Raw genomic sequence first — 57,671 nt, 5'->3', positions numbered from 1 at the left:
ACACCGGTGATGTATGGCCGCCCCTGCTACGAAGTGGAGTTCTCCGACGGCACGGTGATCGTCGCCGACGCTCAGCACCAGTGGCAGACGACGACGAGGGATGGCCGGACCCAGCGAACCCATCGCTGGAGGAATGGGTCTTACTGGTCGACAGATGATGTACAGCGGGTGGCCGCACTGACGGACGTGGTTCTGGCGGAGCCTGACCGCCGGGTGTCGACAGACGAGGTCGTCGCCAACCTCGGCCACCAGTTCCGGAACGCGCTGTACAAGGTCGTGGGTGCGTTGCCCAAGGAGCCGGGAGGTGCCCTGACGAGCTATGTGCGGGGTGGACGCGAGGTGACCCGCCGGGTTCCCGCCTATTCCCGTCACCGCGTCTACCAGGCGTTGCGTGAGCTTGTCGCAGATCCTGGCCGATCAGGTCGGAGGCGTAGCTTCGACGACCGGCCAGTGACCACCGCGGAAATCGCAGCTTCGCTGCGGGTGGTCGGGCGTGGCGGATCCTGGGCCAATCATGCCGTAGCGGTATGCGAACCCCTCGACTATCCGGAGCAGGATCTACCGATCGCCCCTTACACCCTGGGCTGTTGGCTAGGAGACGGCACGACCGGCTCGGCGGCCTTCACGTGCGACGAGGAGGAGTTGCTGGACAATATTCGACTGGACGGATATGTCGTGACGAAGCATCCGTCCAGCAAAATGCAGTACACGATTTCCAACAGGCCAGAGCGGGATGGGCGAATCGCCGAGGCGGTGGATCTGTTCACTCAGGGCGTGAGTCTCGCTCGGGCGGCTCGGCAGGTCGGGGTCGGCCTTTCCGCCGTGTGTCTGGCGGCTCGAGGTCGGGCCAGGGTTCCGCGGCTGCGTCGCCGCGAGTCGGCGGCCCCTTCCCGCGAGCAGTACCGAACGCTGCGGCACCTGTTCTGCGAGATCGGCACGAAGCATATTCCTGCCAATTACCTGCGCTCCTCACCGCAGCAGCGCCGGGCGCTGCTGGCTGGTCTGCTGGATACGGACGGAACGGTTTCTCGTAAGGGCGGAGTCGAGCTTGGGCTCACCAACGAACGTCTGGCACAGGACGCCCTGGAGCTGATCATCGGGCTCGGTTACCAGGCGACGATGACCACCAAGCGGGTGAAGGGTCGAAGTGAGGCCACTTCCAACTTCTACCGAATCCACTTCACCCCAACCGACAAGGTCTTCCGGCTCACGCGTAAGGCGAGCCGTCAGGTCGTCAGTGGGCGTGCGACAACCTCCCGGCGCTACATCGTGGACGTGCGACCGATCCCCTCGGTGCCCGTTCGATGCATCGAGGTCGACAGCCCGAGCCACCTGTACCTGGCCAGCCGCGCATGCATCCCCACCCACAACTCCAGTTGCCTCAACACCCTGCTGGTTTCCGTCCTCACCCGGGCCACCCCGGACGAGGTGCGGCTGCTGCTGATCGACCCGAAGCGCGTCGAGATGACCGGCTACGAGGGCATCCCGCACCTGGTCACGCCGATCGTGACCAATGCCAAGAAGGCAGCCGACTCGCTGGACTGGGTGGTCCGCGAGATGGACATGCGGTACGACGACCTCGCCGCCAACGGGGTCCGGCACATCGACGACTTCAACCGCAAGGTCCGCAGCGGCGAGATCAAGGCCCCGCCGGGCAGCGAACGCGAGATGCGCCCGTACCCGTACCTGTTGGTGATCGTGGACGAGCTGGCGGACCTGATGATGGTCGCGCCGCGCGACGTGGAGGACTCGGTCGTCCGGATCACCCAGCTGGCCCGGGCCGCCGGCATCCACCTGGTGCTGGCCACCCAGCGCCCCTCGGTCGACGTGGTGACCGGTCTGATCAAGGCGAACGTGCCGTCCCGGTTGGCGTTCGCCACGTCGTCCCTCGCGGACTCGCGGGTCATCCTGGACCAGCCCGGCGCGGAGAAGCTGCTCGGCCGCGGTGACGGTCTCTTCCTGCCGATGGGCGCCTCGAAGCCGGTCCGGATCCAGGGCGCCTGGGTCACCGAGCGCGAGATCGCCGACGTGGTGAAGTTCTGCAAGGACCAGCGCGAGCCCGAGTTCCGCCCGGACGTGCTGGCTCCCGCCCAGGAGAACAAGAAGAAGATCGACGAGGACATCGGCGACGACCTCGACCTGCTGGTGCAGGCGGTGGAGCTGGTGGTCACCTCGCAGTTCGGCTCCACCTCGATGCTCCAGCGCAAGCTGCGGGTCGGTTTCGCCAAGGCGGGCCGTCTCATGGACCTCATGGAGACCCGCGGGGTGGTCGGGCCGTCGGAGGGATCGAAGGCACGCGACGTGCTGGTCAAGCCGGACGAGCTGGAGGACGTCCTGGCCGGCCTGCGCGGCGACGTGGACTGACCGGGCGGGAACGTCCGGGTCCGACCCGCTGACAGCGACGGGCCCGCCGGAAGCCGGCGGGCCCGTGGAAGAAGAACGCTCAGTTGTTGATCAGCGCGCCGATGATCACCAGGCTGATGATCGCGGCGACGACGCTGGCGACGGCGGCGTACCAGCCCAGCGGCTTGTCACCAAGCACCGCGCCGACGACGCCGGCGATCACGCCGAGCACACCGAAAATGATCGGGTTGAGCAGCAGGGCGAGCACCGCGAAGACGAAGCCCACGATGGTGAGGATGCGGGCGGCGTTGCTGCGCGGGCGGGCGGTGGTGGGGACGTCGGCCATGTCTTCCTCCGGTCTGAGAGCCTGTCGTGACGGATCGATCACTACCCACCGTGGACGCCGGTCACGCGTACGTCTTCAGTGAAAGATCTTCAGCCCGACCACGCCGACGATCACCAGCAGCAGGCAGAGGATCCGGGGCAGGCTGGCCGACTCGCCGAGCGCCAGCATCCCGACCAGCGCCGTCCCCACCGCGCCGATGCCGACCCAGACCGCGTAGCCGGTGCCGACCGGGATGTCGCGCAGCGCGTACGCCAGCCCGCCCATGCTCAGCACCAGGGCCAGCACGAACACCGCCGACGGGAGCAGCCGGCTGAAGCCGGCGCTGCGGTCCAGGGCGATCGCCCAGACCGTCTCCAGCAGTCCAGAGATCACCAACACCAGCCAGGCCATCGTCCACCTCACGAAAGGGCGTCCGGGCTGCCGCACCGGACGAGTCGGGTCGTCACGTGGGGCGTCTTGGCCTGACCGGGTACGCCCACCACTCGTCCGGAGTGGTCACCGGCATCCGGGGCCACCGTGGCCGACGCTAGCACCGGCCCGGCGGCCGGGGCGGTGACTCCCGCCACCACACGTTGACCTCTACCTCGCTTCAACTTGCAGTATGGCGAGATGGCCCTGCTCTATGCCGATCCCGAGATCGCCGCCGCCCTGGACGCCACCACCACCGTCGACGCCATGCGGGTCGCCCTGGTGGCCGCGTACGAGGGGCGGCTGGTCGCCCCGCCCCGGGCCGCCGCCCCGCTCGGCGGGGGACGGATGGTGCTCACCGCCGGGCACCTGGTCGGCGAGTGGTACGGCTACCGCTCGTACGACACCTTCGGCCACCCGCAGGGCGAGCAGTTGGTGGTGCTGCACGACGCCCGCACCGGCGCGGTCCGGGCGGTCGCCGTCGGCGAGGAGTTGGGCTCCCGGCGTACCGGTGGGCTGGGTGGCGTGGCGGTCGACGCGCTGGCCCGGCCGGACGCGGCGACCCTCGGCGTGATCGGCTCCGGGCGGCAGGCATGGACCCAGGTGTGGGCCGCGGCCGCCGTCCGATCGCTGCGCGAGGTGGTGGTGCACAGCCGCTCGGCGGCGCGACGGGACGCCTTCGCCGCCCGGGTGCGCGCCGAGCTGGGCGTGCCGGCCCGCGCCGTCGCCGTCCCGGGCGCGGCCGTCACCGGGCGGGACATCGTGGTGCTCGCCACCACCAGCGCCACCCCGGTGCTGCGGGCCGCCGATGTGAGCCCCGGCACGCACGTCAACGCGGTCGGTTTCAAGCAGCAGAACCGCAGCGAGTTCGGCACCGATCTGCTGGACGTCGCCGACCTGCTGGTCACGGACTCGCCGGCCCAGGCGGTGGACTACCAGCCGCCGATGCTCGCGGTCCTGCCCCCGTACGCCGGACAGTTGCGCGACCTGGGCGGTGTCCTGGCCGGCGCGGTTCCCGGCCGGACCACGGCGGACCAGATCTCCGTCTTCTGCTCCACGGGCCTGGCCGGCACGGAGGTCTTCCTGCTCGACGCGCTGACCCGCGTGGGCGCCGCGACCCGCTGACGGGTCGCTGCCGGGCGACGACGCGCGGGTGTGTGCCGGCCGACCACCCTGGCCCGCGTGCGTGGGCTCCCGCGACCGGCCCGGTACCCTCGGATGGTGTCTGCCACCTCTCCTTCTCCTTCCGACAACGCCGAGGGCCGTCGCGTCGCCCTGCTCACCCTGGGCTGCGCCCGCAACGAGGTCGACTCGGAGGAGCTGGCCGCCCGGCTGCACGCCGACGGCTGGCAGGTGACCACCGACGGCGAGGGCGCCGACGTGGTGGTCGTCAACACCTGCGGCTTCGTGGAGAAGGCCAAGCAGGACTCCATCCAGACCCTGCTCGCCGCCGCCGGCACCGGCGCCAAGGTGGTGGCCGCCGGGTGCATGGCCGAGCGGTACGGCCGGGAGCTGGCCGACAGCCTGCCCGAGGCGCAGGCGGTGCTGAGCTTCGACGACTACCCGGACATCGCCGCCCGGCTGAACGCCGTCGTCGCCGGGGAGCAGATCACCGCGCACACTCCCCGGGACCGCCGCGAGCTGCTGCCGCTGACCCCGGTGCAGCGCCAGAGCGCCACCGTGTCCCTGCCCGGGCACGGCACCGTGGCGCGCACCGCCGTCGACACCGACGAGCACACCCCGGCGCACCTGCGCCAGGTGCTGCGCCGCCGACTGGACACCGGCCCGGTCGCCTCGCTGAAGCTCGCCAGCGGCTGCGACCGGCGCTGCGCGTTCTGCGCCATTCCCGCGTTCCGTGGGGCCTTCGTCTCGCGTACGCCGGACGAGCTGCTCGCCGAGGCGGAGTGGCTGGCCAAGACCGGCGTACGGGAGCTGGTGCTGGTCAGCGAAAACTCCACCTCGTACGGCAAGGACCTCGGTGACCCCCGCGCGTTGGAGAAGCTGCTGCCGCAGCTCGCCGCGGTGTCCGGCATCGTCCGGGTGCGGGTGAGCTACCTCCAGCCGGCCGAGACCCGGCCCGGTCTGATCGAGGCGATCGCCGGCACTGCCGGGGTGGCCCCGTACTTCGACCTGTCGTTCCAGCACTCCAGCGAGCCGGTGCTGCGCCGGATGCGCCGTTTCGGCTCCACCGACCGTTTCCTGGAGCTGCTGGCCAGCGCCCGCGCGTTGGCCCCGGAGGCGGGCGCGCGGAGCAACTTCATCGTGGGCTTCCCCGGCGAGACCCGTGCCGACATCGACGAGCTGACCCGGTTCCTGACCGAGGCCCGGCTGGACGCGATCGGCATGTTCGACTACAGCGACGAGGACGGCACCGAGGCGGCCGGCCTGCCCGGCAAGGTCTCCGCCGCGACCATCAAGCGACGCTACGACCGGCTCAGCGCGCTCGCCGACGAGCTCTGCTCGCAGCGGGCCGAGGACCGGCTCGGCTCGACCGTCGAGGTGCTCGTCGACGCGATCGTCGACGGCGTGGTGGAGGGCCGGGCGGCGCACCAGGCGCCGGAGGTGGACGGTTCCACCACCCTGGTCGCACCGGCCGACGGCGGGGTCGACCTGGCCGCGTTGCGCCCGGGTGACCTGGTGCGGGCCACGGTGACCGGCACCGAAGGGGTGGATCTGCTCGCGGTGCCGGATGAGATGATCTCGGCGGCGCCCGGCGCGGCACGGTGACGGCGGGCCCGGACGGAGCGGGGGAGCCAGGTGGTGCGGTGCCGGAAACGCCATGGCGGCCCGAGCGGAGCGAGGCGGTGACCGGGGCGACGGAGTCGACGCCGGCCCGGGTGGTCGCGCGGGTGCCCGTGCTCAACGCGGCCAACGCCCTGACCGCGCTGCGGCTGGTGCTGGTGCCGGTCTTCGCCGCGTCTGTGATCGTGTCGGGGATGACCCACGCGGGCTGGCGGATGGCGGCCTGCCTGATCTTCGCGGTGGCCTCGGCGACCGACCTGGTGGACGGCTGGATCGCCCGCCGGTTCGCTCTGGTCACCTCGGTCGGCAAGGTGGCCGACCCGATCGCCGACAAGGCGCTCACCGGCGCGGCCCTGGTGCTGCTCTCCTGGTACGACCGGCTGCCCTGGTGGGTGACGGCGCTGATCCTCGTCCGCGAGCTGGGCATCACCGGGCTGCGATTCTGGGTGATCCGGCACGGAGTGATCGCGGCCAGCCGCGGCGGCAAGATCAAGACCGCGCTCCAGATCCTGGCCATCGCCTGGTACCTCTGGCCGATGCCGGCCGCCCTCGTGGCCGTCGGCCCCTGGATCATGGGTGCCGCCGTCCTGGTCACGGTGGCCACGGGCTTCGACTACATAACCCAGGCCCTGCGCCTCCGCCGCCCCCACCACCCCTGACCCCCACCCCCCACCCACCCCTCCCGCGGTGATCATGAAGTTGTTGCCGTCCGGGCCGGCGTGTCGGGGCGATAACTTCATGATCGACGGGGTTCGGTCCGGAGGGTTGGGGGTCGGCGGGTGGGGAAGGACGAGCTCATGCAGCGGAAAGAGCAGGAAGAGAACGCCACGGGTAGCGCGGCGGCGGGTGTCGTGCACAGTCTGTCGCAGCGGCACGAGACCCTGGCCACCGTCGAGTCGCTTACCGGCGGGCTGCTGGCCGCGTCGGTCGTGGAGATCGCCGGGGTCAGTGGGGTCTACCGGGGCGGGCTGGTCGTCTACGCCACCGACCTGAAGTCCACCCTGGCCGGCGTACCGGCCGATCTGCTGGCCGAGCGCGGCCCGGTCGACCCGGACGTGGCGGCCTCGCTCGCCGAGGGCGGCCGGCGGCGCTGCGGCGCCGACTGGGGGCTCGCGACCACCGGGGTCGCCGGCCCGGAGCCGCAGGACGGCAAGCCCGTGGGCCTGGTCTACGTCGCGGTCGCCGGCCCGAGGGGCGCAGAGGTCCGCCAGCTCGACCTGGACGGCGGGCGGGATCACGTACGCTCGGCCGCCGTGATCGAGGCGCTGCGGCTGCTCGCCGAACGGATCCACGCCGCAGACGAGGCCGCCCGGGACGGGTTGGAGTCGGCCGACGAGGCTGCCCGGGACGGTCTGGGGACGGCCGGCGCGGGGCGCCGATGAGCCGCCCCGGGCGAACCGGCGGGCGGGGCGGGATGTCGCCGGGCCCCACAGCGGGTACGGTTGCGGGAAGGCTCCGACGCTCGGAGCCGGCGCGGCCGGCCGCCCGACGCCGGGCGAGAGGTATCCCTCAGGGGGAGGTGCGATGGTCCTGCTACGCCGGGTGATCGGTGACGCACTGCGGGCACGCCGGCAGGGACAGCAGCGCACACTGCGTGAGGTGTCCACCGCCGCCAACGTCAGCCTCGGCTACCTCTCCGAGATCGAGCGGGGGCACAAGGAGCCGTCCAGCGAGCTGCTCGCCGCGATCTGCGACGCGCTCGGTGCCCGCCTGTCCGAATTGTTGCGCGAGGTGAGCGACACCGTGGCCCTCGCCGAGCAGATGCCCGCCGGGGTGCTCGTCGGCATGCAGGACGAGCCGGCCGAGGCCGCGCCCGTCGGCGCGACGGCCGCCGTGCGCAAGGGCGCCAACCGGGGCGTCCGTCAGGTCACCTCCGATGGCAAGGTCGCCGTGTCGGTCCGGCAGGATTCGCCGCTGCGGGCGACTTTGCGCAGCACCCGGGTCCGCCCCACCGAGCGCGACCGGGACGTGGTCTGCGCCGCCTGAGCCCGTCGAGCGGTTGGCCATGGGCGACGTGGCCCCAGCCGCGTAGGGTGGCCCGCAGGAGCCGGCGGTTCCCGTCGCGCACCCGGTACGGATGCCCTGTTGGCGTTCGGCTGGGACGATGGAGACCGGCCGGTCCGCGGTCGGTCGGCTGAACCCGGCCCGATCGCGGTGGAGCGACGCTACTGAGGGGATACCGCGGAGATGGCGAACCCGTTCGTCAAGGGCTGGAACTACCTGATGGCGCTCTTCGGTGCCAAGATCGACGAGCACGCCGATCCCAAGGTGCAGATCCAGCAGGCCATCGAGGATGCCCAGCGGCAGCACCAGGCGCTGGTCCAGCAGGCTGCGGCGGTCATCGGCAACCAGCGTCAGCTGGAGATGAAGCTGTCCCGGCAGATGTCCGAGGTCGAGCGGCTGCAGGGCAACGCCCGGCAGGCCCTGGTGCTCTCCGACCAGGCCCGCGCCAAGGGCGACGAGGCCGAGGCGGTGCGGTTCGAGCAGTCCGCCCAGGCGCTGGCCACCCAGCTGGTCTCGGCCGAGCAGGCCACCGAGGACCTGAAAACCCTGCACGACCAGGCGCTCGGTGCCGCCGCGCAGGCCCGCCGCGCCGTCGAGAACAACTCGATGATCCTCCAGCAGAAGCTCGCCGAGCGCACCAAGCTGCTCAGCCAGCTGGAGCAGGCCAAGATGCAGGAGACGGTGGCCCACTCGCTGGAGTCGATGTCGTCGCTGACCGCCCCCGGCACCACCCCGTCGCTGGACGAGGTGCGGGACCGCATCGAGCGGCGGTACGCCAACGCGATGGGCCGCGCGGAGCTGGCCGGCAACTCCGTCGAAGGCCGGATGCTGGAGATCCAGAAGGCGACCATCGACTCGGCGGGCTCGGCTCGGCTGGAGCAGATCCGGTCCAGCATGGCGGGGGAGCAGCTCGGCGGCACGGCGCAGCGCCCGGCGGTGCCGCAGGGTGAGAAGGCGGGTCCGGGCAGCGACCCGACCGCCGCCGCCCGGCTGGACGAGCTGCGCGCCAGCATGGCCCGCGAACGGGGCACCGGCGACCCGACCGCAGCCGGCTGAACGGTCCGAGGAGGTCTTCGGTGGCAGACGAGCGGACGCGGTACTTCCGTCAGCTGGGTCGGCTGCGCCGGTCCGCCCGGCGGTGGAGCGTACTGGCCGGTGGGCTCGGCGGCGCCGCGGCGGTGCTGACTCCGTACGCCGGCCTCGGTCTGCCGGACGCGGCCTGGGCCGGCGCCGCGGGCAGCGCGGTGGCGTTGGCCGCCTGGCGTTGGATCGATCTGCGGGCGTTGGCCGCCCGCCCGGCGCCCCCGGCGTTGGATCCGGCCGAGGCTGCCGCCCGGTCCCGAGCCCGGCTGGTGGCCGCCGTCGAACGACTGCCGGTCGGCTCGGGCGTGCTCGCCGAGGTACGCCGCGTTCGCAGTCGGGTCGCGCTGCGCGGCACCACCGCCGGGCAGCAGTGGGCCCGACTGGACCGGGCGTCGCTCACCCTGGCCGGGATGGCGCCCCGGCTTACCGGGCTGGCCGAGCCGGCCGTGCTGGAGGCCGCTGCCGCCGACCGGTCGTTGCGTGACCTCGCCGCGCGGGTGGCCAGCGTGGAACGGGCGCTGCGGCTCGCGCCGACCGACGCCCGGGCACCGCTGGCCGAGGCGCACCGCACGCTGACCGCCCAGCTGGAGAGCGGCGTGGCGGCCTACGAGCGGCTGGTGGTCGCCGCCGCCGGTTACCTCGCCGAGGACGCCCGACCGGAGCCCACGCACCCGGCCGCCGACCGGCTGACCGAGGCGACCGACCTGCTGCACGGGGTCGCCTCCGCCCTGGCCGAGCTGCGCGCCGGCGGCGCCGGGCTGCGGGCACCCACCAGCTGAGCCCCGCCCCGCCCCGCCCGTCACGGTGGGGTCGTGACCGGGATCGGGCCGGTGTACGGCGAGCTGCCCACGACGTTGAACGACCGGATCCGGTAGTGGTAGGTCACGCCCCGGGCCAGCCCCGTATTGGTGAAGCCGCGACCGGTCACGGTGAAGGTCGCCACCCCCTGGCCGAACGCCGGGTCCAGCGCCCGCTGCACGATGAACCCGGACCCCGGACCGGCGGGCGTTTGCGCCGTCCACCCCAGCACCACCGTGGCGGTGTCCGGCCCCGGCGCGCTCGCGGCGGCGGTGACCTCACCCGGGGTGCCCGGAGCGGGCGGGGTGCTCGCCGCGGCCACCGTCGACCAGGCCGAGGCGGCGCCCAGGTACGTGGTGCGGACCCGGTAGTAGTACGTGGTGTCCGGGGCGGCCGTGGTGTCCAGGTGGTTGTCACCGACCCCGATGGCCGTGGTGCCGGGGCCGCTGGTGAAGGTCGGGTTGGTGGCCCGCTGCACGTCGATGCCGGTGGCGAAGGAACGGTTCGTCCAGCGCAAGGCCACCCGCAGCGGCGCGGCGGGCGGGATCGCCGCGATCAGCCCGCCGGGCGCGGCGAGATGCACCGAGGCGGGCACGCTGTTGGACCAGGACGAGTAGCTGACGTCGTTCTCGGCACGGATCCGGTAGTGGTAGGTCAGGCCGGGGGTGACCGTCGCGTCGGTGTAGCGGGTGGCGGCGGCCGCGACGGTGATCGTGGTGACGTCGCCGCCGAAGGTCGCGTCGGTGGCCCGTTGCAGCAGGTGGCTGGTCGCGGGCGGGCGTCCGCCGTTGCCGGTCCACGCCAGGGCGATCGCCGGCAGCGCGGTGGCCGAGCCGGGCACCGGCGTGGCGGTCAGCCCGGTGGGCGCCCTCGGCGTCACCCGCAGCACCAGCGGCCGACTCATGCCCAGGTCGCGGTGGCCGGCGAGCTGGCTGTGCCAGCGGTACTCCCAACCGAGGTTGACCATCTGGTTGACGACCACGGCGGGTCGCCCGTCGGTCGGGCTGATCGGCGTCGACCCGGCCCGCGCGCCCGGTGGACGGCCGGGGTCGAGCAACCGGACGCTGTCGCCCAACTTGAACGGCAGGGTCGGCGCGACGGGGCGAAGCGCCACCACCACGTCCTCGCGCGGGTTGACCCGGACGATCTGCTTCCAGCCCAGCTCCGCCGGGTGCGGTGGGCGCTGCGTGCCGTCCCAGCCGACCCGGTTGACGAGCTGCACGTCGCAGCCGCCGAAGTGCAGCGGCTCGGTCTGCCGGACGTTGCCGCTGATCCGCCAGAGCTGGGTGCCGTCGGCCGGGGCGCCGACCGGGATGGCCGGGTCGGCGGCGTACAGCACCTCGGTGACCGGGTCGGTCGGGCCGAGCGGCAGGGTCGCCGGTGCGAGCGGCCCGGCGTGCGGGTGGGCGACCCCGAGCCGCCCGGCCAGCCGCCCGTGACCGGGTTCGAAGACCTGCTGGGCGGCCTTGACCTCGATCGGCAGGGTCACCGGGCCGGCGCCGCCCAGCGGTGTGAACGTCACCGTGTCGGCGTGCGCCGACACCGTCGTCTCGGCCGCCGTCCGGCTGCCGAAGGCCGGGTCGTAGGCGGGCTGCGGCACGATCGGCGGGCGCTGGCTGGCCGCGTACGCCCCGGGCAGCCGTTCCCGTAGCCGGGCCAGGTCGTACGCCGGCTCGGGCACGCCGCGCACCCGGAACTGAAGCAGGGTACGGGTGTTCGGCCCGTACCCGGGCTCGGTGGGCAGCGGGCCGCCCTCGGCCGTCCGGTCCGGTGCGTCGGTGTGCTGGTCGTAGCGCGGGTCGAAGCCGGGCAGCGGGGCCGGGGCGTCGTTGTAGAGGATCAACGTGCTGCCCGGCGCCACGGTGGAGAAGTCGACGAGCACGTCGGCGCGCTCACCCGGGGCGAGCAGCAGCGTGTGCCCGTCCACGTTCAGCACGGTCGGGTCGAGCCGGTCGTAGCGGTAACCGATCGGCCGGTTCGGCAGCACCACCGGGGCGGGCAGCAGCCCGGCCTCGTTGCCGATCTGGACGAACTCCGGGCCGGCGGCCCGCGGGTCCGGCACACCACCGTCCCGCCCGTCGCTCGGCCAGACGGCCGGCCGGTCCGGCGCCCGTACGGCGGGCACCATCGGCACCTCGCCGGCGTCCGCGTCGGCCAGGACGCCGTCGTCGGTCCACATCGGCGCGTCCGAGCAGGCCCGGTAGAGCTGGAGGTGGAGGCTGCGGTCCAGGCAGGCGTTGAGGATGCGGAACCGGTACGCCCGTGGGCGCACCTCCAGGTACGGGTAGGCGACGCCGTTGACCAGCGGGGTGTCGCCGTACGCCGCGGGCACCGCGGACGGGTGTGGCACCCCGGGGCGCAGCGGCGGCTCGGTGGGCGTGCCCACGGGGTCGTGGTGCGGGTTCGGCACCGGCCCCGGTCCGGTCGGCGGCGGCCCGCCGGTGATCCGTTCCGCCAGCGGCCAACCGTCCACCGTGGGCTCACCGTCGGCCCGGCTGTCGTCCGGGGCGGGGCTGCGCGACCAGGGGCCGTAGTCCCACCGGCCGGTGGGGTTGCGCCCGCCGGACCGGTACGGGTTCTGCCGGGGCTGGTAGACGTGCGGGTGCCACAGGCTGCCTCGGGCGCCCCACCGTTCCCGGTCCCAGGTCGGGTCCTCGGCGGCGAGTTGGGTGTCGTCCGGTACGAACGTCTTGTCCTCGATCACCAGGGGCAGCTGGTCGGCCGGCAGCACCCCGTCGGCGACGAGCTGGTCCTCGACCGGGTCGGTGAGCAGGTAGGGCGCGAGCTGCCCACCGTAGACGGTGAGCCGGGCCAGACCGAGGGTGTTGTCGTGCAACCAGAGCAGCCGGCCGCTCTGCTCGTTGGGGAAGTAGAGCGTGGTGGCGCCGGCGCCGGGGGGTGGCATGTCCGGCACCGGCGTCAGGCCCGTCCCGGTCGGGTACGGGGTGATCTCACCGGCCGGTGTGATCCAGTGCCCGGGGTTGCCCGCGCTGGTCCAGCCGGTCTGCGCCCCGGCCAGGTGCAGCACCGCCCGATTCTGCGGGTACGGCGCCGGGCCGTCCAGCGGGCCGATGCCGGCCCCCTCGACTGTCTCGTCGACCGGCAGGAACAGCTCGCCGGCCCGGCCGGTGGGAAGCTGGTTGATGAACTTCACCCGGACCGGCCGGCCCCGCCGGGCGTGCATCATCGGGCCGAGGTGCCAGGGCCGCTCCGGGGGCGCCACGGTGTTGTGGCCGGACGCGTCGGTGCCCAGGTTGAGCTGGCGGTAGCCGCGCAGCCGGGTGGCCGGCAGGTCCCGGTGCAGGCGCTGCGTGTACTCCTGAAGCCCGATCTCGTAGTAGTCGCAGCCCGGGTAGCTGATCGTGTCGGGCACCGCGACCGGCAACCGCCCGCCGAGGTCGGTGCCGTTTGCCCGGCCCGGGATCGGCAGCGCGTCGACGAACTTCCGCAGCCCGGTGCCCGGCGCCGGCCGGCCGTCGGGGCCGCGCGTCGGGCGGGGACTGTACGCGACGTTCGGCACCGGCCCGAAACAGCGCGGCACGGCGGTCGGGTCCAGGCTCGCGGCGGGGGCGGCCTCCTCGGCGGTACGCGCGGCCGGGACGGACACCGTCCGGCCGAGGCTGTCGGGGGTGGGCCGGTAGAAGAAGGTGGAGCGGAGTCTGCGGAAGATCGCCATGACTCTCCCCGAGGTTGGGGCACGAGGATCGCCACCCCGGCGTGGCGGCCCTCGGCACTATGCTGACGGGCGGTGAGCATTCAACCGCAGCATGCGACGTCGGAGGCCGGATAGGAATTACCCAATCGTCCGTATCTGGGCTGGCCCCGGTCGGCGGGGGGCGCGATCAGCCGGGCGGTGGGGTGTCCGGCTGCTCCGGCTGGCAGACCGGGCACCAGTAGGTGACCCGTTCGCCCAGCTCCTCCTTGCGGATGGCGGTGCCGCAGCGGCGGCACGGCTGGGCGCGGCGGCCGTACACGTAACTGGTCTGACCCCGGTGCAGCGAACCGGTGGTGCTCTGCGTCCAGCGGCCCCGGTTGGCGGCCAGCAGCCGCTGCGCGAGCGCCACCGTGGCGGGCAGGTCGGGCACCGCGCCGACGGGCGTCCACGGCGACACGCCCCGCAGGAACAGCACCTCGCACTTGTAGAGGTTGCCCACCCCGGCCAGGTTGCGCTGGTCGAGCAGGGCCTCGCCGATGCTCTGCTCCGGGTGCGCGGCGAGCCGCTGGACCGCCTCGGTCGGGTCCCAGTCCGGGCCGAGCAGATCCGGCCCGAGGTGACCCACCAGGCCGTCCTCCTCGCCGGTCGGCACCAGGGCCAGCTCGTGCAGGTGGTAGCCGACCGCCACCGCGCCGGGGGTGCGCAGCACCACCCGGATCAGGTGCGCGGGCCGGCCGCTCCACCGTTCCCCCGGTGCGTACGCCCGCCAGGCGCCGTCCATCCGCAGATGGGAGTGCAGCGTCCACCGCGCGTCGTCCGGTGTGGTGAGGCGGAGCAGCAGGTGCTTGCCCCGGCTGGCCGACTCGCGGACGGTCCACCCGGTGAGGTCGGTGGTGGCCAGCTGCGGCACCCGGAAGTCGGACCCGGTGAGCCGCGCGCCGGCCAGCGCGCGGTGCAGCACGCGGGCGGTGTTCCAGACGGTGTCACCTTCGGGCACCCTGCCATCCTCCCTCTTTCGAGCAAGATTCGCATGTATCGCTATTTGTAGTCAGGTTCCTCGTGATCTCCTGACATGCGAGGGTCAGGGAGTTCTGAGGAGAATGCCCATGACACGACATCATTGTCGTATCCGATCCGCCACCCTCACCGCCACCCTCGCCCTCACGCTCACCGCCGCCGTCGCGCCCGCCACCAGCCTTTTCGCGACCGCCGTCCCCGCAACCGGCGCGTCGCTCACCCTGACCGCCGCCGCGCCCGGTGCGGAACGGTGGAGCGCCGACCTGTCCGTCGTCGACCGTGACGACGTCAACGTCCGAAGTACCGCCGCCGGGCTGCGGCTGCGCGAGGCGCGCACGGCCGGGCGCAGCCCGCGCAGCGCGCTCGCCGAGGGCATGCTGCTGACCGCACCACACGCCCTCGCCCGACCGGCCACCCGGGTCCGCGCCGAGATCAGCGCCGACGTCCCCGCCGGCGCCACCGTGGAGGCACAGGTCCGTGGATGGCGGGTCAGTGGCTGGACCGAGTGGCGGGCCGCCACCGCCACCGCCGGCACCGTCTTCGACCGGCCGGTCAGCCAGGTGCAGACCCGGGTGGTGCTGACCGCGCGGGCCGGCGGCGCCACCGCGACGGTACGAGGCGTCCAGCTCACCGCCGACGCGACCGCAGCCGTCTCCGCCGCCACGCCCGGCCTCACCTACCGGGTGTACGCCACCCGGATCGGGCTGGTCGGCGAACTGACCGCCAACGGTCGCACCATCGCGCCGCGTGACCACTTCGCGGCGCTACCGTCGCCCCGGAGCCTCTCCCCGCTCAACAGCGGCGACTACACCGTGCGGGTCTGCACCACCACGGGCGCCCGCTGCGAGTACGCCCCGGTCTGGGACGTCGGGCCGTGGAACACCCGCGACGACTACTGGAACCCGTCCGCCGTGCGGGAGAACTGGAAGAACCTGCCGCAGGGCCGACCCGAGGCGCAGGCCGCCTACCAGTCCGGCTACAACGGCGGGCGGGACCAGTTCGGGCGTACGGTGCTCAACCCGGCCGGCATCGACCTGGCCGACGGCACCTTCATCGACGGCCTGCAACTCACCACCAACGCCTGGGTGGACGTCGCCTACCTGTGGACCGGCGGCGGGCCGCGCGGCGTCGTCGGCGACGGGCCGCTCAACATCCGCAGCGGGCCCAGCACGTCGTACGCGGCCCGTGGCTTCGCCGCACGGTTCGCCAACGTGCCGATCCAGTGCTCCGTCACCGGTCAGTCGGTCGCCGGCCCGTACCGCACCACCACCAGGTGGAACCGCCTGGCCACCGGGCAGTACGTCAGCCACGCGTACATCTCCGCCGTCTACGGCGGCGCCGTGCCCGTCTGCTGAGTCGGCCCCGCCTCGGCGGGCGGCGTCAGGGACGCTCGTCGGGGCGGGCGGGGCGCACCATGTCCTGGTAACGCGGGTGGCTCGCCCCGTACACGGCGTAGTTGAGCCGGGCGTGCGACAGGCTCAGGTCGCCGTTGGCGCCACCGCGCACGGCGTCGGCGTCGGCGTCGCTCTGACCGTCGTCGGTCCAGAAGCAGACCGGGCAGGTCCCGCCGCCGGTCCGAGAGGCACAACAGGGACAGCCCACGGGAACTACGTGTTCACCCACCGGGGCAGCATTCCATAGTCGAATGTCACCCGGCCACCCGCAGGAGGTCACCCGGAGACACCCCGAGGACGTCCACCGCTCGGCCGCCGTTGACCGCCACCGCCACCAGATCGGCCGAGTCGACGTACACCACCAGGGCGCCCTCCGGCGCGTCGCCGAACGTCCGTCCGCGCACGGCCGCGCGGGCCGGGGCGGGCCCCGGCGGCCCCACCCGGACGGTGGCCGGGAGCGGGCCGAGCACCTCGGCCGGTGCGGCCAGTTGAACGTTTCCGAAGTGGTCGACGGTCAGCACCTCGGCGGTGAAGCCCTCGACGTCGCGGGCCACGACCGGCGGCGGCAGCCGGACCAGCCCGTCCGGGTCGACCGCCGGGCCGGCCTCGGCCAGCGGCGCACCGAGCGCCAGCCGGGCCGCCACCGGGGCGAAGACGTCCCGGCCGTGGAACGTGCCGGACACCCGGGCCGCCAGCCAGCGCGGTTCGGTCAGTTCCACCGCGGCGGTCACCCCGCCGAGCGCGGCGGCGGCGTCCGGCAGCAGCCCGTTGTCCGGGCCGACCAGCAACCCACCCGGCGTGGCCAGCGCGACACCCCGCCGGGCGGTGCCCACCCCCGGGTCGACCACCGCCACGTGCACGCCCACCGGCAGGTACGGCACGGTCTGCGCCAGCACGGCGGCACCGCGCCGGACGTCCGCCGGCGGCACCAGATGGGTCACGTCGATGACCCGGGCGGCCGGCGCGATCCGGGCGATCACCCCGTGGCAGGCGGCCACGAAACCGTCGGCGAGGCCGTAGTCGGTGGTCAACGAGACCCAGGGCGTGACAGCCATACCAGCAGGTTAACCGTCGACGTCGGTGCCGACGGTCGGTGTTCGTCGGGAGCGTACCCGCGTCCTGCCGTCGATCGCCGATGGCGGATATGGGACAGCGCGGTGGCCGACCGGCCACTGCCGCCGTCGGGCGTGGCCCGGCAGACTGCCCTGGTGACACATCGGAGCCTGCCCGCCGTCGGGATCCTTCTGGTCGCCGTCGCTCTGACCGCTGGCTGCGGCAGCGACGACAACAGCCCGCGGGCGGCCCCGCCGGCCTCGCCCGTCGCGACCCCGGCGGCGAGCGGCCTCGCGAGCGCGCCGACGCCGTCGGTGGTCCCGTCCGGTTCGGCCGATACCGCCCAGCCGCCGGATCGCCCCGCCCAGCCGCCGGATCGCCCCGCCCAGCCGACCCCGCCGCCCGCGCCACCGCAGGGTCCGGTCGAGCGCCGGCCGGCCAGCCCGCCGCCGGTGGTGCTGCCCCCGCGCCCGGCCGGTGCGCCCGGCGCCCGCCAGGTGGTCGACGCCTTCAAGGCGGCCGGTCTGCGAGTGACGCACCCGAAAGACCGTTCCGTCGACTGTGGACCGGACGGTCTCGGGCTGGGCTGTTCCGAGATCGTCGCCACCGACGGCGTGACGGTCTTCGTGTTCCCCGACGAGACCAGCGCCGGCGACATCGCCGAGACGTGGGGCGGCCAGTCGTACCGGCGCGGCGCCGTGGTGCTCAACTACCTTGAGGCGAAGACCCCGGCGGCCGACCGACTTCGCTACGAGAAGATCCTCAACAGCCTCCGCTGACACCGAGCACCGGCCACCAGCCTCGGCTGACACCGCCGACCGCCGACCGCCGACCGCCTTGGCGGTCGGGTGGCCGGGGCATGTCTGTCTCGTGAGCGATATGACTGTGAGTCATATTTATGACTCACAGTCATATCGCTCGACGGGAGATTGGCTGGGCCGGTGGGCCGATGGACCTGGCGGCCAAGTGGGCCGGGCGGGCCAAGTGGGCCGGGCGGGCCTGGTGGGCCGGGCGGGCCAAGTGGGCCGGGTCAGAGTGGGGGAAAGTTTCATGACCCGGTGCCCCGATCAGGTGGCGGGCCTGGTGGGCCGGTGGGCCAGTGGACCGGGTGGCGCCGGGTGGCGCCGGGTGGGCCGGGTGGGCCGGGTGGGCCGGGTGGGGCGGGTGGCGCCGGGTGGGCCGGGTGGCGCCGGGTGGGCCGGGTGGGCCGGGTGGCGCCGGGTGGGCCGGGTGGCGCCGGGTGGGCCGGGTGGCGCCGGGTGGGCCGGGTGGCGCCGGGTGGCGCCGGGTGGGTCTGGTGGGCCGGTGCGACGGTGGGCCGGACGGCTGGTGGGCCAGATGGCCAGATGGCCACCGCGCTGGCGTTGCGCGGCCTGATCAGCCGCGCAGGCGCAGGCCGCGCGGGGTGGCCCGGAAGCCGGCGGCGGTCAGCGCGTCACGCAACGGCGACGAGTGCACCGCCTCGCCGTCGGCCCGCTCCACCGACATCGCGCCCAACGCGCCGGAGTGGACGGCGTCGGCGAGCGCCTTACCGGCCGCCGCGAGTGTCTCGGTGTCGTCGGTGAAGGAGAGCAGGGTCCGGCCGCCGCGTTCCACGTACAGCACCAGGTCACCGGCGACCTGCACCACCAACGCGCCGGCCTTGCGACCGGCCCGGTGCCCGGTCGCCGGGGCGGCCCCGTCACCGGAGTCGACGACGCGTTCCGGCCAGGGCAGCGCCGCGCCGTACGGGTTGGCGGGGTCGGTGGCCGCGAGGACGGTGGTCGGCCCGCTCCGGCCGCGCGCGCCGTCGGCCGGGTCGGCCAGCGCGCGGAGCCGGTCCACCGCGCCGGGCACCGCGAACTGCGCCGCGCCGAGGCCCTCGACGAAGTAGCCCCGGCGGGCCGCGCCGCGCTCCTCCAGCGCCGACAGCACCGGGTAGACGGCAGAGAACCCGCCGACCACCTGCTCGGCCATCACCGCGCCCCGGGTGACCACGCCGTGCCGTTCCAGCAGGACGTCGGCGAGGGTGGCGGCCCGCCTGGTCGGGTCGAGATCCCGCTCGGGAAGACGCGACCAGCGACCGGCGACGGTGGGTGGGCCGCTCCGGGTGGGCAGCGCCACCCGGCCGGGCCGCCGGTAGCGGGTGCGCGGCGCGGAGGGCCGCGACCGGTGTGCGCCACCGGCGCCGAGCACCGCCCGCAGCGGGGCGAGGGTGTCGTTGGTGAGGTGCCCCGCCCAGACCAGATCCCAGATCACCCCGGTCAGCGCGGTGTCGTCGGTGGAGCCGACCCGGTCGGCCAGCGCGCGGAAGAACAGTGCCTGCCCGTCGCCGAGCGCGTCGAGCACCGCGTCGTGCAGCGGGGTACGCGTCAGCGCCTCGTCGGGCGGCGGGAGCAGCAGCGGCGCGGCGTCCGCGTACGCCAGGATGATCCAGCCGTCGCCCCCGGAGATCGCCCCCGACCCGGCCCAGAACACCTCCCCGCTGGCGCACAGCTCGTCGAGGTGGGCGGGGGAGTAGTCGGCGACCCGGCCCGGCAGCACCAGCCGCTCCAGCGCCGACGCCGGCACCGCCGCGCCCTGCAACTGCTCCACCGTGGCGGCGAGCGCCTCCACGCCCCGGGCGGACGAGCCGACCTGCTGCCAGCGCGGCAGGAACGTGGCCAGCGCCCGGGGCGGCACTGGCTCGATCTCCCGCCGCAGCGCCGCGAGCGAACGGCGGCGCAGCATCCGCAGCACCTCGGCGTCGCACCACTGGGCGCCGGCCGTGTCCGGTGTGAACTCCCCGGAGACGACGCGGCCGGTGGCGCCGAGGCGGCGCAGCGCCTGCTCGACGACGAACACCCCGAGCCCGAAGCGGGCCGCGCAGGTCGCGGCGGAGAACGGCCCGTGGGTGCGGGCGTAGCGGGCCACCAGGTCACCCAGCGGGTCAGCCACCGGGGCGAGGTACGCCTCGGCCACCCCGACCGGCAGCGCCACGCCGAGGGCGTCGCGCAGCCGGGCGGCGTCCTCGACGCCCACCCAGCGCTGCTCACCGGCGATGCGGACCCGCAGCACCCGACGGGTGGCCTCCAACTCGGTCAGCCAGCCCTCCGGCACACCCCGCTCGGTCAACTCGGCGTCGCTCAGATCGCCGAGCACCCGCAGCAGCTCGACCACGTCCTCCGCGTCGCGCGGGCGGCGCTGGTCGGTCAGCCAGCGCAGTTGCCGATCGGTCTCGGCGAGCACCGCCGGGTCCAGCAGCTCGCGCAGGTCGACCCGGCCGAGCAACTCGCCGAGGAGGGTGGAATCCAGGGCGAGGGCGGCGGCCCGGCGCTCGGCGAGCGGCGCGTCACCCTCGTACAGGAACGCGCCGACATAGCCGAAGAGCAGCGACCGGGCGAACGGGGACGGCGCGCTCGTCTCCACCTCGACCAGGCGGACCTTGCGGGCCGCCAGGTCGCGCATCAGCCCGGCCAGCGCCGGCTGGTCGAAGACGTCCTGGAGGCACTCGCGGGCGGCCTCCAGGGTGACCGGGAAGTCCGCGTACTCGCGGGCGACGTCGAGGAGCTGCGCGGCGCGTTGCCGCTGCTGCCAGAGCGGCTGGCGGCGGCGCGGGTCGCGGCGGGGCAGCAGCAGCGAGCGGGCGGCGCACTCCCGGAAACGGGCGGCGAAGAGCGCGGACGTGCCGACCGACTCCTCCACGAGCTGGGCGATCTCGTCCGGCTCGAAGACCACCACGTCGGCGCCGGGCGGCTCGTCGGCGGTGTCGGGCAGGCGCACCACAATTCCGTCGTCGGAGGGCATCACCTGGGCGTCCACCCCGTACCGCTCGGCCAGCCGGCGGCCCACGGCGAGGGCCCAGGGCCCGTTGACCCGCGCGCCGAAAACGCTGTGCACGGCCAGCCGCCAGTCGCCCAGCTCGTCGCGGAACCGCTCGACCACGATCGTGCGGTCGTCGGGCAGCGAGCGGGTGGCCTCCCGCTGGTCGCGCAGGTAGGCCATCAGGTTGGTGGCGGCCCAGTCGTCCAGCCCGCCGTCACGCAGCGCGGCCAGCGCCGCCTCATCGCTCTGCCGCAGCAGGGTGCGCACCCGGGCGCCGATGGCCCGGCCCAGCTCGACCGGGCGGCCCAGCTGGTCGCCCTTCCAGAACGGCATGCGCGCGGCCTGCCCCGGGGCGGGCGAGACCAGCACCCGGTCGGGGGTGATCTCCTCGATGCGCCAGGACGAGGAGCCGAGCAGGAAGACGTCGCCGACCCGCGACTCGTAGACCATCTCCTCGTCCAGCTCGCCGACCCGGGCGGCCCGCTCGGCCCCGGCCAGGAAGACCCCGAACAGACCCCGGTCGGGGATGGTGCCGCCGCTGGTCACCGCGAGGCGTTGCGCGCCGGGGCGGCCGGTGAGCAGGTCGCTGGCCCGATCCCAGACCAGCCGGGGGCGCAGCTCGGCGAACGCGGTGGACGGGTAGCGCCCGGAGAGCATGTCGAGCACGGCGTGCAGCGCGGAGTCGGGCAGCTCGTTGAAGGGCGCGGCCCGGCGGACCAGCACGGCCAGGTCGCCGACCTGCCACGGCTCCAGTGCCACCATCGCGACGATCTGCTGCGCCAGCACATCGAGGGGGTTGCGCGGGTAGTGCAGCTCCTCGATCGCGCCGTCGGTCATCCGCTCGGCGACCACCGCGCAGGAGAGCAGATCCCCGCGGTGCTTGGGAAAGACCACCCCGCGGGAGACGGCGCCCACCTGGTGCCCGGCCCGGCCGACGCGTTGCAGGCCGGCGGCGACGCTCGGTGGGGCCTCGATCTGCACCACCAGGTCGACCGCGCCCATGTCGATGCCCAGCTCCAGGCTGGAGGTGGCCACCACCGCCGGGAGCTGGCCGGACTTGAGCGCCTCCTCGATGTGCTTGCGCTCTTCGTGCGAGACGCTGCCGTGGTGGGCGCGGGCGATCACCGGCGCGGCGCCGGTGGCCGCGCCAGACTGGGCCATCACCTCCGCAGGCGCGCGATTGCTGCCCGGACCGGGCGCCGAGCCGCCGTTGGCCGGCGGCCGGTTGCGGACCGGACCGGCCGGGCCACCCCACCGCTGCGCGTCGGGCGTCGGGCCGCCGTCGGCCGCCGGCTCGTCGCCCACCGACAACCCATCCGGTACGTCGATCGCGTCCACGCCTGACCCGGAGGCCACCGCGGCGGAGGCGACCTCCTCGGCGGCCAGCTCGTTGAGGCGGGCGCACAGGCGCTCGGCGCTGCGGCGGGAGTTGGTGAAGACGATGGTGGAGCGGTGCTGCCCGATGAGCGTGAAGACCCGTTCCTCGACGGCCGGCCAGATCGAGGCACGGCGTGGCCCGGGACCGCCGAGGGAATCCTCCGGCGGCTGCTCCTGCTCGTCGAGGCGGGTCATGTCCTCCACGGGGACCTGCACGCTGACCTCGATGGTCTTCGCCGTGGCCGGCTGCACGACGTCGACCGGCCGTGCGCCGCCGAGGAACCGGGCGCAGGCGTCGATCGGCCGGACGGTGGCGGAGAGGCCGATCCGTTGTGCCGGCGCGGGCAGCAGCTCGTCCAGGCGTTCCAGCGAGAGGGCGAGGTGGGCGCCGCGCTTGCTGCCGGCCACCGCGTGCACCTCGTCGACGATCACCGTCTGGACGCCGCGCAGCGAGTCCCGAGCGGCAGAGGTGAGCAGCAGGAACAGGGACTCGGGCGTGGTGATGAGGATGTCCGGTGGGGTGCGGGCGAAGGCCCGTCGCTCGTCGGCCGGCGTGTCCCCGGTGCGCATGCCGACGGTGATGTCCGGCGGCGTGACGCCGAGCCGGGTCGCCGCCTGCCGGATGCCGGCCAGCGGGGCGCGCAGATTGCGCTCCACGTCGACGGCGAGAGCCTTGAGCGGGCTGACGTAGAGCACCCGGCACCGCTGCCGCGCCTCGGCTGGTGCGGGCTCGCGGGCCAGCCGGTCCAGCGACCAGAGGAAGGCGGCGAGCGTCTTGCCGGAGCCGGTGGGCGCCACGACGAGGGCGTTGCGGCCGGCGGCGACGGACCGCCAGGCACCGGTCTGGGCGGCGGTGGGCGCGGCGAAGGCGGCGTCGAACCAGGCGCGGGTGGCGGGACCGAACCCGTCCAGCACCTCGCCCTTACCCGCCTCTGCCCCGCGCACCGGTCCATCGTGCCCCGCCGGTACGACAACCACGAGCGACCCACGAGGGACCGTGCCGCCCTGTATGGAAATTGCGCGTGATGCGCCATTAATACGTTAAGTCTCACTTAACTGCTTGCTTGTATGGAGCAACATAAAGTAACTTCACCCGCAACGCGAACCGGGTGGAGGGGATCGGATGGCCGGCGAGCCGCGACACGTCGAACCCGGCACCGATGTGCTGATCCGCAAGGTCGACAGTCACCTCGCCACGCTCCGCGTTGGCCTGCACGGGCCCGAGCTGGAGCTCGCCGAACGCCTCGCCCGCTGCCTGCGCGAGATGGTCGTCTCCACCGCCCAGGCCAGCGCCGCCGACCGGGGGCAGGTCCGCGTCGCCGTGCACTATTTCGTGCTCCGCCGCGAGAGCCGCGGCCGACTGCTCTCGATGCGGTCGCTGGCCGTCGCGGAGCGGGTCGTGGCGAAGGTCGCCCGCCAGCTCGGCCGCGTCGACCTGCTGAGCGAGCTGCGCCTGGAGGGCTCGGCCCTCGACGACGAGCTGACCGTCGGCGACGCCCTGCTGCGCTGACCGCCGATCGCACGCCCGGGTCCATAGCGGGCGAATTCCGGCAAAACCGCCCGGAGGGCGGAGATGTGGCGTCTGATCGCTGCTAGGCGCCACCGCTGTACGGGCGTCGGCCACCTCGATCGGGAGTGCGGGTGCTGGTACTGCTCATCCTCCACCTCGTGGCGGCCCTCGCCGCGCCGCTGCTCGTCCGGTGGTGGGGTCCACGCGCGTGCTACCCGCTGGCGCTCGCGCCGGCCGCCGCGTTCGGCTGGGCGCTGGCCCGCACCCCGGCGGTCGGTCACGGCGGCGCGGTGGTCGAGACGTACCCGTGGATCGGGCAGTTGGGCCTCGACATCGCGCTGCGCCTCACCACGCTGTCCTGGCTCCTGACCCTGCTGATCGGCGGCGTCGGCGCGTTGGTGCTGGTCTACAGCGCCCGGTACTTCGCCGCGGACGCTCCCGGGATGGCGCAGCTCGCCACCGTCCTGGTCGCCTTCGCCGGCGCGATGCTCGTCCTGGTCTTCGCCGACGACCTGCTGCTGCTCTACGTCGGCTGGGAACTGACGACGATCTTCTCGTACCTGCTGATCGGGCACAGCACCGAACGCCGGTCCAGCCGGTGGGCGGCGGCGCAGGCGTTGACCGTCACCACGGCGGGCGGGTTGGCAATGCTGGTCGGGTTCATCCTGCTCGGCGAGCACGCCGGCAGCTACCGCTGGTCGGAGATCGCCAGCCACCCGCTGCCCGGCGGCGGCTACCTGATCACTGCGGTGCTGCTGATCCTGGCCGGAGCCCTGTCCAAGTCGGCGGTGCTGCCGTTCAGCTCCTGGCTGCCGGTCGCGATGGCGGCCCCCACCCCGGTCAGCGCGTACCTGCACGCCGCCGCCATGGTCAAAGCGGGCGTCTACCTGGTCGGCCTGCTCGCGCCGGTGCTCGCCACGGTCGGCCCGTGGCGGCCCGTGGTGCTCATCGCCGGGGTGGCCACCATGATCGCCGGTGGCTGGGCGGCGCTGCGCCAGATTGACCTGAAGCTGTTGTTGGCGTACGGGACGGTCAGCCAGTTGGGCCTGCTGGTCGCGGTGACGGGCGCGGGCACCCCGGACGCCGCGCTGGCCGGTACGGCGATGCTGCTGGCGCACGGCCTGTTCAAGTCGGCGCTGTTTTTGGTCGTCGGCGTCATCGACCACGGCGCCGGCACCCGCGACCTGCGCGAGTTGTCCGGGCTGCGGCGCTGGTCGCGGCCGTTGTTCGCGGTCGCGGTGCTGGCGGCGGCGTCGATGGCCGGCGTGCCACCGCTGGTCGGGTTCGTCGCCAAGGAGGCGGTCTTCACGGCGTTCACCGACGACCCGGTGCTGCTCACCGGACTGGTCGCCGGGACGGTGCTCACCGTCGCGTACAGCGCCCGCTTCCTCTGGGGCGCGTTCGCCGACCGGCCGGGCGTCGAACCGGTCCAGCCGACGCCGATCGCGGCGTCGATGCTGGTCCCCCCGGCCGTGCTCGCCGTCGTCGGGCTGCTCGCCGGCCCCGCCGCCGGCGTGCTGGACGGCCTGCTCAGCCCGTACGCCGAACTGCTCGGTGCGGTCGATGCGCATCTGACGCTCTGGCCCGGCCCGACCGCGGCCCTCGGTCTGTCCGTGCTGGCACTCGCCAGCGGCGGGCTGCTCTTCGCGCTCCGCGGCCCGCTCGCCCCGGTGTTGGCCCGGCTCCACTCGCCGGTCGGCGGCAATCAGGGGTACGAGTGGATCGTAGGCCGGTTCGACCGGCTCGCCATCAAGGTCACCGGCGCGACCCAGCGGGGCTCCCTGCCGCAGTACCTGGGCATCATCCTGGTCACCCTCGTGCTGCTGCCCGGTGGGGCGATGCTCGTCGCCCGGCCGTGGCGGGCCGGGCTCCCGCTCTGGGACAACCCGCTGCAACCGGTGGTCGTGGTGGTGATCGCGGTGGCCGCGCTGCTCGCGGTCGGCGCTCGCCGGCGGTTGACCGCGATGCTGCTGGTGGGGATGACCGGCTACGGCAGCGCGATGCTGTTCGTCCTGCACGGCGCACCGGATCTCGCGCTCACGCAGTTCCTGGTGGAGACCGCGACCATCGCGGTGTTCGTGCTGGTGCTGCGCCGCCTACCGGAGCGTTTCTCGGCCCGTCCGCTGCGCCGCAGCCGATGGACCCGCCGGGTGATCGGCGTGGCGACGGGCGCGGCGGCGGGCGGGCTCGCCCTCGTCGCGGCCGGAGCCCGCCGCGCACCGGACATCTCGACAGTTTTTCCGGCTTTGGCGGTGGGCGAGGGGTACGGCCGCAACGTCGTCAACGTGACCCTGGTCGACATCCGGGCCTGGGACACCATGGGGGAGGTGTCGGTGCTGGTGGTGGCCGCCACCGGGGTGGCCAGCCTGATCTTTGAGAGGTCCCGTACCGGGCCGCGACCGCGCCGGCCGGAGCCGGCCGATCGAGCGGCCCGCTCCGACCGGCCGGTCTGGTTGCGGGGCGGCCCGACCCTCTACGAGGAGCGGCGTTCGATCGTGCTGGAGGTGGTCACCCGGCTGATCTTCCACACGGTGGTGCTGTTCTCGCTGTTCCTGCTCTTCTCCGGGCACAACGCGCCGGGCGGCGGGTTCTCGGGCGGACTGGTGGCGGGGCTCGCGCTGGTGGTCCGCTACCTGGCCGGCGGCCGGTACGAGCTGACCGAGGCTGCCCCGGTGGGCGCCGGCCCGATCCTCGGCGCGGGGTTGGCCGTGGCGGTGGGCTCCGGGGCGGTGGCGCTGGCGGCCGGTGGGTCAGTGCTGGAGAGCGCCAAGCTCGACGTGTCCCTGCCGCTGATCGGCGACGCCCACCTCGTCACCTCGCTCTTCTTCGACATCGGCGTGTATCTGATCGTGATCGGGCTGCTGCTGGACATCCTGCGCAGCCTCGGCGCCGAGGTGGACCGGCACATCGAGGCCACCGGCACGGCGAGCGGCGGTCTGGCCGTCGACAAGGGCGGCCGGACATGACGGCGAGTGGCCCCGGACCCACGATGGTGTTGGTGCTCGCCGTCGCGGTGCTGGTCGGCTGCGGGGTGATCCTGCTGCTGGAGCGCAGCCTCACCCGGATCCTGCTCGGCGTGATCCTGCTCGGCAACGGGGTCAACCTGCTGATCCTGCTGGGCGGCCGCTCCGGTGGCGCGCCGATCGTGGGCACCGGCCCGGTGGACCGGATGAGTGATCCGCTGCCGCAGGCGATGGTGCTGACCGCCATCGTGATCACGTTCGGGTTCACCGCGTTCCTGCTCGCCGTCGCGTACCGGAGCTGGTATCTCACGGGCGACGACGAGGTGCCCGACGACCTGGAGGACCGCCAGATCATCCGCCGTGCCGGGCGCAACGAGGTGGGGGCCGTCGACCACGGCGGGGAGGGCCCGGACAGCGACCCGGAGCAGGTCGACCCGGAGCCGGCCCGCCGACGGCTCCGGCGTGGCAGAGGGGACGGGGCGCGGTGACCGGGGCGCGGCGGACGTGGTGAGCGGGCTCCTGCCGCTGCCGGTGGTGGTGCCGCTGCTCGGCGCGGCGCTGACCCTGCTGCTGGCCGGCCGGCCCCGGGTGCAGCGTGCGGTCAGCGTGCTCTGCCTGATGGTGACGTTCACCGTCGCGGTGGTGCTGCTCGTGCAGGCGTACCGGCACGGGCCGGTGGTGCTCGCGATCGGCGGGTGGCCGCCACCGGTCGGCATCGTGCTGGTGGCCGACCAGTTGGCCGCGCTGATGCTGGTGGTGTCCTCGGCGGTGACCCTCTGCGTGCTGCTCTACTCGATCGGCCAGGGTCGCAGCGAGACGAGCGAGAGCGCGCCGGTGGTCATCTTCCACCCGACGTACCTGGTGCTCACCGCGGGTGTCACCAACGCGTTCCTGGCGGGCGACCTGTTCAACCTGTTCGTCGGTTTCGAGATCCTGCTGGCGGCCAGCTTCGTGCTGATCACGCTGGGCGGCACCGAGACCCGCATCCGCACCGGCTCGACGTACGTGGTGGTCAGCATCCTCTCCTCGATGATCTTCCTGACCGCGGTGGGGCTGGTGTACGCGGCCACCGGCACGCTCAACATGGCGCAGCTCGCCCAGCGTCTCGACGACCTGCCGGACAACGTCCGCGTGACCCTGCAACTGCTGCTGCTGCTCGCGTTCGCGATCAAGGCGGCGGTCTTCCCGCTGTCGGCCTGGCTGCCGGACAGCTACCCCACGGCCCCGGCCCCGGTCACCGCCGTGTTCGCGGGGCTGCTCACCAAGGTCGGCGTGTACGCGATCATCCGTACCGAGACGTTGCTGTTTCCGGGTGGTCAGGTCGACGGTCTGCTCATGGTCGTCGCCGGGCTGACCATGGTGGTCGGCATCCTCGGCGCGGTGGCGCAGTCGGAGATGAAGCGGCTCTTCTCGTTCACCCTGGTCAGCCACATCGGCTACATGATCTTCGGGGTGGCGTTGAGCACCGCCGCCGGTCTCGCCGGCGCGATCTTCTACGTGGTGCACCACATCACCGTTCAGACCACGCTGTTCCTGGTGGCCGGCCTGGTCGAGGAGCGGGCCGGCAGCACCGACCTGCGTCGTCTCGGCGGGCTGGCCCGAATGGCGCCCCTGCTCGGCGTCCTCTTCTTCGTCCCGGCGATGAATCTCGCCGGGGTGCCGCCGTTCTCCGGGTTCCTCGGCAAGCTCGGCCTGCTCCAGGCCGGTGTGGCGGCCGGCGGGGCGCTGCCCTTGACGCTGGTGGCGGCCGGCACGCTGACCAGCCTGCTCACCCTGTACGTGGCCTCCCGGGTGTGGAACATCGCGTTCTGGCGGGCGCCCCGGATCGTCGCCAGCGAGCCCGCCGTCCGGCTGCCCACCCTGATGGTCGGCGCGACCGCCGCCCTGGTCGCGTTCGGGTTGACGCTCACCGTGCTGGCCGGTCCGCTGTTCGACGTCACCGCCGACGCGGCCACCGACCTGCTTTCGCGTACGCCGTACGTGCGGGCCGTCCTGCCCGGCGGCGTGCCGTGACCGGCCCGCGGGCACCGACCCCCGCGGGCGCGACCGCGAAGCTGCGGGGTCGGTTCGGGCGTTGGCGGGACCAGGCGTTGACGCTCGGCTGGCTGGTGCTCGTCTGGAACCTGCTCTGGGGGTCGATCACCCTCGCCAACATCATCGGTGGCCTGCTGGTGGGCGGCGCGGTCCTGCTGTTCTTTCCGCTGCCGGCGGTCAGCTTCGGCGGCCGGCTGCGGCCCGGCGCGCTGGTGGCGTTCGCGGGCCGGTTCGTCGTCGAGCTCGTCAGCGCGAGCCTGCACATCGCCCGGATCGCCGTGCAACCCGGCTACCGCCCGCGCGGGGCGATCATCGCCGTGACGCTGCGGGTTCCCACCGATCTGAACCTGGCCCTCACCGCCGAAGCGGTCTCGCTGGTGCCGGGAACGCTGATCCTCGAGGTGGACCGGGAGGCGGGGACGCTCTACCTGCACGTTCTGGACACCCACGGGCCGGCGGACCTGGCCCTCTCCCGGGAACGCACCCTCGACCTCGAGCGGCGGATCGTCCGGGCGGTGGGCAGCGCCGCCGAACTGCGCCGCGTCGGACCCGATCCCGTCGAGAAGGGCAACTCTCAATGATCACGTTCCTGGCCGTCGTCCTCACCGCCCTGCTGTCGATGACCGCGCTGCTCGCGCTGATCCGGCTCTACCGGGGCCCCTCACTGCTGGACCGGGTGATCGCGGCGGACATGCTGCTCGCCACCATGGTCGGCGCGGTGGGCGCGGAGGCGGCGGTCAACCGGCACGCCACCACGCTGCCCGTGCTGGTGGTGCTCTCCCTGCTCGGTTTCGTCGGCTCGGTGTCCCTGGTCCGCTTCGCCGTCCGGGAGCAGGCGTGATGGTGGCGACCGGCGGGCCCTCGGCGGCAGGTGTGCTCGCGACGGCTGCCGACTGGCTCGGCGCCGCCTGCCTGGTGACCGGCGCGCTGCTCGCACTGTCCGCCGCGATCGGTGTGCTGCGTTTCCCGGACACCCTGTCCCGGATGCACGCGGCCACCAAACCCCAGGTGCTGGGAGTGCTCCTGCTGCTGCTCGGCGTCACGCTACGACTGCGGTCCGTGGCCGACATCGGCATGATCCTGCTGGTGGCGGTCTTCCAGTTGGCCACCGCGCCGGTCTCGGCACAGATGATCGGTCGGGCCGCCTACCGGTCCGGCCGGTTCGACCGGGGCCTGCTCGACGCCGACGAGCTGGCCGAGCGCCCGACCGGCGGCGGATCCGGCGACGGCCGCGCCCAGTCCGGGTGAACCGGACGATCGTCGCCTTCGGCCCACCCTCAGCGGAGTCCCAGGCGACGCCGATAAAATGGCGGCATGATCGACTCTTCTGCCCAGGAGGGCAGCAGTAGCCAGCCGGGTCGTGCCCGGCATATTCCCGTCCCGACGGCCCCGGGAGCCCTGAGCGACCCGTGCTGATCGTCGTCGGCCTTCTCTTGATCATCGTGCTCACCGCCGCCACCGGTTACTTCGTGGCGCAGGAGTTCGGCTATGTCGCCGTGGACCGGGGCAAGCTGCGCCAGCTCGCCGACGACGGCGACCAGGCCGCCGCCCGGGCCCTTACCGTCACCAGCCGGCTCTCCTTCATGCTCTCCGGCGCGCAACTCGGCATCACCGTCACCGCCCTGCTGGTCGGCTACGTCGCTGAGCCGTACCTCGGCGGCGGCCTCGCCGACCTGTTCGGCGTCGCCGGTCTCCGCGAGTCGGTCAGCCTGCCGCTGTCGGTGGTGCTGGCCCTGGTCATCGCCACCGTGGTGCAGATGGTGCTCGGCGAGCTGGCCCCGAAGAACCTCGCCATCGCCCGGGCCGAGCCGCTCGCCCGGGCGCTGAGCCGGTCCACCCTCCTCTACCTGGCCCTGGCCGGGCCGGTGATCCGGCTCTTCGACCGCGCGTCGATACGCCTGCTGCGCCGGGTCGGCATCGAGCCGATCGAGGAGCTGCCCAGCGGCGCCACCCCCGCCGACCTGGAACAGATCATCGCCGAGTCCCGCGAGGAGGGCAGCCTGGACGCCGAGATGTCCACGCTGCTCGACCGCGGGCTCGACTTTCGTGAGTTGACCGCCGGCGAGGCCATGGTGCCGCGCGTCGACGTGCACACCGTCCGGGCGCACGAGCCGGTGAGCCGGGTGGTCGAGCTGCTGGACACCGGCCACTCCCGCTTCCCGGTGCGGGGTGCCGACGGCGTCGACGACCTGATCGGCATCGTCGGGATCGCCGACGTGCTCGGCGTACCGCCGGCGGAGCGGGCCGCCACCCCGGTGAGCGCGGTGGCGGGGCCGCCGCTGCTCGTGCCGGAGACCCTGCCCCTGCCCACGGTGCTGGACCGCCTGCGGTCCGGGCACCGGCAGATGGCCTGCGTGGTGGACGAGTACGGCGGCTTCGCCGGTGTGATCACGCTGGAGGACATCGCGGAGGAACTGGTCGGCCCGATCCGGGACGAGGACGATCCGCCGGAGCGTGCCCCCGCCCGGCAGGACGACGGGTCGTGGGTGGTGCCGGCCCGCTGGCGGATCGACGAGGTCGCCGACAGCACCGGCATCGCGCTGCCCGAAGCCCCGGAGTACGACACGCTCTCCGGGCTGGTCATGCGCGAGCTGGGCCGGGTGCCGGAGGTCGGTGATCGGCTGGAGATCAGCCTGCTGCCCGAGGGCGCCGAGGTCGACGACGGCGAGGAGGAGCCGCGGGCCCTGGTCGAGGTGCTCGCCGTGGACCGGCACGTCGCCGACTCGGTACGCCTGCAACTGAGCACGCCGGGGGTGACCGCGTGAGCCCCGGCATCGCGCTGTTCAGCTCGGGGATCCTGCTGGCGCTGAACGGGTTCTTCGTGGCCGCCGAGTTCGCCCTGGTGGCCAGCAAGCGGTACCGGCTGGAGCAGGCGGCGGCCAGCGGCGGCCGGGCGGCCCGGGCCGCGCTGGACGGCGTCCGCGAGCTGTCGCTGATGCTGGCCGGGGCGCAGTTGGGCATCACGCTGTGCACCCTGGGTCTCGGCGCGCTGGCCGAACCGGCGATCGAGCACCTGATCAGCCCGCTGCTGCACGCGGTGGGGCTGCCCGACGCGGCCAGTCACGTGGTCGCGCTGGTCTTCGCCCTCGCTCTGGTGACCTTCCTGCACCTGGTGGTGGGGGAGATGGCGCCGAAGTCGTGGGCGATCACCGACGCCGAGCGTTCGGCGACGCTGCTCGCGCTGCCGTTCCGGGCCTTCGCCCGGGTGTCCCGGCCGGTGCTGTCGGCGTTGAACGCGCTGGCCAACGCGATCCTGCGCCTGGTCGGGGTCAACCAGCAGGATCAGCTCGCCCAGGTGCACGGCCCGGACGAGCTGCGGATGCTGCTGGAGCAGTCCCGCGAGCACGGGTTGCTCGGCGCCGAGCAGCACCAACTGCTCACCAGCATGCTGGAGTTGCAGGGCACGTCGGTGGCGCAGGTGATGGAGCCGTTCGCCACCATGGTCACCGTCCGGCGCGACGACCCGGCCGAGCGGATCGAGCAGGTCAGCCGGGACAGCGGCCGGTCGCGGCTGGCGGTCCTGGACACCAGCGGCGACGTCTGCGGCCTGGTGCACGTCCGGGAGGCGGTACGGGTGGTCACCACCGGCCGGGCCGCCACCGCCGGGGAGCTGATGACGCCGGCATTCACCCTCCCGGCGACGTCCACGGTCACCGAGGCGGTGGCCGCGATGCGCGCCCGGCAGTCCCAGCTCGCGCTGGTCCGCAACGGCGGTGGTCCGGCCCGCCCGATCGGCTTCGTCGCTCTGGAGGACCTGCTGGAGGAGGTCATCGGCGAGTTCGACGACGAGACCGACATGGTGCCGCGCGGCCGGCGGTTGCGGTGAGGCGGACACGGCGGCGGTTCGGCATCCGGTCGAGGTGGCGGGCGTGAGGTGACCCCGACCGGGTAGGCGCGGTCGGTCCGGGGCCAGAGGGGCCTCGTTCCGCGAGGGGGCGCGCGGTGCGGTTGACGGGGGTTTCTCGGGACTCCGGCTGGACCGGGCTGTCCGTGCGGACCACGCTGCCGAACCCGAGCACCCGTCCGGGCCTGCGTCTGCCGGGGCGGGTGACTCTCGCCGCCGGGCCGGACGACGTGCTCGTACGCCACATCCGGCTCGGCCTGGTCACCACTGTCGAGCCGGACGACCCGGCCGCCCCCCGGCGCCTCGTGCAGTTCTTCTCGCTGCCGATCGCCGGGCGGTTCGTGGTGCCGGCGGGTCGCCGGCGGGCTGTCGACTTCGCGTTGCCGCTGCCGTGGGAGACCCCGGTGACCACGTTCGGCGGGGTGCCGTTGCTGAGCCTGCGGATGGGTCTGCGGACCGAGGTGTCCGTCGACCCGGATCTGGACCAGGGGGCCATGGTGCCGGTCCTCGTGCACCCGATCCCCACCCAGCAGCACGTGCTGGCGGCGCTGGCCACGCTCGGCTTCATGATCCGCCAATCCGGGTTGCAGGAGGGCGGGCTGCCGGGGGTGGAGCACACCCTGGCGCTGCACCAGCGGTGGGGCTACTGGGTGGGCCCGCTCTACGCCGGCCCGATCACCGAGCTGGAGCTGATCTTCGTGACGAACTCGGCGGGCCTGGAGGTGATCATCTGGCTGGACCGTCGGCTGGCGCTGGCCGGGATCACCCACCAGAGCATCAGCCGGTTCCGGATCTGGCACGCGGACGCCGGGCAGCGGGACTGGGTCGCCACCGTGGACGGATGGCTACGTCAGGCGATCAACCGACACGCCGCGGCTGCCGCGCACGCCGACTGGTCCGCCACCATCAGCCGGTCCGCCCATGTCAGCCGCCACCCCGACCAGCCGATCAAACCGGGCTACGGCCTGGGCGGCACGGCCGGAAGCGCAGGCGTGGGAGGCGGCTCCGGCGGCGGCGACGGCACCTGAGGGGGGTCAGCCGGCGCTGGCGGTGGCGAGCTTGAGGCTGAAGGCGAGAAAGAGGGCTGCCACGGCGGTGGTGCCGCCCACGGCGAGGCGACGACGTCGGCGGAACTGGGCGGCCAGGAACGTGCCCGCGAAGATCAGCGCGGTCAGGTAGAGCGCGCTGGTGACCTGGGCGATCAGGCCGAGCAGCAGGAACGACAGCGCGGGCCAGGCGTAGCCGGGATCGACGAACTGGATGAAGAACGAGATGAAGAACAGGATCGCCTTCGGGTTCAGCAGGCTGATCGCCAGCGCCTTGCGGAACGGGCTGCGCATCTGCGCCGGTTCCGCGGCGTCGATGAGCCGCGGCGTGTCCGGGTCGTTGCGGTCGCGCCAGCGCCGCGCGGCGCCGAGCAGCATGGACACCCCGACATAACCGAGGTACGCGGCACCGGCGTACTTGATCACCAGGAACAGCGGCGGGTACGCCTTGAGCAGCGACGCCACCCCGGCGGCGGAGAGGATCATCAGGACCCCGTCGCCGACGAAGACCCCGCCCGCGGCCCGGTAGCCGGCACCCACACCCCGCTTGGCGGCGGTGGACAGCACGAAGAGCGAGTTCGGTCCGGGTAGCAGGATGATGGCCACGGTGCCCAGCACGTACGTCCAGATGTCGGTGATCCCCAGCACGCCCGCCATCATCACGCCACCGACGCCGTCCGCAGAAGTCTTTTCCGCAGCGTGGCCTGTGCGTTCGGCCACTCGTCGACGGTCATCGCGTACTGCACGGTGTCCCGCCACGAGCCGTCCGGACGCTGGCGGTGCATCCGCAGCACTCCCTCCCGGGTGGCGCCGAGCCGTTCGATGGCCGCCTGCGAGCGGACGTTGCGGATGTCGGTGTGCCAGGCGACCCGCACCGCGCCCAGGTCGTCGAAGGCCCGGCCGAGCAGCAGCAGCTTGGCCTCGGTGTTGATCCCGGTACGCCACCACGGCCGACCGAGGAAGGTGTGCCCGATCGCCACCGACAGTCGTTCCGGGTCGATCTCGTAGTAGGACGTGGTGCCGACCACCGCCCCGGTTCTCGCGCAGCGCTGCACCCAGGGCGCCCGCTCGCCGCGCTGCTGGGCGGCCAGCGCGGCGGCGACCACCTCGGCGGTCCCGGCCGGCTCGGTGGGCCGGGTGACGGAGAGGTGCCGCCAGACGTCGTCGTCGGCGGTGGCGCTGTGCAGGTCGTCGGCGTGCGCCAGGTCCAGCGGCTCCAGCAGGACGTGTTCGCCGCGTAGCGGCACCGGGTCGTGCCAGGGCGTGCGGGCCGTCCGCAGGTACGCCGGCAGGGGCGCGGTGACCCCGGCGGCGGGTTGCGGCAGGCCGGCGGTCAGCCGCAACGGCAGTACGCCGGCCCAGTGCGGCAGGTGCAGGTCGGCGTCGTCCTCGCGGACCCCGCCGGTGCGGGACCGGACGGACACCTCCCGCAGCGGCAGCGCCAGCACGGCGGTCTCGGCCAGCTCGCGGCGGTTCGGCGGGCGGCTGTCCGCGCTGCGTCCCGCGCCCACCTTGTCGACCAGCGCGGTGAGCATGGCGCTCTTCTCGTGGTCGTCGGTGACCAGCCGGGCGGTGCCGAGCGCGACCACCGAGCGGTAGTTGGCGCTGTGGTGGAACTGCGAGCGGGCGTAGACCAGCCCGTCGAGCAGGGTCACCGTGACACAGACGGGCAGCCCGTCGCCCCGGGCGGCGAGCAGGGGCCGGCTGCCGGTGGACCCGTGCAGGTAGAGGGTGTCACCGATGCGGACGTGCAGGGTCGGCAGCACCCGGGGCTCGCCGTCGACGGTGAAGCCGAGCGCGCAGTGGTACGCCTCGTCGAGCACGGCGTGCGCCGCCTCCCGGTCGTAACTCATCCGGTCGCGCGAGCGGGTGGGAGTGGTCCGGACGGTGGGTGGATACATGCGCGCCCCTTTGTTCTAGTACAATCCCATGTTTGTGTCAGCACGCTATCAGTTCAGTGGGACGACGGCCGTCGCGATTTCGGCCAGCATCGAGTCGGGCATCCGTGCCGGCGCCCTGCCGCCCGGTGCCGCCCTGCCGCCGGTGCGGGCCCTCGCCGCCGAGTTGGGCGTCAGTCCGGCCACGGTCGCCCGCGCCTATCGGGAGCTGCGCCAACGGGGCGTGCTGGCCACCGCTGGCCGGCACGGCACCCGCGTCCGTCCGCGCCCACCGGTGGCCGCCCGCCGCTCCGCGCTGCGCCCCGCGCCGCTGCCGGACGCCCGCGACCTGTCCCGGGGCGAGCCCGACCCCCGACTGCTGCCCCCGATCGGCCCGCACCTGGCCGCGCTCGCCGCCGACGCCGGTCCGCCGATCGGCTACTCGCAGGCCGGCGTGCTCCCGGAGCTGGCCGAGGCCGCCCGCGCCCGGTTGCGCGCCGACGGGGTGCCCGTCGGGGACCTCACCCTCACCGGCGGCGCGCTGGACGGCATCGAGCGGCTGCTCGGCGCCCACCTTCGTCCCGGTGACGCGGTGGCGGTGGAGGATCCCGGCTGGGCCAACCTGCTCGACCTGGTCGCCGCGCTCGGGCTGCGGCCGATCGGCGTGCCGGTGGACGACGAGGGCCCTCTGGTGGCCGGGGTAGCGGCCGCGCTGACCGCCGGAGCGCGGGCGCTGGTGATCACCAGCCGGGCGCAGAACCCGACCGGCGCCGCCGTCTCCGCCGCCCGCGCCGAGGAGCTGCGCGCACTGCTCGCCGGCCGGCGGGATCTGCTGCTCATCGAGGACGACCACGCCGCGGAGCTGGCCCGCGTACCCCTGCATCCGCTCGCCGGCGTGACCGTAAGCTGGGCCTTCGTGCGGTCGGTGAGCAAGCCGTTCGGCCCGGACCTGCGGCTGGCGGTGCTGGCCGGCGACGAGACCACAGTGGCCCGGGTGGCCGGCCGGACGCGGGTCGGCGCCGGCTGGGTGTCCACCGTGCTGCAACGCCTGGTGCTCGCCCTCTGGGGTGACCCGGCGGTCGACGAGCTGGTGCGGCGGGCGGCGCAGAGCTACGAGCTGCGGCGCGAGGGCCTGTTGGCCGCGCTGGCCGAGCACGGCCTGGTTGCGCACGGCCGCAGCGGGATCAACGTCTGGCTGCCGGTGCCGGACGAGACCAGCGCGCTGACCGCGTTGCGGGACGCCGGCTGGGCGGTGGCGCCCGGCGCCCTCTACCGGATCGCGGCTCCGCCCGCCCTGCGCGTCACCGTCAGTTCCCTGGCCGTCGAGGAGCTGACGCCCCTGGCCGCCGCCCTGGCTCGCGCCATCCATCCCTCCCCCGAAGCGGGCTTCTCCACCTGACCTGCGAGCGTGGCGCCCCCTTGCGGGAAATATGGGGAGAAAGGGTGGGATAGCGGCGATTCGGAGCGAGTGGGGTGGGTATGCGGGCCGCCGGAGGTGCCTGACCAATGGCTGCAGGTGGGAACCGCAAGGGGCTTTGGATCGCGATCGCGATCGCCATCATCGTGATCATCATCGTGCTGATCGCCATCGCGTCCGGTGGCGGCGGGGGCGGCAACGGCTACTGACGCGGTCATGCCGCGCCCACCCCCGGGGGTACCCGGCAGGCGATACCGAACGGGTATATAACAGTCGGCATGGCCGAGCAGACCGACAGCGCTCCCGGCGCCCAGCGGTTCATCCCGCCCGACGCCGACACCATCGACGAACTCCGCACGGCATCGGGCGGCTGTCGGGGCTGCGAGCTGTACCGCGACGCCACCCAGACCGTCTTCGGCCGGGGGGACGAGAGCGCCCGCGTGGTGCTCGTCGGCGAGCAGCCCGGCGACATGGAGGACCAGAAGGGCCTACCCTTCGTGGGCCCCGCGGGGCGGCTGCTGCGCCGCGCCGTCGACGACGCCAAGCTGGACCCGACGCAGCTCTACCTCACGAACGCCGTCAAGCACTTTCGTTTTGCGGCGCGCGGCAAGCGGCGCATCCACCAGACCCCGGACCAGGTGCACATCACCGCGTGTCGGCCCTGGCTGGTCGCCGAGTTCGCCCGGCTCGACCCGGAGATCGTCGTAGTGCTCGGCGCCACCGCCGCCAAGGCGCTGCTCGGCCCGTCCTTCCGGGTGACGAGACAGCGCGGCGAACTGCTGCCCTGGCCCGCGTCCGCCCAGCACCCGCAGGACTTCACCCAGGTGCCGGTGGACAGCGCCGGAAAGCGGGCCGACGCCCCGCCGACCCGGCTGCTGGCCACGATCCACCCATCTGCCGTGCTGCGCGCCGACGACCAGGACAAGGCGTACGAGGGCCTGGTCGCCGACCTTACCGTCGCCGCCCGCGCCCTCGCGGGATAGCGCCGCGGGTCCTCATGGGCCGGTGTCGGAACAGACCTCGACGTCGTACGCCGTTTCCGACGGGTGCGCGTCCGTCTCGTCCGCGCGCCGCCCACCTGCGGATCTTGCGGGCGGGGGGCGGCGGGCGGCGGGACCGGTGCGCGAGGATGGGGTCACCCCGTCCTGAGGAGCGCCGATGGCCACCGACCTGACCGGGCCGCGTAGCGGCGTCCGGCTCGACGTCGCGCCGATCCAGCGGCGCACCATGCGGCTGCTCTTCACCACCCAGATCATCGGCGGCATCGGTGTGACCATCGGCATCTCCGTCGGCGCGCTGCTCGCCGCCCGCATCGCCGGCACCGCGGTGGCGGGCGTCGCGCAGAGCGCCGGTGTGGTCGGCGCTGCTCTGCTCGCCGTCCCGGTCACCCGGATCATGGCGCGGCACGGCCGTCGTCCCGGCCTGGTGCTGGCGTACGCGGTGGGCGCCGTCGGCGGCGTCCTGGTGGTGGTGGCCGCGGGCACCCGCTCGGTGCCGCTGCTCTTTCTCGGCATGCTGCTGTTCGGCGGTGGCACCGCCGCGAACCTGCAGGCCCGCTACACGGCGGTGGACCTCGCCGAGCCGACCCGTCGGGGGCGTCAGCTCTCGCTGATCGTCTGGGCCACCACCATCGGGGCGGTGGCCGCGCCGAACTTCGCCGCCCTGGCCGACCGGGCCACCACCGGCTGGGGGCTGCCGCCGCTGGCCGGCCCGTTCGCGTTCAGCGCGACGGCATTCGTGCTGGCTTCCGTCGTACTCCTCGGGTTGCTCCGCCCCGACCCGTTGCTCACCGCACGGCGGCTCGCGGCGGCCGACGCGCCACCGACCGCCGCCGGGCCGCCCAGCGACGCCGCGCCGGCGGGCGGTGAGGCGGTCGAGGCGCCGGCGGGCGGTGGGGTCGGGCCGGCCACCACGCCGGTCGCTGCGCGCGCGCCCCGCACCGCCGGAATGCGGCTGGCCTGGTCGGTGGTACGCGGACAGCCAGCCGCCCGCCTCGGCATCACCGCCGTGGCGATCGGTCACCTGGTGATGGTGGCGGTGATGGCGATGACCCCGGTCCGGCTCGGTGAGTCGCACGCCGACGCCGACGTGCTGCGGGTGGTCGGGATCGTGTTGAGCCTGCACATCGCCGGCATGTACGCGTTGGCCCCGGTCGTCGGCTGGCTCACCGACCGGCTCGGCCGGCGGGCGGTGATCCTCGGCGGGGTCGGGCTGCTGCTGGCCGCCTGCGCGGTCGCCGGCACCGCCGGGCACCACACGCCCCGGCTCTCGGTCGGTCTGGTCCTGCTCGGGCTGGGCTGGTCGGGGACGATGGTGGCCGGCTCGACGCTGCTCTCCGAGTCGGTGTCGGCCGGTGTGCGCCCCAGCGTCCAGGGGTTCTCCGACCTGATCATGGGATTGGCGGGGGCCAGCGCCGCGGTGCTCAGCGGGTTTGTCATGCAACTCGCCGGTTATCCGGTGCTCACCCTGCTCGCGGCGGTCGCGACCGTGCCCCTGGTGGCGCTAGCGTTGCGCCCGGTGCCGACGGGGGCACCGGGCGAGGAGGGTTGATCACGTGCGGCTGACCGACTTCTGGGCGCGGCTGGAGGAGGCGTTCGGGCCGGGCTACGCGGCCAGCATCGCCCGCGACCAGGTGCTGTCCCAGCTCCATGGGCGGACCATCGAGCAGGCGCTGTCGTCGGGAGAGCAGACGCACGTGGTGTGGCGGGCGGTCTGCGCCGCGTACCCCGACCGCGTACCCGCTCGACTACGCTGAGCAGCCTTTTCGCCGGTTCCGCGTGTCGCTTGTCGAGTCGTACACCTGTTCGGCTATTGTCCACAGCGGGGTGCTCGTCCACAGCTCACGGCCGGTCGGCTGGTTTTCTGTCGGACCCAGCGCCTAGCGTGTCCGCGTGACGCGAAGCTCAGCAAAGACGCCGGCGAAGGCAGGGGTGGCAACCATGGCAGCAGGGCCTGACCGGGAGAAGGCACTCGACCTTGCTCTCGCTCAGATCGACAAGCAATTCGGCAAGGGCTCGGTGATGCGACTGGGTGACCGGCCGGTCATCCAGACGGCGGTGATCCCGACCGGCTCCATCGCGCTCGACGTGGCGCTGGGCATCGGCGGCCTGCCGCGTGGCCGGGTGGTCGAGATCTACGGCCCGGAGTCCAGCGGTAAGACCACGGTGGCTCTGCACGCGGTGGCCAACGCCCAGCGGGCCGGTGGCATCGCCGCCTTCATCGACGCCGAGCACGCGCTCGACCCGGAGTACGCGAAGGCCCTCGGTGTCGACACCGACGCGATGCTGGTCTCCCAGCCGGACACGGGCGAGCAGGCGCTGGAGATCGCCGACATGCTGATCCGCTCCGGCGCCCTGGACATCATCGTGATCGACTCGGTGGCGGCCCTGGTGCCGCGTGCCGAGATCGAGGGCGAGATGGGCGACAGCCACGTGGGCCTCCAGGCCCGGCTGATGAGCCAGGCGCTCCGGAAGATCACCGGTGTGCTCAGCAACACCGGCACCACGGCGATCTTCATCAACCAGCTGCGCGAAAAGATCGGCGTGATGTTCGGCAGTCCGGAGACCACCACCGGTGGTCGGGCGCTGAAGTTCTACGCCTCGGTCCGGCTCGACGTGCGACGCATCGAGAGCCTCAAGGACGGCACCGACGTGGTCGGTAACCGCACCCGGGTCAAGGTCGTGAAGAACAAGGTGGCCGCTCCGTTCAAGCAGGCCGAGTTCGACATCATGTACGGCAAGGGCATCTCGCGTGAGGGCTCGCTGATCGACGTCGGCGTGGAGCAGGCGATCATCCGCAAGTCCGGCGCGTGGTACACGTACGACGGCGACCAGCTCGGTCAGGGCAAGGAGAAGGCCCGGGAGTTCCTGAAGGAGAACCCGGACGTGGCCGCCGAGATCGAGAAGAAGATCCTGGAGAAGCTCGGCGTCGGGGTCGGCGCGAGCGACGCCGCCGGTGGCCCCGAGTTGCCGCCGGTCGACTTCTGACGGGTAGCTGACTCATGGCAGGACGACGCGCCCGTACGGGGCGGGGCTGGGATGCCAGTCCGCCTCGTACGGGCGACGCCGCCGATCCGCCGCGTCCCCGTCGGGGCCGCCGTGCTGCTGAGGCGTCGGCGGACGAGCCGACGACCACGCCTCGCGACGAGTCGGAGGTGGCTCGCGAGATCTGCCTCCGCCAGCTGGCCGTCCGTCCGCGTACCCGGGCCGAGCTGGCCGGGGCGCTGGCCAAGCGGGGCATCTCCGAGGAGGTGTCGGCCGAGGTGCTCGACCGGTACGACGAGGTCGGCATCATCGACGACGCCGCGTTCGCCCGCGCCTGGGTGTCGAGCCGGCACACCGGTCGTGGCCTGGCCCGCCGGGCGCTCGCCAACGAGCTGCGCCGCAAGGGTGTCGACGGCGAGGTGGCCACCGAGGCGCTCGGCGAGCTGGACGAGGAGACCGAGGCGTCAACCGCTCGCGCTCTGGTGGAGCGCAAACTGCGTACCGCCCGGGGTGAGCCCGACGCGGTCTTCCGCCGGCTGGTGGGCATGCTGGCCCGCAAGGGCTACCCGCCCGGCGTGGCCATCCGCGCGGTGAAGGACGCACTCGCCGCGCAGAGCGCCGAGGCGGCCGAGTTCGCCGAGCAGATCGACGCCGACGCGCTCGCCGACGCCGAAGGCGATCTGGAGCGCGACAGTCGTCCGCTCGACTGAGTGACGCGACGGATGCGGCAGGGATGACCCGATGGTGAAAGCGTGTCTGAACGGCCAGCGCAGTCGTGCCGACCATCCGGCAGTGCCGGTGACCCCTGCGGAGTTGGCTGCCGACGCGGCCCGCTGTGCCGCGCTGGGTGTCGCGGCCGTGCACGTCCATCCCAGGGACGCGGCCGGCGTCGAGTCACTGCGCCCGGCGGTGATCGCCGACGCGCTTACCGCGATCCGTGCGGCCCGGCCGGGCCTGCCGGTGGGAGTGAGCACCGGAGCCTGGATCGAACCGGATCCGGCGGCCCGGGTGGCAGCCGTCCGATCCTGGCCGGTGCTGCCCGACTTCGCCTCGGTCAACGCCCACGAGCCCGGCGCCGAGGCGGTCGCCACCGCGTTGCACGAGCGTGGCGTGCTCGTCGAGGTGGGTCTCTGGACCGTGGAGGCCGTGGAGACGTACCAGTCCTGGCGGGTGCCGGTCGGGCGGATCCTCGTCGAGTGCATGGCGCAGGAGCCGGTGGTCGCGCTGGCCGATGCTGCGCGGATCCTCGCCGCGCTGCCAACGCCCCCGCGGACGCCCGGCGTGCCACAGGGGTCGGGGTTGCCGGGCGGGTCGCCGCCGGAGACCGCGGGGACTCCTCCTGTGCTGTTGCACGCCGAGGGTCCGGCCACCTGGGCGGTGCTCGTCGAGGCGGTCCGCCGTGGGCTGCACACCCGGATCGGGCTGGAGGACACACTCCTGTTGCCCGACGGCACAACGGCACCGGGCAACGCGGCGTTGGTCACCGCCGCGCTGGCAGCCGGCGCCAGCTGAGCCGCCGCGGATGATCGTGCTCGATCCAGGATGTAGGGGCATCGTCGCGCCGGTGAGGCCACTACTTCAGGATCGAGCACGATCTTGAGGCGGTTCCCGGCGTCGGGCCGACGGTGAGGCCGCCCGGCGTGGCCATCCGCGCGGTGGAGGACGGCTCGCCGGGCAGAGCGTCGAGGCGGCCGAGTGCGCCGAGCAAGATCGACGCCGACGCGCTCGCCAACACCGAGGGCGATCTGGAGCCCGGAAGCCGCCCGATCGAGTGAGCGGTGCGCCCGCCGAGCGTTGGACGTCGGGTCAGCGGGGGAAACGCACGCTTTCCACGATCAGGTCGCAGCCCGCCCGCATCTGCGCCGCCGGCAGTACGCCGTGCCGACACATGATCATGAACTCGTCGGCGGCGTCGGGAACGACGCCGAAGACCATCACGTCATTGACGCCAGGCATCTCATCCATGTTCGCCATCGGCTCAGGAGGGAGCTTGTAGGAGTCGAGCCGGACGGCCTTCGCGCCGTCGAGCGTGAATCGTTGGACCGCCGGATCCGAAGGCACGATGACGGGGTCGTCGACGAGGAACAGATCCATCGGTGAGCCCTCCACCGGGTTCGGCGCTGTGATCATCAGCATGACCACGTCGCCCTCGCCCCCGCCCTTCGGCGAGACCTGGGCACAGTCCGGGTCTTCCCGCGGCGGGCAGGGGCGCGTCGTCCAGCCTGCCGGCGCGGTGAAGCTCATACGCCCGTCTGCGGTGGTGGTCCGCTCACCAGGCTTGAGCGCTGGCGTGTCATCCGACCGGCTTGCGGAGTCGATGGTCGGTCGCCAGTTCGCGAAGACCACCACGGCACCGAACGACAGCGCCAACACGCCCATGAACAGGAGCAGCCTTCGCATCATGCCTGGACGGTAGGGGACCTTCAGATGATCGACAATCCGCCAGCGGTACGGTCTGTGCTCGCGTCGGTACCACCCTGCACGCACCGAGGCGGATGATCGTGCTCGATCCAGGATGTAGGGGCATCACCGCGCCGCTGAGAGCGCTACATCCAGGATCGAGCACGATCTTGACGGCTGCGCGCGGGTTGAGCACGGTCTTGGGCCACTGCGCGGGGGTCGAGCGCGATCTTGGGGCACTGCGCGGCGGGTCGCGTCGGGATCGGGTAGGTCGAGCGAGGTTCGCGACTCTGCAGGGTCACCAGTATCACCACGTCGGCGCCGGCCGGGGGGTGCCGCTACCGCTGAACAGGCACGACATTCGAATCGAGGGCGTCGGCTCGCCGCGTTTGTCCTTCCGTGTCCGACACGACATCAGCATTGGGTGACGCTACAACTTCGCTCCGTTCGGGGGGTTTGATCATGAGTCCTTGACCAGACCGCCCTTGGCGACCTAGCCTCGCCATACAGGCTCACATTGCCCGACCAGCGCAGGCTAAGCGCACAACATAGATCTCGTAACAGAACAGCATCACTTTGGCCGACTCCGCGGCCTTTGGCGGCAGTCCGGACTGGCCGGTCCGGCACTCCGCGACAACTGCACCCGGTCGCCGACGATGCCCCGAGGGCACCGCCGGCGGAGAGAGCTACCCACGGCCAGCCGCTCCGGTCGGGCGTCCACAGCCGCAGGAGTGTGCCTCGGGCACAGTCCCTGCGGTCTTGACGTTCAGGGGAGGCGGCCATGGCGGGGCGGCGGCACAGGTTCACCGGTAGACCCAGCGGGGTCCCGGCATGAACGCCCTCGACGTCGTGCTTCTCGCGGCCGTCCTGATCCTCGCGGTGGTCGTGGTCGGGGCGGTGCTGGTCGGCATCCGGACGCTACGTCGGATGGGCGCGGCGCCGGCCCCGGAGGATCCCGCCTTCATCGCGGAGAAGGACCGTCAGGAACAGTCCCTGGCCGCCCTGCGCAACGCCGCCGACCAGGCGAACAGCACGATCGACGTGGCCAAGTCCGCGGCCTCCGCGGCTCGGGCCGAGGCAGCGGCGGCGAAAGCCGAGGCGAAGGCGGCCCGGGCCGAGGCCCGGCGGGTGCTCGACGACGCCCGCGCCGAGGCGGACACCGTGCTGGAACGGGCGCACAAGCAGGCCGAGGCGGACGCCGAGCAGCTGCGCACGGCAGCCCGTCGCAGCGGCGAGCGGGAGGTCGCGGTGCTCGCCGCCACGACCCGGGAGCAGGCCGCGGAGGTGGAGCGGCGGGCGGCCCGGATGGACGAGCGGGAGCGGCTGCACACCGAGGAGGTGGAACGGTTCGCCGAGCGGGAGCGGCAGCTCACCGCGGCGAGCGCCGCCCTCGCGGCTCGGGAGTCCGCGCTCGCCCAGCGCGAGACCGAGCTGGCCGAGGCCGAGGAGCTGCGCCGCCGGGAATTGGAACGGGTGGCCGGTCTCACCGCCGAGTCGGCCCGGCTGGAACTGATTGACGCGATCGAGACGCAGGCCAAGCGCGAGGCGGCGCTGCTGGTGCGCGACATCGAGTCCGACGCGCGCAGCACCGCCGAGCAGCGGGCCCGACACATCGTGGTGGACGCGATCCAGCGGGTGGCCAGCGAGCAGACCGCCGAGAGCGTGGTCAGCGTCCTGCATCTGCCGGGCGACGAGATGAAGGGCCGCATCATCGGCCGGGAGGGGCGCAACATCCGCGCCTTCGAGTCGGTGACCGGGGTCAACCTGATCATCGATGACACCCCGGAGGCGGTGCTGCTCTCCTGCTTCGACCCGGTCCGCCGGGAGGTCGGCCGGCTCACGCTGGAGAAGCTGGTGCTCGACGGGCGGATCCACCCGCACCGGATCGAGGAGGTCTACGACCTGGCCCGGCAGGAGGTGGAGCAGCTCTGCCTGCGCGCCGCCGAGGACGCCCTGGTCGAGGTCGGCATCACCGAGATCCACCCGGAGCTGGTGACCCTGCTGGGCCGGCTGCGCTACCGCACCTCGTACGGGCAGAACGTGCTCAAGCACCTGGTCGAGACCGCCCACATCGCCGGCATCATGGCCGCCGAGCTGCGACTGGACGTGCCCACCATCAAACGGTCGGCGTTCCTGCACGACATCGGCAAGGCGCTCACCCACGAGGTCGAGGGCAGCCACGCCATCATCGGCGCCGACCTGGCCCGCAAGTACGGCGAGCACGAGGACGTGGTGCACGCCATCGAGGCGCACCACAACGAGGTGCCGCCACAGACCATCGAGGCCGTCCTCACCCAGGCGTCCGACGCCTGCTCCGGCGGTCGGCCGGGCGCGCGGCGGGAGAGCCTTGAGGCGTACGTCAAGCGGCTGGAGCGGATCGAGGAGATCGCGGCCGGGAAGCTCGGCGTGGACAAGGTCTTCGCCATGCAGGCCGGCCGGGAGATCCGGGTGATGGTCAAGCCGGACGACGTGGACGACATCGGGGCGGCCGTGCTGGCCCGCGACGTGGCCAAGCAGATCGAGGAGGAGCTGACCTACCCGGGTCAGATCCGGGTCACAGTGGTCCGCGAGTCCCGGGTCACCGAGATCGCCCGCTGATCCTGGAACAGACGACGGGCGGGTGGCTGTGGCCACCCGCCCGTCACTCGTTCCGCTGGTCCCGTCAGATCATCCGGCCGACGGCATCGCCGACGTCCTGGGAGGGCAGCACCTTGGCGGCGGTTCGCGGGGTGCGGCCCATCCGCTTCTGCAACCACCAGGCCAGGATCGACAGGGCGCCGCAGATGGCGATGTAGATCGCCGCCACGACGAGATACGCCGGCACGTACGGCAGCCCGAACGGCAACCGGCCGCCGATCTGCTTACCCACGAACAGCAACTCGGGGTACGTGATGATGAAGCCCAGCGCGGTGTCCTTGAGCAGCACGACGAGCTGGCTGACGATCGCCGGGAGCATCGACCGGACCGCCTGCGGCAGCAGGATCAGTCGCAGCACCTGGTTCTTGCGCATGCCGATCGCGTACGCGCCTTCGGTCTGCCCGTACGGCACGGCGTTGATCCCGGCCCGGAAGATCTCCGCGAGCACCGAACCGTTGTACAGCACCAGCCCGATGACCAGCGCCCACAGCTTGTCGATCGACCAGCCGTATTGCAGTGGGACGTAGTAGCCGAAGAAGATCAGGATCAGCAGCGGGATCGCTCGGAACAGCTCCACCATGAAGGTCGATGGGGCACGCAGGATCCACTTGTCGCTCAGTCGGCCGCTGGCGAAGACCGCGCCGAAGAGCAGCGCCAGGACAGCGGCGAGGCCAGCCGCCTTCAGCGTCGCCCACAGGCCGCCGAATAGTTCGCGTTGCACCGAGGCGTACTGGAACTGCTCCCACTTGCGAGCCTCGAACTGGCCGGTGTCGGCGAACTGGTAGCCGATGTAGGCGAGCAGGGCGATGATGCCGGCGGTGGAGGCGACGCCCAGGATCGCGTTGCGCCGCTTGGCACGGGGCCCGGGCAGGTCGTAGAGGATCGACGCCTGGCTCAACTCAGCCACCTTCCGTTCGCCGCTACGGGGCTCACCGGGCCACCCGCCACTTGCGTTCGAGGAACCGCTGCAAGGCCACCAGCGGCAGGATCAGGATCAGGAAGCCGATGGTGATCCAGAGCAGGACGGCGAACTGCGGCTCGCCCCGCTCGGCCATGTACGCCGGGATCGCGCCGGCTTCCAGCACCGAGAAACCGGCGGCGATGGTGGTGTTCTTCAGCATCGCGATGAACACGCTCATCATCGGCGGAACCATCGCCCGCAGCGCCTGCGGCAGCACGATGAGCGTGAGCACCTGACCGAAGGTCATGCCCAGCGCGCGGGCCGCCTCGGCCTGGCCCGCGGCGACCGTGTTGACGCCGGAGCGGATCACCTCACAGACGAACGCCGAGGTGTAGACGATCAGCGCGATGGCGGCGCTGGGGAAGTAGTCGATGTTGACGTCGAGCTTCGGCACCGCGAACACGAGGAACGCGAAGACGAGCGTCAGAGGGGTGTTGCGCACCAGGTTGACGTACGTGGCACCGAACGCCCGCAGGGCCGGCACGGGTGACACCCGCATCGCGCCGAGCAGCGTGCCGAGGACGAGGCTGCCGACCGCGGCGATCAGGAAAAGTTTGACGGTGTTGGTGAACCCGTCGACGAACAGTTGCCCGTTGTCCGTCAGTACGCGGAAGAACTCGCCCATGCCTCGCTCTCAGTCCCTCTCCACGGGCGCCGGACGGGGACGAGCCCCGCCCGGCGCCGCAACTCGTGTCGAGCCGGACGGTCAGTACCGCTCGACCTTCGGCGGAGTGCCCGCCGAGCCGGACAGGCCGAGCGTGCCGTCGTAGATCTTCTGCCAGGTGCCGTTGGTGAAGGCGGCCTCGATCTGGTCGTTGACGTAGTCGCGCAGCGCCTTGTCGTCCTTCGGCAGGCCGATGCCGTACTTCTCGGTGCTGAACGGCTGGCCAGCCACCTTCAGCTCGTCCGGGTTCTGCGCCGCATAGCCCTTGAGGATGGCGTCGTCGGTGGTGACGGCGTCGACCTTCTTGTCGAGCAGCTGCGAGACGCACTCCGAGTAGGTCTTGAACTCGACGATGTTGTTCGCCTCGGTCAGACCCTCGTCGCGAATCCTCTGGATCGGGGTCGAGCCGGTGGCCGAGCAGACCTTCTTGCCCTTGAGGGTGTCCTTGCCGGTGATCGACGTCTCGTCCTTGCGGACCAGCAGGTCCTGGCCAGCGACGAAGTACGGGCCGGCGAAGGAGATGTCGTTCTTGCGCTTGTCGGTGATCGAGTAGGTGCCGACGTAGTAGTCGACCTCACCACCCTTGATCGCGGTCTCCCGGTTGGCCGACGCGATCTCCTTGTACTCGATCTTCGCCGGGTCGATGCCGAGCGTGCTGGCCACGTACTGGGCGATCTCGATGTCGAAGCCGCACCGCTTGCCCTGGGCGTCCTTGTAGCCGAGGTTTGGCTGGTCGAACTTGACGCCGATGGAGACCTTGCCCGCGGCCTTGATCTTCTCGAAGGTCGGGCTGCCGGCGACGGCCGCGTCCGTCTTCGGGGTGAAGGTCGCGCCGGAGCTCTTGCAGGTGTCGGACTGGGCGCCACCGGAGGCGTTTCCACCGGCGCTCGGCGTCGGCTCACCCTCCTTGCCGCAGGCCGCGGCGGACAGGGCGAGGGAGGCCATCATGGCGACCGCCGCCACGCGCTTCATACGCATACTCTTCTCCTTCTTCGACGGAGCCCACCGTTGTACGGCAACGCTCCACTACGGACGCCTAGTGCGTGAGGATCTTGGAGAGGAAGTCCTTGGCCCGCTCGCTGCGCGGGTTGGCGAAGAACTCCGCCGGGGAGGCGTCCTCGACGAGCTTGCCGTCGGCCATGAAGATGACCCGGTTGGCGGCGTGCCGGGCGAAGCCCATCTCGTGGGTGACCACGACCATCGTCATGCCCTCGCTGGCCAGCGAGGTCATCACGTCGAGCACCTCGCCGACCATCTCCGGGTCCAGGGCGCTGGTCGGCTCGTCGAACAGCATCGCCTTGGGCTGCATGGCCAGGGCGCGGGCGATCGCTGCCCGCTGCTGCTGACCGCCGGAGAGCTGGGCGGGGAACTTGTCCGCCTGGTTGGCGATGCCGACCCGGTCGAGCAGGGCCAGGCCGCGCTCGCGGGCGGCGGCCGGCTTCTCCTTGCGGACCTTGATCGGGCCGAGGGTGACGTTCTCCAGGATGGTCTTGTGCGCGAAGAGGTTGAAGGACTGGAAGACCATGCCCACCTCGCTGCGCAGCTTCGCGAGGGGCTTGCCCTCGGCGGGCAGCGGCTGGCCGTCGAAGGTGATGGTGCCGGAGCTGATCGGTTCCAGTCGGTTGATGGCGCGGCACAGCGTCGACTTGCCGGAGCCCGACGGGCCGATCACCACGACCACCTCGCCCCGACCCACCGACAGCGAGACGTCGTCCAGCACGTGCAGCGGCCCGAACCACTTGTTGACCGCGTCCAGCACGATGAGCGGTTCGCCCGTTGTCACGTCGTCCACCGTCCCTGTCGTCTCCCCGGATCGGGGTCGGTTGACCCCCGGTGCGGTCACTTTAGGCGGCGTGATGTGGCGGAACGCAACCTGGCGGGTCACGGAGCGGTAACACCGGTCACGTTCGTCGCGACGGGTCCGATTCCGGTCACCGTGCGGGCCGCATTGCTGGCGTCGGCACGGGCTTGTCGGGATCATGGGGGGATGACGGAACCGGTACGGCTGACCCGTTACGCGCGCGGCGGTGGCTGCGCCTGCAAGATCCCGCCGGGCGAGCTGGAGGTGATGGTGGCCGGTCTCGGCCCGGCCACCGGCACCGCGGAGCTGCTGGTCGGCCTGGACCACGGCGACGACGCCGCGGTGGTCCGCCTGGACGAGCGGACGGGCCTGGTCAGCACCGCGGACTTCTTCACTCCGGTCGTCGACGACGCGTACGACTGGGGGCGCATCGCCGCGGCCAACGCGTTGTCCGACGTGTACGCGATGGGTGGCACCCCGCTGGTGGCGCTCAACCTGCTCTGCTGGCCGCGCGACGTGCTGCCGCTGGAGTTGGCGCGCGAGGTGCTGCGCGGCGGTCAGGACGTGGCCCGGGAGGCGGGTTGTCACCTGGCCGGTGGGCACAGCGTGGACGACGACGGCCCGAAGTACGGTCTCGCGGTCACCGGCACCGTCCGCCCGGAGGAACTGATCACTCTGGACGCCGGCCGCGCCGGGGTGCCGCTGTCGCTGACCAAGCCGCTCGGGGTGGGCGTGCTCAACACCCGGCACAAGGCCACCGGTGAGAGCTTCCCGGAGGCGGTCGCCTCGATGAGCGCGCTCAACCGGGACGCCGCGCGCGCGGCGGTCGCCGCCGGCATCCGGTGCGGCACCGACGTGACCGGTTTCGGCCTGCTCGGGCACGCCTCGAAGCTGGCCCGTGCCAGTCGGCTCACGGTGGCCATCGACGCCGCCCGGGTGCCGTACCTGGCCGGTGCCCGGGAGGCGCTGCGCGACGGGTATGTCAGTGGCGGCAGCCGTCGCAACCTGGAGTGGGTCACCCCCTGGACGGATTTCGGCGCGGCGGACGAGGGTGAGCGGTTGCTGTTGGCCGACGCGCAGACGTCCGGCGGCCTGCTGGTCGCCGGTGAGCTGCCGGGCGCGCCGGTGGTGGGCGAGTTGCTGCCCCGCGGGGAGCACCTGGTCGTCCTGCGCTGACCGGCGCCGCGGGGTGGCCCGGGGCGGCGTCGGGACACGCGGTCCCGGTGGTTCGGCTGGCGCACGATAGCCGATAAACTGTCACCTTCCCGCTACTCCGAGCAATGCCGCTCAGGGAAATTTTGCCCGGAATGGTCACAGACCGGTAACTTGCCCCCGGCTGGGGTCATATGCCCCCCACCATCGTCAGTAAGGCCCGATCCGGAGGCCGGTGGGACGAACGCAGCGAGGAGGCGGAATGACCGAGCTGTGGAACTGGAGAATCGATCGGGTACGACCCGTGGAGGTCTACCCGGCGCTGGCCGAGGCGCTCGGTCGGGTGGTGATGCCGCTGGCAGTGGCGGATCCGGCCCGACTGCCGGCGTACGCGGTGGTGTGTGACGTCTGGCAGGCGCCGGGCGAGTTCTCGACGGTGGTCGACTGCTACGGGGTGCCCGACCGGCTCTCCGAGCACGCCAGCATCGCCGCGCTGGCCCGGCTGCTGGGCCGCAACTGCCTGCTGCGCGATGACACGCTCGACGCCGGCCGGCACCTGCTCGTCGCACCGGACGGGACGGTCCGCCCGGTGCACTTCGACGTCCGGGACACCGACGACGGCGAGGTGCTCAGCCGGCACCGGCTGTGCACGCTGGGTGATCCGGGTTGCCGAGGCTGGTCGCAGTGTCACCGCTCGCGCTGGGCACCCGACACCGTCGCGCCGGTGCTCGCCGCGGCCTGACGCGGCACCCAGCCGAGCCGGTGCCGAGCCGAGCCGGGCCGGGCCGGGCAGATGCCGAGCCGGGCCGGGCCGGTGTCGGTGTGCCGAAGAGGTCAGCCGCGCCCGGTGGCGACGGTGGCCGGCTGCTCGGCGGCGCCCGACCCGCCACCCCGCACGACCAGCTGGTCGAGCAGGGTGCGGGTGGCCTCCGTCACGGCGGCCACCGCGGCCTCGAACGCGGCGGCGTTGTGCGCGGCGGGCGCCCGGAAGCCCGAAATCTTCCGGACGTACTGCAACGCCGCCGCCTCGATGTCCGCGTCGGTCACCTGCGGGGTGAACGGCTCCCGCAACGTCTTGATGCTTCGGCACATGTCGGGTCCTCCTCGGTTCGGGGTGATCCGGTCGACCCGGATACGCTGTCCTGGTCATGACTACCGCAGCGGCGGGCAGCCCGCGCACCTACCAGGTGCGCACCTATGGCTGCCAGATGAACGTGCACGACTCCGAGCGCATCTCCGGCCTGCTCGAACAGGCCGGCTACGTGCGCGCGCCCCAGGCCGACGACACCCCGGACATCGTCGTCTTCAACACCTGCGCGGTGCGGGAGAACGCCGACAACCGTCTCTACGGCAACCTCGGTCATCTGCGCCCCGTGAAGGACAAGCACCCGGGGATGCAGATCGCCGTCGGTGGCTGCCTGGCGCAGAAGGACCGCGGCGAGATCGTCCGCAGGGCGCCCTGGGTGGACGTCGTCTTCGGCACGCACAACATCGGTGCCCTGCCGGTGCTGCTGGAACGGGCCCGGCACAACGCCGCCGCCGAGGTGGAGATCCTGGAGTCGCTGGACGTCTTCCCGTCCACGCTGCCAACCCGCCGCGAGTCCACGTACGCCGGCTGGGTCTCGATCTCGGTGGGCTGCAACAACGCCTGCACGTTCTGCATCGTGCCCGCTCTGCGCGGCAAGGAGAAGGACCGCCGTCCCGGCGACATCCTCTCCGAGGTGCGCGCCCTGGTCGACGAGGGCGTGCTGGAGGTGACCCTGCTCGGGCAGAACGTCAACTCCTACGGCGTCGAGTTCGGTGACCGGTACGCGTTCGGCAAGCTGCTGCGCGCGACCGGTGAGATCGACGGCCTGGAGCGGGTCCGGTTCACCAGCCCGCACCCGAAGGACTTCACCGACGACGTGATCGCCGCGATGGCCGAGACGCCGAACGTCTGCCACTCGCTGCACATGCCGTTGCAGTCCGGCTCCGACGACGTGCTGAAGGCGATGCGCAGGTCGTACCGCTCCGAGCGTTACCTGGGGATCATCGAGAAGGTCCGCTCGGCGATGCCGGACGCGGCGATCACCACCGACATCATCGTCGGCTTCCCCGGCGAGACGGAGGCCGACTTCCAGCGCACCCTGGACGTGGTGCGCGAGGCCCGGTTCTCCTCGGCCTTCACCTTCCAGTACTCGAAGCGCCCCGGCACTCCCGCCGCGACAATGGACGGCCAGTTGCCCAAGCAGGTCGTGCAGGAGCGGTACGAGCGGCTGGTCGCGGCCGTCGAGGAGATCTCCTGGGCGGAGAACAAGCGTCTGGTGGGGAAGCCGGTCGAGGTGCTGGTCGCGGTCGGCGAGGGCCGCAAGGATGAGCGGACCGGGCGGCTCTCCGGTCGGGCCCGCGATGGCCGGCTCGTCCACTTCGACGCCGGCAGTTTCGCCGGGTCGATCCGGCCCGGCGACATCGTGCACACCACCGTCACGTACGCCGCGCCGCATCACCTCAACGCCGACGGGGCGCCGCTGTCGCACCGGCGGACGCGAGCCGGCGACGCCGCCGAGGCGGGGCGCTCCCCGCGTACCCCCGGGGTGTTGTTGGGTCTGCCCACGATCGGCGCCCCGGCGGTCGCACCCGCGCCCACCGGCGGCTGCGCCGCGCACTGACCCCGGCCGGGGCCCGCCGCCACGGCGGACCCCGACCGGCCCACGGTCAGACCGTGATGCGGCCGGCGCCGGCGCCGGCCGTCACGATGGACTTGACGTTGCTCGCCGTGTCCAGTTGGTACGAGTACGGGATGCTGGCGACGCTGCCGCCGGTCTGCCCGGCCGGCGAGTTGACGAAGTGGTTGTTGCGGGCCACCAGGCGGCCCGGCCCGGAGTCAGCCTCACCGAGGTGGTACGTGTCGGGGACGTTCTCGAAGTAGTTGCCCTCGACGAGCACGCCGGCGTTCTCGGTGGAGGCCACGCCGTAGCCGGTGTTGGCCCGGTAGTAGTTGTTGTAGACGTGCACCGGGTTGCCGAAGCGCACCCGCGGGTTGCGCTGCTTGCTGCCGTCGAACCAGTTGTGGTGGTAGGTCACCCGCAGGTGGCCGGTGTCCTGGGCGCCGTTGTCGTCGCTGTGGCCGAGCAGCATGGTCTTGTCGTGGTTGAAGACCCGGTTCCACGACACGGTGACGAAGTCCGACCCGCGCTTGATGTCGACCGCGCCGTCGTACCCGTTGCTGAAGGTGTTGTGGTCGATCCAGATGTTGGTGGCCGACTCCTGCACGTTGATCGCGTCGTCGTTCCAGTCCCGGAAGGTCAGGTTCCGGATGATGACGTTGCGGTCACCGCTGACGTTGAGTCCACAGCCGACGATGGTCGCGCCGGAGTTGCCGAGGATGGTCTTGTTCGACCGGACCCGCAGCATTCCCGAGCAGGAGATGGTGCCGGAGACGCGGATGACGGCGGAGCCCGTGGCGTTCAGGGCGCTGGTCAGCGCCGAGGCGGTGGAGACGGTGGTGGCCGGGGCGCCGCCACCGCCGGTGGTGCCGCCGTTCTGGGTGGCCCAGCCGACCAGGCCCGTCTGCGGCGGGACGCTCGGTGGGGGATCGCTGGGGATCGGCGGGGTGGTCGGCGGCGTGCTCGGTGTGCCCGGGGTGCCCGGTGTGGTCGGCGTGGTGGTGCCGCCGGTGCAGGCGACGTTGTTCAGGGTGAAACTGGTCGGGTCCGGGTTGCTGGAGTTCCAGCTCGCGTTGAAGCCGAACGAGGTGCTGCCGTTGGTGACCAGGTTGCCGTTGTAGTCGACGTTGGTGGCGGAGACCTGACTGCCGCTCTGTGTGACGGTGGCGCCCCACGCCTGGCTGACCTGCTGGCCGGCCCCGTACGACCAGCGCAGCGTCCACCCGGAGACCGGGTCGCCGAGGTTGGTGACCGTGACGTTGCCGGTGAACCCGCCCGGCCACTGGCTGGCGACCGAGTAGGCGACCCGGCAGCCGGCGGCCGCCTGGGCCGAGACGGCGGTCAGGAGCCCGCCGGTGACCAGGGCTGCGCTGGCGGCGGCGGTGGTGGCGAGCAGCGTCATCCGACGCTGTGTTGTGCGCATGCTGCTTCCTCTCGATGAGGCGGACGGACCGTCGCGACGCCCATGCCCGTGGGCGGCGAGGTAGGCCGGGACCCACAGGTCTCGGGCCCGCCGGTGCAGTTCGGTGAAAGCGGCTCCCGCGCTTGCGCCCGCCACTGCGGAGGCAAGCGCTTTCCCGATAAGAACATAGAAGCCCTTGGATGTAAATGCCCGGGGTGGCCGACGCCCACGACGTGGGCGCCGGCCACCCTCGCGACTCAGCAGCTGGCGCCGTTGAGCTTCACGGTCGCCGGGGCGCTGGCCGTGCCGTTGGCGGTGAAGCCCACGGTGACCGAGGCCCCCGCCGCCAGGGACAGCGCGTGACTGGGCGCGGCAGCGGTGACCGTCGTGCCCGACTGGGTGACGGTGGCGTTCCAGCCACTGCCCAGCGTCACGCCGGACGGCCAACTCCAGGTGACGGACCACGGATTGACCGCGGCCGTACCGGTGTTCTTGACGGTCAATTCACCCTGGAAGCCGCCCTGCCAGGCGTTGACCTGCCGGTAGGTGGCCGTGCAGGCGCCCGGGGGCGCGCTCGTCGGCCCGCCGGTGGGTCCGCCGGTGGGTCCGCCGGTGGGTCCGCCACCGGACGGCGCGATCAGGTACGGCTGGAGGATCGCCTGCTTGGTGGTGTTGATGTTCGTCCAGTCGTCCAGCGCGATGCCGCCGGTGTCACCCGAGTTGGGGTTCCACGACCAGTAGGTGAAGGACATCCCGGTCACCCCGGTGCCGGTGTACGCCATCAACTTCTCCAGCCACACCCGGTCCTTCGGGTCGGCGAGCGTGCTGCCGAACTCACCCATCATGATCGGGGCGATGTTCTGCTTGTAGAGGTAACCGAAGTACTTGTCCCAGATGGCCGGCATGTTCGCCGGGTAGTCGGGGGCGTCGAACCAGGTCTGCCGGTAGACCGACGTGGCGTACTCGTGCGGCGAGTAGACCAGCCGGTTGGCCACGTTCAGCCGTACCGGGAACTGGCCGGCCTTCGACAGGTTGCCGCCCCACCAGCCGCAGTCCTCGTCGTTGCTCGGGTCGTTGTCCCACACGTTGGAGAGGCCACCGCTGGGGCAGCTCACCCCCTCTACGAAGATCAACCAGTTGGGCTGGACACCGAGGATGGCGTTGCCGGCCCGCTCGGCGGCGAGCCGCCAGTCCCGCGCGGTGTCACCGCAGCCCCAGCACGCGCCGGTGGCCGCCGGGTTGGTGCCCTCGGCGTGCGGCTCGTTGTGCAGGTCCGCGCCGATCACGGTGGGATTGCCCGCGTACCGCTGGGCGAGCATCTTCCAGTCGTTGATCCAGGTCGCCTCGGAGACCGTCGACGTGTACCACAGCGGCGACTGCCCGGCCGACGTCGGCCGGTGCCGGTCCAGGATGATCCGCATCCCCTTGCTGCCGGCGTAGCCGATCACCTTGTCCAGGATCTGCAACGGCGAGAGCCCGATCAGGTCCGGGTTGACGAAATCGTTGATCCCGGTGGCGGTCGCGCCCGGCTTCAACGCGTCGTTCGAGTACGGCACCCGCAACGTGTTGTAGCCCAGCCGGGCCATCGTGTCGAGCTGCCCCCGCCACGGATTGCTCGACCAGAGCCCGTGGAAGGTCTTGTTGTCGGTCTCCATGCCGAACCAGTTGATGCCGGTCAACCGGACCGTGGCGCCGGTGCTGTCCACGATCTGACTGCCGTTCGTGTGCAGATAACCGGTGCCGGTGCCCGCGGCGGAGGCCGGGGTGGTGCTGACGGCGGCGGCGATGAACACGCCGGCCGCGACGGTGGCGAGCGCGGTCAGCGCACCGCCGAGAGCTTTGGGACGGAACATTCGTGCTCCACTTCACAGGCCCGGCGTCGGCCATGGGCCGCGCGGGCGAGCTGCCGTCGGCACGTCACGGCCCCTTCGGGGGTACGCGGACAGTGCGCGACGGTCCATGTCACGCGGACGGGGACACTCGCGAACGCTCACCGGCCGATCCTCGACAGCGGAGCCCCGCCGTCGTCGCCCTCGTCCCGGTGGCCCTACCTGGCTCCGTCGCCCATTCTCATCAGCCCGCCTCAATGCGTCAACTGCGCGCCCCGCGGCCCCGCCCGTGTCGGCGTGTCATCGCGGACACGCGAGAGCCCCCGGCCCCGTGCGGGGACCGGGGGCTCTCGGACAGCGTCAGGTCAGCCGGCCTGCTCGGCGAGCTGGAGGAACTGCCGCTTGGAGGCGAGGGCCTGCTCGGCCTCGGAGATCCGGCGGGCGTCCCCGGCGCTCTGCGCCCGGGCCAGCCGCTCCTCGGCCTCCGCCACCTGAGCCCTCATCTGGGCGAGCAGCGGGTTGTCCTCCTTGGTGGTGCGGCGCCACGCCGAGTCCATCACGTCGCGGACCTTGTCGTCGATGACACGCAGCCGGCGCTCCAGCCCGGCGGCCGCCTCGCGGGGCACCCGGCCGGCCTCGTGCCACTGGGCCTGGATCTCCCGCAGCTTGGCCTGGGCGCCCTTCGGGTCAGCGTCGATGTCCAGGGCCTCGGCCTCGGCCAGTAGGGCCTGCTTACGCTCCAGGTTGCCGCGCTGCTCGTTGTCCCGAGCGGAGAAGACCTCGCTGCGCCGGCTGAAGAAGGCGTCCTGCGCGGCCCGGAACCGTTCCCAGAGCTTCTGCTCGGCCTCCTTGGAGGCACGCGGGGCGGCCTTCCACTGCGTCATCAGCTCCTTGAGCTGGTTGGCCGTGGCCGCCCACTCGGTGGAGTCCTTGATCTTCTCGGCCTCGGCGACCAGCTCTTCCTTGACGGTCTGCGCCTGCTTGCGCGTCGCGTCCAGCGAGGCGAAGTGGGCGCCCCGACGCCGGGTGAAGCCGTCCCGTGCGGCGGCGAACCGCTTCCACAGCTCACCGTCGGCCTTCTTGTCGACCCCGCGAATGGTCTTCCACTCGTCGAGGATCTCCTTGAGCCGGTCACCGGCCGTCTTCCAGCCGGTGGACTCGGCGGCGAGCTTCTCGGCCTCCTCGACCAGCGCGGTCTTGCGGGCCAGGGCCTCCCCGCGGGCGGCGTCCCGGGCGGCGCGCGCCTCGGTGGCCTTCTCCTCGGCAAGGGTCGCCAGCTTGTCCAGCCGAGTGGCCAGGGCGTCGATGTCGCCGACCACGTGGGCCTCGGGCAGCGTGGCGCGGATCCGCCGAATCGTGCTCAACGAGTGCCCGGCGTCCGCCGCGCCCGAGTTGAGCCGTGCTTCGGTCAGGTCCACCTCGGTGACCAGGTCGGCGAAGCGGCGTGCGAAGTGTGCGAGACCCTCCTCCGGTGCTCCCGCCTGCCAGGATCCGACCACCCGC

Annotated in this window: 49 protein-coding genes and 1 riboswitch (2 of these 50 only partly in view); of the genes, 31 read left to right on the top strand and 18 right to left on the bottom strand. The window is 72.6% G+C overall.

Annotated features, from left to right (window positions below; translation table 11 throughout):
* Nucleotides 1–2,364 carry the 3' portion of an FtsK/SpoIIIE domain-containing protein gene (locus tag OG505_RS19380; protein ID WP_405434597.1) on the top strand. 69 nt of this gene lie to the left of the window's left edge, so the window shows 2,364 of its 2,433 coding nt (coding positions 70–2,433); the start codon falls outside the window, past its left edge; its stop codon occupies nt 2,362–2,364.
* Nucleotides 2,365–2,443: 79 nt separating this feature from the next.
* On the opposite strand, the gene OG505_RS19375 is transcribed toward OG505_RS19380, so the two are convergent.
* Together OG505_RS19375 and OG505_RS19370 are read right to left on the bottom strand one after the other, a co-directional pair.
* A complete protein-coding gene (locus OG505_RS19375) occupies nt 2,444–2,689 on the bottom strand; it encodes a hypothetical protein (protein WP_405426298.1) in 246 nt (81 codons plus the stop codon).
* 75 nt (nt 2,690–2,764) lie between these two features.
* Complete coding sequence (locus OG505_RS19370) at nt 2,765–3,079, bottom strand: DMT family transporter (RefSeq protein ID WP_405426297.1); 315 nt, start codon at nt 3,077–3,079, stop codon at nt 2,765–2,767.
* Nucleotides 3,080–3,134: 55 nt separating this feature from the next.
* Nucleotides 3,135–3,205: riboswitch (guanidine-III (ykkC-III) riboswitch) on the bottom strand.
* 93 nt (nt 3,206–3,298) lie between these two features.
* On the opposite strand from OG505_RS19370, the gene OG505_RS19365 reads away from it, so the two are divergent.
* From OG505_RS19365 to OG505_RS19335, 7 genes are all read left to right on the top strand, one after another.
* Nucleotides 3,299–4,222 (top strand): ornithine cyclodeaminase family protein, encoded by a 924-nt coding sequence (locus OG505_RS19365; protein ID WP_405426295.1) that lies wholly within the window; start codon nt 3,299–3,301, stop codon nt 4,220–4,222.
* A gap of 93 nt (nt 4,223–4,315) precedes the next feature.
* Entirely contained in the window at nt 4,316–5,824 is a 1,509-nt protein-coding gene (rimO, locus tag OG505_RS19360) for a 30S ribosomal protein S12 methylthiotransferase RimO (protein ID WP_405426293.1), read from the top strand.
* A gap of 77 nt (nt 5,825–5,901) precedes the next feature.
* Nucleotides 5,902–6,498 (top strand): CDP-diacylglycerol--glycerol-3-phosphate 3-phosphatidyltransferase, encoded by a 597-nt coding sequence (gene pgsA / locus OG505_RS19355; RefSeq protein ID WP_354859210.1) that lies wholly within the window; start codon nt 5,902–5,904, stop codon nt 6,496–6,498.
* A gap of 138 nt (nt 6,499–6,636) precedes the next feature.
* Complete coding sequence (locus tag OG505_RS19350; protein ID WP_405426291.1) at nt 6,637–7,221, top strand: CinA family protein; 585 nt, start codon at nt 6,637–6,639, stop codon at nt 7,219–7,221.
* Between the two features lie 142 nt (nt 7,222–7,363).
* The gene (locus OG505_RS19345; RefSeq protein ID WP_007456752.1) at nt 7,364–7,825 is read left to right on the top strand and encodes a helix-turn-helix domain-containing protein; all 462 of its coding nucleotides are present in this window, start codon (nt 7,364–7,366) and stop codon (nt 7,823–7,825) included.
* Nucleotides 7,826–8,026: 201 nt separating this feature from the next.
* Nucleotides 8,027–8,899 (top strand): PspA/IM30 family protein, encoded by an 873-nt coding sequence (locus OG505_RS19340; RefSeq protein WP_405426290.1) that lies wholly within the window; start codon nt 8,027–8,029, stop codon nt 8,897–8,899.
* A gap of 20 nt (nt 8,900–8,919) precedes the next feature.
* The gene (locus OG505_RS19335) at nt 8,920–9,705 is read left to right on the top strand and encodes a hypothetical protein (protein WP_405426288.1); all 786 of its coding nucleotides are present in this window, start codon (nt 8,920–8,922) and stop codon (nt 9,703–9,705) included.
* Between the two features lie 20 nt (nt 9,706–9,725).
* Here OG505_RS19335 and OG505_RS19330 read toward each other — a convergent pair whose 3' ends face one another.
* Nucleotides 9,726–13,400, bottom strand: coding sequence for a hypothetical protein (locus tag OG505_RS19330; RefSeq protein ID WP_405426286.1), 3,675 nt, complete (start codon nt 13,398–13,400; stop codon nt 9,726–9,728).
* A 166-nt stretch (nt 13,401–13,566) separates the two neighbouring features.
* Complete coding sequence (locus OG505_RS19325; RefSeq protein WP_405426284.1) at nt 13,567–14,376, bottom strand: DNA-formamidopyrimidine glycosylase family protein; 810 nt, start codon at nt 14,374–14,376, stop codon at nt 13,567–13,569.
* Between the two features lie 109 nt (nt 14,377–14,485).
* Here OG505_RS19325 and OG505_RS19320 point away from each other — a divergent pair, with 109 nt between their 5' ends.
* Nucleotides 14,486–15,751, top strand: coding sequence for a hypothetical protein (locus OG505_RS19320; protein ID WP_405426282.1), 1,266 nt, complete (start codon nt 14,486–14,488; stop codon nt 15,749–15,751).
* A 25-nt stretch (nt 15,752–15,776) separates the two neighbouring features.
* Here the strand turns inward: OG505_RS19320 and OG505_RS19315 are convergent, their stop codons facing one another.
* Both OG505_RS19315 and OG505_RS19310 read right to left on the bottom strand, forming a co-directional pair.
* The gene (locus OG505_RS19315; protein ID WP_039905669.1) at nt 15,777–16,019 is read right to left on the bottom strand and encodes a CPCC family cysteine-rich protein; all 243 of its coding nucleotides are present in this window, start codon (nt 16,017–16,019) and stop codon (nt 15,777–15,779) included.
* Nucleotides 16,020–16,044: 25 nt separating this feature from the next.
* Complete coding sequence (locus OG505_RS19310; protein ID WP_405426280.1) at nt 16,045–16,845, bottom strand: S-adenosyl-l-methionine hydroxide adenosyltransferase family protein; 801 nt, start codon at nt 16,843–16,845, stop codon at nt 16,045–16,047.
* A 153-nt stretch (nt 16,846–16,998) separates the two neighbouring features.
* On the opposite strand from OG505_RS19310, the gene OG505_RS19305 reads away from it, so the two are divergent.
* Nucleotides 16,999–17,622: a hypothetical protein gene (locus OG505_RS19305; protein ID WP_405426278.1), complete on the top strand. Its 624-nt coding sequence runs from the start codon at nt 16,999–17,001 to the stop codon at nt 17,620–17,622.
* Nucleotides 17,623–18,220: 598 nt separating this feature from the next.
* On the opposite strand, the gene OG505_RS19300 is transcribed toward OG505_RS19305, so the two are convergent.
* Nucleotides 18,221–22,948, bottom strand: a complete 4,728-nt coding sequence (locus OG505_RS19300; protein ID WP_405426276.1) for a DEAD/DEAH box helicase — start codon at nt 22,946–22,948, stop codon at nt 18,221–18,223.
* 178 nt (nt 22,949–23,126) lie between these two features.
* Here OG505_RS19300 and OG505_RS19295 point away from each other — a divergent pair, with 178 nt between their 5' ends.
* The 10 genes from OG505_RS19295 (at nt 23,127) to OG505_RS19250 (ending at nt 33,382) form a co-directional block, all read left to right on the top strand.
* Nucleotides 23,127–23,513 carry a hypothetical protein gene (locus OG505_RS19295; protein WP_405426274.1) on the top strand — a complete coding sequence of 129 codons (387 nt, stop codon included), beginning with the start codon at nt 23,127–23,129 and terminating at the stop codon, nt 23,511–23,513.
* Between the two features lie 131 nt (nt 23,514–23,644).
* The gene (locus tag OG505_RS19290; protein WP_405426272.1) at nt 23,645–26,479 is read left to right on the top strand and encodes a Na+/H+ antiporter subunit A; all 2,835 of its coding nucleotides are present in this window, start codon (nt 23,645–23,647) and stop codon (nt 26,477–26,479) included.
* Complete coding sequence (locus OG505_RS19285; protein WP_405426271.1) at nt 26,476–26,964, top strand: Na(+)/H(+) antiporter subunit C; 489 nt, start codon at nt 26,476–26,478, stop codon at nt 26,962–26,964. Before OG505_RS19290 ends, OG505_RS19285 begins: the two co-directional genes overlap by 4 nt.
* Nucleotides 26,965–26,983: 19 nt before the next feature.
* Nucleotides 26,984–28,489 carry a Na+/H+ antiporter subunit D gene (locus OG505_RS19280; protein ID WP_405434595.1) on the top strand — a complete coding sequence of 502 codons (1,506 nt, stop codon included), beginning with the start codon at nt 26,984–26,986 and terminating at the stop codon, nt 28,487–28,489.
* Nucleotides 28,486–29,091: a Na+/H+ antiporter subunit E gene (locus tag OG505_RS19275; RefSeq protein ID WP_405426269.1), complete on the top strand. Its 606-nt coding sequence runs from the start codon at nt 28,486–28,488 to the stop codon at nt 29,089–29,091. The genes OG505_RS19280 and OG505_RS19275 overlap by 4 nt, the downstream gene beginning before the upstream one ends.
* Nucleotides 29,088–29,351: a monovalent cation/H+ antiporter complex subunit F gene (locus tag OG505_RS19270; RefSeq protein ID WP_405426267.1), complete on the top strand. Its 264-nt coding sequence runs from the start codon at nt 29,088–29,090 to the stop codon at nt 29,349–29,351. Before OG505_RS19275 ends, OG505_RS19270 begins: the two co-directional genes overlap by 4 nt.
* A complete protein-coding gene (gene mnhG / locus OG505_RS19265; protein WP_405434594.1) occupies nt 29,351–29,758 on the top strand; it encodes a monovalent cation/H(+) antiporter subunit G in 408 nt (135 codons plus the stop codon). The genes OG505_RS19270 and mnhG overlap by 1 nt, the downstream gene beginning before the upstream one ends.
* A gap of 161 nt (nt 29,759–29,919) precedes the next feature.
* Entirely contained in the window at nt 29,920–31,275 is a 1,356-nt protein-coding gene (locus tag OG505_RS19260) for a hemolysin family protein (RefSeq protein ID WP_405426265.1), read from the top strand.
* Nucleotides 31,272–32,336 (top strand): hemolysin family protein, encoded by a 1,065-nt coding sequence (locus OG505_RS19255; protein WP_405426264.1) that lies wholly within the window; start codon nt 31,272–31,274, stop codon nt 32,334–32,336. The genes OG505_RS19260 and OG505_RS19255 overlap by 4 nt, the downstream gene beginning before the upstream one ends.
* Before the next feature lie 116 nt (nt 32,337–32,452).
* Nucleotides 32,453–33,382 (top strand): sporulation protein, encoded by a 930-nt coding sequence (locus OG505_RS19250; protein WP_405426262.1) that lies wholly within the window; start codon nt 32,453–32,455, stop codon nt 33,380–33,382.
* A 6-nt stretch (nt 33,383–33,388) separates the two neighbouring features.
* On the opposite strand, the gene leuE is transcribed toward OG505_RS19250, so the two are convergent.
* Together leuE and OG505_RS19240 are read right to left on the bottom strand one after the other, a co-directional pair.
* Complete coding sequence (leuE, locus tag OG505_RS19245; RefSeq protein ID WP_405426260.1) at nt 33,389–34,060, bottom strand: leucine efflux protein LeuE; 672 nt, start codon at nt 34,058–34,060, stop codon at nt 33,389–33,391.
* On the bottom strand, nt 34,060–35,301 hold the full coding sequence (locus OG505_RS19240) for a bifunctional pyridoxamine 5'-phosphate oxidase family protein/GNAT family N-acetyltransferase (protein ID WP_405426259.1): 1,242 nt from the start codon (nt 35,299–35,301) through the stop codon (nt 34,060–34,062). Before OG505_RS19240 ends, leuE begins: the two co-directional genes overlap by 1 nt.
* 34 nt (nt 35,302–35,335) lie before the next feature.
* Here OG505_RS19240 and OG505_RS19235 point away from each other — a divergent pair, with 34 nt between their 5' ends.
* From OG505_RS19235 to OG505_RS19205, 7 genes are all read left to right on the top strand, one after another.
* Entirely contained in the window at nt 35,336–36,676 is a 1,341-nt protein-coding gene (locus tag OG505_RS19235) for an aminotransferase class I/II-fold pyridoxal phosphate-dependent enzyme (RefSeq protein ID WP_405434592.1), read from the top strand.
* A 296-nt stretch (nt 36,677–36,972) separates the two neighbouring features.
* The gene (locus OG505_RS19230; RefSeq protein WP_405426257.1) at nt 36,973–37,677 is read left to right on the top strand and encodes a UdgX family uracil-DNA binding protein; all 705 of its coding nucleotides are present in this window, start codon (nt 36,973–36,975) and stop codon (nt 37,675–37,677) included.
* A gap of 175 nt (nt 37,678–37,852) precedes the next feature.
* Nucleotides 37,853–39,244 carry an MFS transporter gene (locus OG505_RS19225; protein ID WP_405426255.1) on the top strand — a complete coding sequence of 464 codons (1,392 nt, stop codon included), beginning with the start codon at nt 37,853–37,855 and terminating at the stop codon, nt 39,242–39,244.
* Nucleotides 39,245–39,248: 4 nt separating this feature from the next.
* Complete coding sequence (locus OG505_RS19220) at nt 39,249–39,449, top strand: DUF3046 domain-containing protein (RefSeq protein WP_007456799.1); 201 nt, start codon at nt 39,249–39,251, stop codon at nt 39,447–39,449.
* Nucleotides 39,450–39,633: 184 nt separating this feature from the next.
* Nucleotides 39,634–40,680 (top strand): recombinase RecA, encoded by a 1,047-nt coding sequence (gene recA, locus OG505_RS19215; RefSeq protein ID WP_405426253.1) that lies wholly within the window; start codon nt 39,634–39,636, stop codon nt 40,678–40,680.
* Between the two features lie 14 nt (nt 40,681–40,694).
* Nucleotides 40,695–41,387 (top strand): regulatory protein RecX, encoded by a 693-nt coding sequence (locus tag OG505_RS19210; RefSeq protein ID WP_405426252.1) that lies wholly within the window; start codon nt 40,695–40,697, stop codon nt 41,385–41,387.
* Between the two features lie 31 nt (nt 41,388–41,418).
* A complete protein-coding gene (locus tag OG505_RS19205; protein WP_405426250.1) occupies nt 41,419–42,189 on the top strand; it encodes a 3-keto-5-aminohexanoate cleavage protein in 771 nt (256 codons plus the stop codon).
* Nucleotides 42,190–42,483: 294 nt separating this feature from the next.
* Here the strand turns inward: OG505_RS19205 and OG505_RS19200 are convergent, their stop codons facing one another.
* Nucleotides 42,484–43,080: a hypothetical protein gene (locus OG505_RS19200; protein WP_405426248.1), complete on the bottom strand. Its 597-nt coding sequence runs from the start codon at nt 43,078–43,080 to the stop codon at nt 42,484–42,486.
* A gap of 828 nt (nt 43,081–43,908) precedes the next feature.
* On the opposite strand from OG505_RS19200, the gene rny reads away from it, so the two are divergent.
* Nucleotides 43,909–45,675, top strand: a complete 1,767-nt coding sequence (gene rny, locus OG505_RS19195) for a ribonuclease Y (RefSeq protein ID WP_234590771.1) — start codon at nt 43,909–43,911, stop codon at nt 45,673–45,675.
* Nucleotides 45,676–45,739: 64 nt separating this feature from the next.
* Here rny and OG505_RS19190 read toward each other — a convergent pair whose 3' ends face one another.
* From OG505_RS19190 to OG505_RS19175, 4 genes are all read right to left on the bottom strand, one after another.
* Nucleotides 45,740–46,612 carry an amino acid ABC transporter permease gene (locus tag OG505_RS19190; protein ID WP_405426246.1) on the bottom strand — a complete coding sequence of 291 codons (873 nt, stop codon included), beginning with the start codon at nt 46,610–46,612 and terminating at the stop codon, nt 45,740–45,742.
* Between the two features lie 31 nt (nt 46,613–46,643).
* A complete protein-coding gene (locus OG505_RS19185; RefSeq protein WP_405426244.1) occupies nt 46,644–47,300 on the bottom strand; it encodes an amino acid ABC transporter permease in 657 nt (218 codons plus the stop codon).
* Nucleotides 47,301–47,381: 81 nt separating this feature from the next.
* Nucleotides 47,382–48,317, bottom strand: coding sequence for a glutamate ABC transporter substrate-binding protein (locus OG505_RS19180; protein WP_405426242.1), 936 nt, complete (start codon nt 48,315–48,317; stop codon nt 47,382–47,384).
* Between the two features lie 58 nt (nt 48,318–48,375).
* Nucleotides 48,376–49,131, bottom strand: coding sequence for an amino acid ABC transporter ATP-binding protein (locus OG505_RS19175; RefSeq protein ID WP_405426240.1), 756 nt, complete (start codon nt 49,129–49,131; stop codon nt 48,376–48,378).
* A gap of 195 nt (nt 49,132–49,326) precedes the next feature.
* Here OG505_RS19175 and selD point away from each other — a divergent pair, with 195 nt between their 5' ends.
* Together selD and OG505_RS19165 are read left to right on the top strand one after the other, a co-directional pair.
* Nucleotides 49,327–50,316, top strand: coding sequence for a selenide, water dikinase SelD (gene selD / locus OG505_RS19170; protein WP_405426238.1), 990 nt, complete (start codon nt 49,327–49,329; stop codon nt 50,314–50,316).
* Nucleotides 50,317–50,554: 238 nt separating this feature from the next.
* Nucleotides 50,555–51,034, top strand: coding sequence for a hypothetical protein (locus OG505_RS19165; RefSeq protein ID WP_234590785.1), 480 nt, complete (start codon nt 50,555–50,557; stop codon nt 51,032–51,034).
* Nucleotides 51,035–51,126: 92 nt separating this feature from the next.
* On the opposite strand, the gene OG505_RS19160 is transcribed toward OG505_RS19165, so the two are convergent.
* On the bottom strand, nt 51,127–51,384 hold the full coding sequence (locus OG505_RS19160) for a DUF2277 family protein (RefSeq protein WP_405426236.1): 258 nt from the start codon (nt 51,382–51,384) through the stop codon (nt 51,127–51,129).
* Between the two features lie 56 nt (nt 51,385–51,440).
* On the opposite strand from OG505_RS19160, the gene miaB reads away from it, so the two are divergent.
* Nucleotides 51,441–52,940 (top strand): tRNA (N6-isopentenyl adenosine(37)-C2)-methylthiotransferase MiaB, encoded by a 1,500-nt coding sequence (miaB, locus tag OG505_RS19155; protein WP_405426234.1) that lies wholly within the window; start codon nt 51,441–51,443, stop codon nt 52,938–52,940.
* A 46-nt stretch (nt 52,941–52,986) separates the two neighbouring features.
* Here miaB and OG505_RS19150 read toward each other — a convergent pair whose 3' ends face one another.
* The 3 genes from OG505_RS19150 to OG505_RS19140 form a co-directional block, all read right to left on the bottom strand.
* Nucleotides 52,987–54,360 (bottom strand): cellulose binding domain-containing protein, encoded by a 1,374-nt coding sequence (locus OG505_RS19150; protein WP_405426232.1) that lies wholly within the window; start codon nt 54,358–54,360, stop codon nt 52,987–52,989.
* A 236-nt stretch (nt 54,361–54,596) separates the two neighbouring features.
* Entirely contained in the window at nt 54,597–56,192 is a 1,596-nt protein-coding gene (locus OG505_RS19145; RefSeq protein WP_405426230.1) for a cellulase family glycosylhydrolase, read from the bottom strand.
* 341 nt (nt 56,193–56,533) lie between these two features.
* Nucleotides 56,534–57,671 carry the 3' portion of a DUF349 domain-containing protein gene (locus OG505_RS19140; protein WP_405426228.1) on the bottom strand. 71 nt of this gene lie beyond the right edge of the window, so 1,138 of the gene's 1,209 nt are visible here — the last part of the coding sequence; the start codon falls outside the window, past its right edge; its stop codon occupies nt 56,534–56,536.

It is taken from the genome of Micromonospora sp. NBC_00617, from assembly GCF_045161355.1.
Taxonomy (GTDB): Bacteria; Actinomycetota; Actinomycetes; order Mycobacteriales; family Micromonosporaceae; genus Micromonospora.
Note: the sequence above shows the minus strand (reverse complement) of the source record. Positions and strands in the feature narration are given on the sequence as shown.

Bases quoted from the DNA above. Each gene is read 5' to 3' on its own strand.
- OG505_RS19375 (WP_405426298.1), bottom strand. From the start codon at position 2,689: ATGGCCGACGTCCCCACCACCGCCCGCCCGCGCAGCAACGCCGCCCGC.
- OG505_RS19370 (WP_405426297.1), bottom strand. From the start codon at position 3,079: ATGGCCTGGCTGGTGTTGGTGATCTCTGGACTGCTGGAGACGGTCTGG.
- OG505_RS19365 (WP_405426295.1), top strand. From the start codon at position 3,299: ATGGCCCTGCTCTATGCCGATCCCGAGATCGCCGCCGCCCTGGACGCC.
- rimO (WP_405426293.1), top strand. From the start codon at position 4,316: ATGGTGTCTGCCACCTCTCCTTCTCCTTCCGACAACGCCGAGGGCCGT.
- OG505_RS19350 (WP_405426291.1), top strand. From the start codon at position 6,637: ATGCAGCGGAAAGAGCAGGAAGAGAACGCCACGGGTAGCGCGGCGGCG.
- OG505_RS19345 (WP_007456752.1), top strand. From the start codon at position 7,364: ATGGTCCTGCTACGCCGGGTGATCGGTGACGCACTGCGGGCACGCCGG.
- OG505_RS19340 (WP_405426290.1), top strand. From the start codon at position 8,027: ATGGCGAACCCGTTCGTCAAGGGCTGGAACTACCTGATGGCGCTCTTC.
- OG505_RS19330 (WP_405426286.1), bottom strand. From the start codon at position 13,400: ATGGCGATCTTCCGCAGACTCCGCTCCACCTTCTTCTACCGGCCCACC.
- OG505_RS19320 (WP_405426282.1), top strand. From the start codon at position 14,486: ATGACACGACATCATTGTCGTATCCGATCCGCCACCCTCACCGCCACC.
- OG505_RS19310 (WP_405426280.1), bottom strand. From the start codon at position 16,845: ATGGCTGTCACGCCCTGGGTCTCGTTGACCACCGACTACGGCCTCGCC.
- OG505_RS19295 (WP_405426274.1), top strand. From the start codon at position 23,127: ATGGCCGGCGAGCCGCGACACGTCGAACCCGGCACCGATGTGCTGATC.
- OG505_RS19285 (WP_405426271.1), top strand. From the start codon at position 26,476: ATGACGGCGAGTGGCCCCGGACCCACGATGGTGTTGGTGCTCGCCGTC.
- OG505_RS19270 (WP_405426267.1), top strand. From the start codon at position 29,088: ATGATCACGTTCCTGGCCGTCGTCCTCACCGCCCTGCTGTCGATGACC.
- mnhG (WP_405434594.1), top strand. From the start codon at position 29,351: ATGGTGGCGACCGGCGGGCCCTCGGCGGCAGGTGTGCTCGCGACGGCT.
- leuE (WP_405426260.1), bottom strand. From the start codon at position 34,060: ATGATGGCGGGCGTGCTGGGGATCACCGACATCTGGACGTACGTGCTG.
- OG505_RS19240 (WP_405426259.1), bottom strand. From the start codon at position 35,301: ATGTATCCACCCACCGTCCGGACCACTCCCACCCGCTCGCGCGACCGG.
- OG505_RS19230 (WP_405426257.1), top strand. From the start codon at position 36,973: ATGGCCGAGCAGACCGACAGCGCTCCCGGCGCCCAGCGGTTCATCCCG.
- OG505_RS19225 (WP_405426255.1), top strand. From the start codon at position 37,853: ATGGCCACCGACCTGACCGGGCCGCGTAGCGGCGTCCGGCTCGACGTC.
- recA (WP_405426253.1), top strand. From the start codon at position 39,634: ATGGCAGCAGGGCCTGACCGGGAGAAGGCACTCGACCTTGCTCTCGCT.
- OG505_RS19210 (WP_405426252.1), top strand. From the start codon at position 40,695: ATGGCAGGACGACGCGCCCGTACGGGGCGGGGCTGGGATGCCAGTCCG.
- OG505_RS19205 (WP_405426250.1), top strand. From the start codon at position 41,419: ATGGTGAAAGCGTGTCTGAACGGCCAGCGCAGTCGTGCCGACCATCCG.
- OG505_RS19200 (WP_405426248.1), bottom strand. From the start codon at position 43,080: ATGATGCGAAGGCTGCTCCTGTTCATGGGCGTGTTGGCGCTGTCGTTC.
- rny (WP_234590771.1), top strand. From the start codon at position 43,909: ATGAACGCCCTCGACGTCGTGCTTCTCGCGGCCGTCCTGATCCTCGCG.
- OG505_RS19185 (WP_405426244.1), bottom strand. From the start codon at position 47,300: ATGGGCGAGTTCTTCCGCGTACTGACGGACAACGGGCAACTGTTCGTC.
- OG505_RS19180 (WP_405426242.1), bottom strand. From the start codon at position 48,317: ATGCGTATGAAGCGCGTGGCGGCGGTCGCCATGATGGCCTCCCTCGCC.
- selD (WP_405426238.1), top strand. From the start codon at position 49,327: ATGACGGAACCGGTACGGCTGACCCGTTACGCGCGCGGCGGTGGCTGC.
- OG505_RS19165 (WP_234590785.1), top strand. From the start codon at position 50,555: ATGACCGAGCTGTGGAACTGGAGAATCGATCGGGTACGACCCGTGGAG.
- OG505_RS19160 (WP_405426236.1), bottom strand. From the start codon at position 51,384: ATGTGCCGAAGCATCAAGACGTTGCGGGAGCCGTTCACCCCGCAGGTG.
- miaB (WP_405426234.1), top strand. From the start codon at position 51,441: ATGACTACCGCAGCGGCGGGCAGCCCGCGCACCTACCAGGTGCGCACC.
- OG505_RS19150 (WP_405426232.1), bottom strand. From the start codon at position 54,360: ATGCGCACAACACAGCGTCGGATGACGCTGCTCGCCACCACCGCCGCC.
- OG505_RS19145 (WP_405426230.1), bottom strand. From the start codon at position 56,192: ATGTTCCGTCCCAAAGCTCTCGGCGGTGCGCTGACCGCGCTCGCCACC.